Consider the following 54,746-nt stretch of genomic DNA (forward strand, 5'->3'; position numbering starts at 1 on the left):
GCTGCAAGAGCGAGCGTAACCGCCGCACCGAGCTGAACGTGCAGAACTAAGCGACACGCGCGGACGTTCGTGTCCGCCGGCAACACCCGAAGCCCGGCCTCGTGCCGGGCTTCGTCTTTTTCGGGTCTGCCTGTGGGCGCCGGTGAATCGGGTAAGGTGCGCGCATGCGCGGCGTAAACGTGCTGCAACGCACACTGCTTGGCCAATCCACGCCGCATCTCGCGCAAGCCGTAAAAGTTTCGTCAGGGATTGCGCAGTGCTTCACCTTTTCCCGGCTGGGCGACCGCGTGCCGGCTTCCTACACTCGCTGCTACCAAACGGGGGAGATCACACCATGCGTCGCATCACCATCACCGCCGCGCTGCTGCTCGCGCCAGCCCTTGCCGCCGCCCAGGACCCGTGCGCCGACCTCGCGCGGCAGGGTCAGCAGCGGGCCGCCGTCGGCGCTTCGGTCGCACCGGAACTGACCGCGCCGCGCGCCAACCTCGGCGCCCCGACCGGCGTGCTCGCCCAAGCGCTCGACGAGGCCCAGACCGCCGACAGCGTGCTGCTGCGCATGCGCTTCGAGAAGTGCCAGGCGGTCGCCGCCGGCCCGAAGCCGGCGACGGCCACGACCGCGTCGGCAACCGCGCCGGCGGCGGTCAGCCCGAACGACCCGGCCGCCTACAAGCCCAAGACCGCGCACGACAACACGCCGTGGCGTTTCGACATGAGCCAGAACGGCAAGCGCATGACGGCCGAGGAGTTCGACGCCTGGATGAAGGCGCGCGGCGTGCGCGTTGCCAAGGGCGCACCGAAGCCTGCGGCCGCTCCGGTGCCGACGCCGGCGCCGGCCGAAGCGCCCAAGGGCAACTGATCCCGGCCAATGCCGCCGGCGTCGCCGGCGGTGCCATGTCTTCGAGAGCCTCTCCATTGACGGCCGCGCAAGCGGCCGTTTTCTTACGATGAGCCCAGCGCCCCGCCACGGCCTCGCCCGCGTGCTGTCCAAGCACGGCATCTGCTCGCGCACGCAGGCCGCGCAGTGGATCGTCGACGGGCGGGTGCGCGTCGACGGCCAGGTCGTCCGCGACCCCGAGTTCCCGGTCGACCGCGCGCGACAGCGGGTCGCCGTCGACGGCCGCGATCTCGATGCGGCGCCGCGGCTGTACCTGATGCTCAACAAGCCGCGCGGGCTGGTGACGACCGCCAGCGACGAACGCGGGCGCGACACGGTATACCGCTGCTTCGACGGGGCCGGGCTGCCGTGGCTCGCGCCGGTCGGTCGGCTCGACAAGGCCAGCGAAGGGCTGCTGCTGTTCTGCAACGACCCCGAGTGGGCTGCGCGGATCACGGACCCGGCCAGCGGCCCGGACAAGACCTACCACGTGCAGGTCGACACGATCCCGGACGCGCCGTTGCTGGCGGCGCTCGAATCCGGGCGCGAGGTCGACGGCGAGCCGCTGCGGGCCAAGCGGGTCGAGCTGCTGCGCACGGGCACGCGCAACGCTTGGCTGGCGATCACCCTCGACGAGGGCCGCAACCGGCAGATCCGCCGGCTGCTGGCCGCGTTCGACATCGGCGTGCTGCGGCTGATTCGCGTCGGCGTCGGCCGCCTCGCGCTCGGCACGCTCGCCAAGGGCGAGTGGCGCGCGCTGACGCCGGAAGAGGTCGACGCGCTGCGCGATTGATGGCGGGCATCACAGTCCGCGCTCCGCGCGCTGTTCGGCCTGCGCGGACTGTGGCCCCGCGCACTTTTTGCCGCGATCCGCGACGCGGTCGGCCTCCTAGACTCCCGCCCACACAGGGGAAGGGTGGGGACCATGACCAGACTGCTGCTGGCAGCCGCGATGCTGCTCGTGTTCGATGCTGCGCGCGCGCAAGGGGCCTCGTGTGCGCAGGAGCCGGGGATCGAAACCGCGCCGCGCGCCGGCGTACTCGCGCAGGCACACGCGCTGGCCGTCCTTGAGGACGACGTGCGGGCGTCGCCGTTCGGTGCGTGCGAGGTCGTCGCGGCCAGCGGCGATGGGGCCACGCGCCGCACGGCCCGGCGTGCGCGCACGGCCGCGCCGTCGCACCGTTTCGACATGACCCAGAACGGCAAGCGCATGAGCGCCGCCGACTTCGACAAGTGGATGAAGGCCCGCGGCATCCGCGTGGCCACCGGGAAGCCGGCCAAGCCGAAGCCGAAGCCGAAGCGCTAGTCGCGGACCTCGCCCGGTTCGCGCGGCACGGCCCAGCGTTCCAGCCGCCGTGCCAGCAGGGCGGCCACGACCTCGCGGGCGCGCTCGTCGTTCGGGCCGCGCGCGTCCGGCCCCTTGCCCTTGTCGTGGTTGCAGCCGGCGCAGGCCAGCGCGAGGTTGCGCGCGTCGTTCGCGGCGTCGCCGACTTCGCGCGTCAGCGCGGCTGCGGCGCGCTTGCCGAACCACGCCTGCGGGACGACATGTTCGAGTGTCCCGTGGCCGAGCGGCGTGCCGTCGGCGTCGAACTCCAGCGTCGAGCGGCAGTGCAGGCAGCGCGTCCGCCAGCGGCCGTCGGCCCGCAGCGCCGCTTCGGCGTCGTGCGCGAGCGCGAGCAGGAACAGCCGCCGCAGCGCCGGCCGCATCGGGCTGGGCTCAGCCCGGGATGACGCCGAGCTCCCGGCCGATCCGCACGAACGCATCGATCGCGCGGTCCAGGTGCGCGCGCGTGTGCGCGGCGGAGATCTGCGTGCGGATGCGCGCCTGTCCCTTCGGCACGACCGGGAAGAAGAACCCGATCGCATAGATGCCCTCTTCGAGCAGGCGCTGGGCGAACCGCTGGGCCAGCGGCGCGTCGTACAGCATCACCGGGCTGATCGGGTGCACGCCCGGCTTCACGTCGAAGCCGGCCGCGGTCATGCGCTCGCGGAAGTAGGCGGTGTTGTCGGCCAGCTGCGCGCGCAGGTCGCCGGCCGCGGCCAGCATCTCGAACGCCTTGATGCCGGCGGCGACCACGTGCGGCGGCAGCGAGTTCGAGAACAGGTACGGACGCGAGCGCTGGCGCAGCAGCTCGATGACTTCCTTCTTCGCGGTCGTGAAGCCGCCGAGCGCGCCGCCCATCGCCTTGCCGAGCGTGCCGGTGAAGATGTCGATCCGGTCCATCACGCCCTTGACCTCGGCCGAGCCGCGGCCGGTCGCGCCGAGGAATCCGGTCGCGTGGCACTCGTCGATGTGCACCAGCGCACCGTACTTGCGCGCCAGCGCCGTGATCTCGTCGAGCGGGGCGATGAATCCGTCCATCGAGAACACGCCGTCGGACGTGATCATGATCGTGCGCGCGCCGTCGGCCTTGGCCTGCTGCAGCTGCCTCTCGAGGTCGGCCATGTCGCAGTTGGCGTAGCGGTAGCGCTTGGCCTTGCACAGGCGCACGCCGTCGATGATCGAGGCGTGGTTCAGCGCGTCGGAGATGATCGCGTCGTGCTCGTCGAGCAGCGGCTCGAACAGGCCGCCGTTGGCGTCGAAGCATGCGGCGTAGAGGATCGTGTCCTCGGTGCCGAAGAAGTCGGCGATCGTCTGCTCGAGCTGCTTGTGCAGGTCCTGCGTGCCGCAGATGAAACGCACCGACGCCATGCCGAAGCCATGGGTGTCGAGCGCGTCCTTGGCCGCGGCGATGATGTCCGGATGGTCGGCCAGGCCCAGGTAATTGTTGGCGCAGAAGTTCAGCACCGTGCGGCCGTCGGCGAGGGTGATTTCCGCCGACTGCGGGCTGGTGATGATGCGCTCGGACTTGAACAGGCCGGCATCGCGGATTTCGTCGAGCGTGTCGCGGTAGCGCGCCGTCAGGCTGGAGTCGCTCATCGCGTTCAATTCCACGACAGCACGACCTTGCCGGCCTTGCCCGATTCCATCAGCTCGAAGCCCGTCTGGAACTCGTCGATCGGCATCTGGTGGGTCAGCACCTTCTGCAGCGGGAAGCCGCTGAGGACGAGCTGGGTCATCTTGTACCAGGTCTCGTACATCTTCCGGCCGTAGATGCCGTGCAGGGTCAGGCCCTTGAAGATGATCTTGTCCCAGTCCGCGCCGGCGCCCTTGGGCATGATGCCGAGCATCGCGATCTTGCCGCCGTGGTACATGCAGTCGAGCATGTCGTTGAACGCGCGCGGGTTGCCGGACATCTCCAGGCCGACGTCGAAGCCCTCCATGTGCAGGTCCTTCATCACGTCCTTCAGCGACGTGTTGGACACGTTGACCACGCGTGTGGCGCCCATGTCGGCGGCGAGCTTGAGCCGGAAGTCGTTGACGTCGGTGACCACGACGTTGCGCGCGCCGATGTGCTTGCAGATGCCGGCGGCGATGATGCCGATCGGGCCGGCGCCGGTGATCAGCACGTCCTCTCCGACCACGTCGAACTCCAGCGCGCAGTGCGCGGCGTTGCCGTAGGGGTCGAAGAACGCGGCGAGTTCGCTCGGGATCTGGTCCGGGATCGGCCACAGGTTGCTGGCCGGCATCACGATGTATTCGGCGAACGCGCCGTCGCGGTTGACGCCGATGCCGACCGTGTTCGGGCACAGGTGCTGGCGGCCGGCGCGGCAGTTGCGGCAGTGGCCGCAGACGATGTGGCCCTCGGCTGACACGCGCTGGCCGAGCCGGTAGCCGGTCACGCCGGCGCCGAGCTCGACCACGCGGCCGACGAACTCGTGGCCAATCACCAGGCCCGGCTTGATCGTGCGCTGGCTCCACTCGTCCCACAGGTAGATGTGCAGGTCGGTGCCGCAGATCGCGGTCTTCTCCAGCTTGACCAGCACCTCGTTCGGCCCCGGCGTCGGCACCGGCACCTGTTCCATCCAGATGCCCTTGGTGGCTTCGCGCTTGACCAGCGCCTTCATCAACGTTTCGGTCATGGGAATGGTTGCCGTCGAGGCCGCGCGGGCCGGGAAAGAGGTGCGGAATTATACGCCCCGGCCCGGTGGCGGCCCCGCGCGCGGTTTGCCGCGGCCGGGCGGCTTCGCCTAAGGTCGCGACTCCCTACGCTTGCCCCGGACGTCCATGCGCCACCGTCTGTTTGCCGTACCGCTGCTGCTCGCCTGCGCCGTCGCCCACGCCGACGAGGGCATGTGGATGCCGTCGCAGCTGCCCGACATCGCCAAGCCGCTGCGCGCCGCCGGCTTCAAGGGCGACCCGAAGGCCCTGGCCGAACTGGCCGCGCCGCCGATGAACGCCGTGGTGAAGGTCGGCGGCGCGACCGGCGCGTTCGTGTCGAAGGACGGCCTGGTGCTGACCAACCACCACGTCGCGTTCGGGGTGATCCAGTACAACTCGGGCAAGCAGCCCGACGGCAGCGTGCGCGACCTGATCGGCAACGGCTACATCGCCGGTGACCGCGCGGCCGAGCTGGCGGCGAATCCCGACTACCGGGTGCTGGTCACGACCGCGTTCGACAAGGTCACCGACCGCGTGCTCGCCCACGCGCGCGGCAAGACCGGGCGCGCGTACTTCGACGCGGTCGACGCCGCGACCAAGGCGATCGTCGCCGAGTGCGAAGCCGACGCCGGCCACCGCTGCAGCGTGGCGAACATGTACTACGGCACCGACTTCTACCGGATCAAGCAGCTCGAGCTGCGCGACATCCGTCTGGTGTATGCGCCGCCGGAGGCGATCGGCAACTACGGCGACGAGGTCGACAACTTCATGTGGCCGCGCCACAGCGGCGACTTCACCCTGCTGCGCGCGTACGTGGGCAGGGACGGCAAGCCGGCCGACTACAGCCCCGACAACGTGCCGTACGCGCCGCCGGCGCACCTGCAGGTGGCGACCGACCACGTCAAGGCCGGCGACTTCGCGATGCTGGCCGGCTACCCCGGCGTCACCTATCGCCACCGGATGGCGTCGGAGTTCCGCCAGCAGATCGAGTGGCAGCTGCCGTGGCGGGTGGCGTTCGTCGGCGGCGCGATCGAGGCCATCGAGGCGGCGGTGAAGGACGATCCGGCCAAGCGGGTGCTGTACGCGTCGGCGATGAACAGCTTCAAGAACACCCTCAAGCGCGCACAGGGCGAGCTCGAAGGCCTGCGCCGCAACGATGCGCTGACGCTGCGCGCCGCCGACGAGGCCGCGATGCTCGCGTGGCTGCGCACGCAGCCGGACGCGGCGTCGACGCTGGCCGACATCGCCGCCGCGCAGGCAGTGCTGGATACCGCGGCGAAGACGCGCGAGCGCGACCAGTGGTTCGCCGGCGCGCGCCCGGTGCTGTTCAACGCCGCCTTGACGCTGCAGCGGCTCGCCGCCGAGCGGCGCAAGCCGGACGCGCAGCGGCAGACCGGCTTCCAGCAGCGCGACGAGAAGCTGATCGAAGGCGCGCTGAAGCAGGTGCAGCGGCGCTACCACCCCGACGTCGAACAGGCGCACTGGCGCTACCTGCTGCAGCGCTACTACGCGCTGCCGGGGGACCAGCGCATCGCCGAAGTCGAGACGCTGTTCGGCAACTCGCTCGCCGCGGCGGAACAGAAGCTCGCAGCGCTGTACGCCGGCACCCGGCTCGGCGACGAGGCGGAGCGGCTGCGCTGGCTGGCCGCGCCGTCCGACCAGGTGGCGGCTGCCGACGATGCGCTGATGCGCGCCGCCGCCGCGCTGCTGCCGGTCGCACTGCGGCTGGAGGATGCCGACAAGGCCCGCGACGGCGAGCTGCTGCGCCTGCGGCCGTCGTACATGCGCGCGCTGATCGCCTTCCGGCAGTCGCAGGGGCGCGCGGTCTACCCGGACGCCAATTCCACGCTGCGCGTCAGCTACGGCCGGGTCAGCCCGATGTCGCCGCGCGACGGCGTCGACTATCGGCCGCTGACGACCGTGGACGGCATCGTCGAGAAGCACACCGGCACCGCGCCGTTCGACGCGCCGGCGCCGCTGCGCGCGGCGATCGCGAAGGGCGATTTCGGCAGCACCGGCGATCCGGCACTGAAGGCGCAGACCGTCAACCTGCTGACCAACCTCGACACGACCGGCGGCAATTCGGGCTCGCCGGTGCTCGACGCGCGCGGCCGGCTGATCGGCATCAACTTCGACAGCAACTGGGAGGCGGTCAGCGCGAGCTGGAGCTTCGACCCGCGCTACAAGCGCGCGATCCACGTCGACGCGCGCTACCTGCGCTGGCTGATGGCCAAGGTCTATCCGGCGCCGCACCTGCTGCGCGAGATGAACCTGCCGGCGGAGTGAAGGTCGCGCGCCCGCATCGCGTCATTCAGGCGGTCGATGCGGGCTCGCCTCGGCCATCGGATCGATGAATCGGACGCCGTCGCCGCGCGGCGCCCCGTGACTTTGGTCATGGGGGCGGGTTGCGGGTCGCCGGCTAGACTCGAAAAGTTTTCGCGGTTTCCTTTCGTTGCATGCACAGGAGTTCAGCAATGCGCTATTCGGTTCTGGCTGTCGCACTGGCAGTCGCCAGCCTCGGGGTGGCCCACGCGGGCGAAGGCATGTGGGTGCCGCAGCAGCTGCCGGAGATCGCCGGGCCGCTGAAGAAGGCCGGGCTCAAGCTCGACGCCAAGCAGCTGGCGAACCTGACTGGCGACCCGATGGGCGCGGTCGTGTCGCTCGGCGGCTGCACCGCGAGCTTCGTGTCGCCCAAGGGACTGGTCGTCACCAACCACCACTGCGCGTACGGCGCGATCCAGCTCAACTCGACGCCGGAACGCAACCTGATGAAGGACGGCTTCAACGCCGCGCAGCCGGGCGATGAGGTGTCCGCCGGACCGAATGCGCGCATCTACGCGCTCGATTCGATCCGCGACGTCACCGCCGACGTCCAGGCGGCCATCGCCGCCGCGCCCGACGCGCTCGGCCGCACCAAGGCGCTGGACACGATCGAGAAGAAGCTCGTCGCCGACTGCGAAGCCGAGGCCGGCTTCCGCTGCCGCCTGTACAGCTTCGCCGGTGGCAACACCTACCGCCTGTTCCGCAACCTCGAGATCCAGGACGTGCGCCTGGTGTACGCGCCGCCCGGCAGCGTCGGCAACTACGGCGGCGAGGTCGACAACTGGATGTGGCCGCGCCACACCGGCGACTTCTCGTTCTACCGCGCCTACGTCGGCAAGGACGGCAAGCCGGCCGCGTACTCGACCGACAACGTGCCCTACCAGCCCAAGCAGTGGCTGAAGGTCGCCGACGACGCGCTGCGCGACGGCGACTTCGTCATGGTCGCCGGCTACCCGGGCCGCACCTCGCGCTACGCGCTCGCGCAGGAGTTCGACAACACCGTGGCGTGGAGCTACCCCACCATTGGCGGCCACTACAAGAAGCTGGTCGCGCTGGTCGAGGCCGAGGGCGCCAAGAACCCCGACATCGCGGTCAAGTACGCCAACACCGTGCGCGGCTGGCAGAACACGATGAAGAACTACGACGGCCAGCTCGAGGGCTTCGCCCGCATCGGCGCGGCCGAGCGCAAGCACGCCGACGAGAAGGCGGTGCTGGCGTGGCTGCAGCAGCAGGGCGACAAGGGCCGCGCCGCGCTCGACGCGCACGCCAGGCTCCTCGCGCTGGACGCACAGGCCACCGCCACGCGCGACCGCGACCTCGTGTTCGGCCAGCTGCGCAGCACCGGCGCGATCGGCGCGGCGGCGCAGCTGTACCGCCTGTCGATCGAGCGCGCCAAGCCGGACGCCGAGCGAGAGCAGGGCTACCAGCAGCGCGACATGCCGACGTTCGAAGGCGGCATGCGCCAGATGGAGCGCCGCTACGTGCCGGCGATGGACCGCGAGCTGCAGGCCTACTGGCTGCGCGAGTACATCAAGCTGCCGGCCTCGCAGCGCGTCGAGGCGGTCGACAAGTGGCTGGGCGGCAACGACGAGAAGGCGATCACGCGCGCGCTCGACAAGCTCGCCAAGACCGCGCTCGGCAACACCGACATGCGGCTGGGCCTGATGAAGGCCGACCGCGCCGCGTTCGAGTCGAGCAAGGACCCGGCGATCCAGTTCGCCGTGGCGATCATGCCGACCGTGCTGAAGCTGGAGGAGGAGGGCAAGGCCCGCGCCGGCGACGCGCTGCTGGCCCGCCCGGCGTTCCTGCAGGCGATCTCGGACTACAAGAAGTCCAAGGGCCAGTTCGTCTACCCGGACGCCAACTCGTCGCTGCGCATCACCTTCGGCAAGGTCACCGGCTACACCAAGACCGACGGCAGCAAGCAGGCCTCGTTCACCCGGCTTGAGGAAGTCGCCGCCAAGGCCACCGGCACCGCGCCGTTCGACGCGCCGAAGGCCCAGCTCGAGGCGATCGCGGCCAAGCGCTACGGCGGGCTGGCCGACCGCAAGCTCGGCACCGTACCGGTCAACTTCCTGTCGGACCTGGACATCACCGGCGGCAACTCGGGCTCGCCGGTGCTCGACGCCGAAGGCAAGCTGGTCGGGCTGGCGTTCGACGGCAACTGGGAGTCGGTCAGCAGCAACTGGGTGTTCGACCCGACGATGACCCGGATGATCTCGGTCGACCAGCGCTACATGCGCTGGATCATGCAGGAGGTCTACCCGGCGCCGCAGGTGCTGGCCGAGCTGGGCGTGCCGGCGAAGGACTGATCTTCAGCGCACCTGGTGCGACACCGACGCCGGCCGCCTTGCGCGGCCGGCGTTTTCTTTTGGCGCGCCGGGCGTCGTTCAGACCGCCGGGATCGCGTACTCGAAGCTGTAGCGGTGGGTGCCGTCGGCCTCGATCTCGATCGCCATGCGGCCGGTCAGCCCCGCCAGCGCGCCGGTGCCCGAGTCGGGCACGACCGTCAGCGCCAGCGTCGGCGCGCCGCGGTCCATCGTGCCGCTGTGCTGGGTCAGGAAGCTGCCGTCGAGCCCGTCGAGGCTGCCGCTGATGCGCTCGACCGCGACGTACGCGGCCGAGCCCTCGACCGGCGTGCCGACGGCCAGCATGTGCACGACGCCGGTGGCGTCGAGCGGCCCGTGGAAGCGCTTGTCGAAGCGCATGTGCATCGCCTGCGCGCCATCGCCGAGATCGCACGGGTCCAGCACGCTGCGCTGGACGTCGAACACGCCGCTGACCGTCACCGTCATCGTCTCGCTCTCCTCGTTCAAGGCCCGCCATGCTCGCGTGCACGCGCGGCCGTTACCAGTGCAACGGTTGCGACGGCCCGGTCCATTGCCTAGGCTGCCGCGGCGCCACAGCATCGCCGCGCCGGCGCGAACGCCGCGCGACGCCACGCCCCCCACTCCGGACCACCGAATGCGCATCCTGCTCGCCCGCCACGGCGAAACCCCGTGGAACGCCGAAGGCCGCTACCAGGGCCAGGAAGACATCGCACTCTCGCCGGTCGGCGAGGCCCAGGCGCGCGCGCTCGGCGAGCGCCTGCGCGAGGTCCCGATCACCCGCGCGGTGGCGTCGCCGCTGTCGCGCGCGCGCCGCACGGCCGAACTTGCGCTCGGCGCGCGCGCGGGCATGCTCGCGTTCGACCCGGGCCTGCTGGAGATCGCCCACGGCACGTGGGAAGGCCTGCTGGCCAGCGAGATCCGCGCGCGCGACCCACAGCGCCTGCTCGACTGGCGCGTGCGCCCGCACGAGGTGCTGATGCCCGGCGGCGAATCGCTGCAGCACGTGTTCGACCGCGCGTGGCCGGCGCTGGCGCGGGCCTGCGACGGGCTCGGTGACGACGACACCCTGCTGGTGGTCGCACATGACGCGGTCAACCGCGTGCTGCTGTGCCGGATCCTCGGCATCCCGTTCGGCAAGCTGTGGACGTTCCGGCAGGCACCGACCACGCTGAACCTGCTCGAGGGCGCCGACGTCGACACCCTCGACGTGGTCCGCCTGAACGACTGCAGCCACCACACCGCGCTGTTCGGCGAGGCCGTGCACCGCGCGCTGTAGGGCGCCGTAGGGCGGGCTCGAGCCCGCCACCGCATCCGCGCCACCGCATCGCGTCTCCCTTCGGGCCAGCGTGGCCGCGACGCCGCAACCCCGTGCATCGGTCCCGGCGATCGGTGAGGCGTCGCGTGGTTGCGTGGCACGTTGGCGGCTCGCGATGGCGGGCCGGGGCCCGCCCTGCGTCCCCGGTCCACCTGCCTTGTCCCGGCGATCGCGGGATAATGATCGTCCCCGCTTCGACCGCCGCCATGCCCCGCAGCCTTCTCGAGTGGCTCGAGCACATCGAGCAGCAGCATCCCCAGTCGATCGCGATGGGCCTGGAGCGCGTGCGCGAGGTCGCGCGACGGATGGGCCTGGGCAAGCCCGCGACCCGCGTGATCACCGTCGGCGGCACCAACGGCAAGGGCTCGACCGTCGCGTTCATCGAGGCGATCGCGCGCGCGGCCGGCTGGCGCGTCGGCGCGTACACGTCGCCGCACCTGCACGCGTACAACGAGCGCGTGCGCATCGACGGAGTCGACGCCGACGACGCGTCGCTGGTCACCGGCTTCGAGGCCGTCGCCGCGGCCGCGTCTGCCGGCGCCCACGGCGAGGCGGTCGCGCTGACCTATTTCGAGTACGGAACGCTGTGCGCGCTGTGGCTGTTCGCACGCGCGCCGCTCGACCTGGCGGTGCTCGAGGTCGGCCTCGGCGGGCGGCTGGACGCGGTCAACATCGTCGACCCGGACGTGGCGGTGATCACCACCGTCGACCTCGACCACCAGGACTGGCTTGGCAGCGACCGCGAGGCGATCGGCGCGGAGAAGGCCGGCATCGCCCGCGCGTGGACGCCGCTGGTGCTCGGCGACGACGACCCGCCTTCGAGCGTGCTTGGCCACGCGTACGCGATCGGCGCCTCGGCGGTGCGGATCGGCTGCGACTTCTTCATCGACCGACCCGACGGCGCGCCGGGCTGGCGCTGGCGCGAGGTCGGCAGCGAGCTGGACCTGCCGTGGCCGTCGCTGGCCGCGCCGGTGCAGCTGCGCAACGCCGCCGTGGCGATCGCGGCGCTGCGCGCGCTGCCGGATGAGCTGCCCGCGCCGGCGTTCGCAGAAGGCGTGGCCGCCGCCCACGTGCCGGGCCGGCTTCAGCGGTTCGAACGCGACGGCGTGGAGGTGCTCGTCGACGTCGGCCACAACCCGCAGGCCGCGCGCGGTCTCGCGGCGTGGCTCGACGCCACGCCATCGCACGGCCGAACGCTCGCGGTCTACGCCGCGCTTGCCGACAAGGACGCGCGCGGCGTGGTCGACGCGCTCGGCACGCGGGTCGCGCGCTGGCACCTGGCCGGGCTCGCCGGGGTCGGCCCGCGCAGCCAGCCGGTCGAGGCGCTCGCGGCGCGGCTGGCCGACACGCCGGCGGCCCATGCATCGCACCATGACGACGTCGGCGCCGCGCTCGACGCGGCGGTCGCCGAGGCCGCGCCGGGGGACCGCATCCTCGTGTTCGGCTCGTTCCACACCGCCGCCGAGGCCTGCGCACGGCTCGCCGCGGCCTGAACCGGCACGCGCGTCGCGCCGGGGCACGGTGATCGCGGGGGTATAATTCGCGCGGCCTTTCGCCGTGACCCGCGAGAACCGATGGAACCTGCACTGAAACAGCGACTGATCGGCGCCACGGTGCTGGTCGCGCTTGCCGTGGTCTTCCTGCCGATGCTGATCAAGGGCCCCGCGCCCGAGAGTTCCGCCTCGGATGTCCCGCTGGAGCTGCCGGACGCGCCGCAGGGCCAGTTCGAAACCCGCGAGCTGCCGCTGGTCGGCCCCGGCGAGGCGCCCGCCGCCGGCGCCGTCGGCATGCCGGGCGCGCCCGCCGCCGACCCCGACACCCTCCCCATGGTCGACACCGCTGCCGCCGGCGCGCAGCCGGCGACCGCCGCCGCGGGCGACTACGCGGTCAATTTCGGCAGCTACGCCAGCACCGCCGACGCCGCCCGCGTCATCGCGGCGCTGGCCGGCGCGCAGCTGGCCGCGTTCCAGCAGCCGGTCACCGACGCCGGCCGCACGCTGCACCGCGTCCGGATCGGCCCGTTCGCGACGCGCGCCGAGGCCGAGGCCGCGCGACTGCGCGCGGCGAAGGTCAACGACCGCGTCACCGCGCGGGTCGTCGCGCTGGACGCGGACGCGTCCACCCCGGCAGCCGCGACTGCGGCGCCGGTGGCCTCGCAGCCGGCGCCGGCGCCGACCGCGTCCGTCTCGGCGCCGGTCCCGCTGCCCGAGTCGAAGCCGGCCGCCACGCAGCCCGTCGCGCCCGCCCCGAAGCCCGCCGCGCCGAAGCCGGTGGCGACCGCGCCGGCCAAGCCGGTCGAGGCGCCGAAGCCGGCCGCCGCGCTCGGCTTCGCGGTGCAGCTGGGCGCGTTCGGCAACGCCGCCGAAGCGACCAAGCTGCGCGACCGCGCACGCGCCGCCGGCTTCAGCGCATTCGTCGAGGCGGTGCCGACCGACAAGGGCACGCTGAACCGCGTGCGCGTCGGCCCGGTCGCGAGCCGCGCCGAGGCCGATGCGCTGAAGGCGCAGCTGTCGTCGAAGCTCGGCGTCAGCGGCATCGTCCGCCCGCACCCCTGAGCCGGCGTCCGGGCGTCCCCACATGAGCGGCGTCGACTGGGTGGTGCTGGCGATCGTCGCCGCGTCGGCGCTGTTCGGCCTGATGCGCGGCTTCGTCGGCATGCTCGTGTCGCTGGTGGCCTGGCTGCTGTCGGGCTGGGTCGCGTTCCGCTTCGGCGGTGAGGTCGGGCTGATGCTCGCCGGCGCGGGCGAGCCGAGCGCGGGCCAGGTGTTCGCCGGCTACGCGCTGAGCTTCGTCGTCGTGATGGTGGTCGTCGGCACCGTCGGCTGGCTGGTCCGCAAGCTGGTCGCGTCGACCGGCCTGGGCGGGATGGACCGCCTGCTCGGGCTCGGCGTCGGCGTGGCGCGCGGCGCGTTCGTCGCCTGCGCGCTGGTGCTGCTGCTCGGGCTGACCTCGCTGCCGCGCGAACCGGAGTGGCAGTCGTCGAAGGTCGTGCCGGTGTTCGTGCCGGGCGCGCACTGGCTGCGCGGCTGGCTGCCGGACTGGGTCGCCGCGAAGGTCGACCTCGACGGTTCGGGCGCGCGGCCGGAACCCGACGACGCGCCGCTGCCCGCGCCGCTGGCCGGTTGACCCGGACGCATTCGCCCGCATCTCGACGGTACCGGCCTCTTCTTTCCCCGTTCACGCTCTCCAGCAGGACTTCCCACCATGTGCGGCATCATCGGAATCGTCGGCCATACCGACGTCGCGGCGCGGCTCTACGACGGCCTGACGGTGCTCCAGCACCGCGGCCAGGACGCGGCCGGCATCGCCACCGCCGACGGCAACAAGCTGCGCGTGCACAAGGGCAACGGCCTGGTCAGCGACGTGTTCCACGAGCGCGCGATGCAGCTGCTGCAGGGGCGGGTCGGGATCGGCCACTGTCGCTACCCGACGGCCGGCAGCGAGGGTTCGGACGAAGCCCAGCCGTTCTACGTGAACTCCCCGTTTGGCATCGCGCTGGCGCACAACGGCAACCTGATCAACACCGACGCGCTGCGCCGCGAGGTGTTCGAGCAGGACCGCCGCAATGTCAACACCGAGTCCGATTCGGAAGTGCTGCTGAACGTGTTCGCGCACGAGCTCGACATGCAGGGCGCGCTGACCCCGGACGGTGCGTTCAGGGCGATCGAGGGCGTCGCGCGCCGCTGCGTCGGCGGCTACGCGGTCGTCGCGACGGTGCTGGGCCTTGGGCTGGTCGCGTTCCGAGACCCCAACGGCATCCGCCCGCTGGTGCTCGGCAAGCGTTCGCACAACGGCCAGGACGAGTACGCGATCGCGTCCGAGTCGGTCGCGCTCGACCTGCTCGGCTTCGAGCGCCTGCGCGACGTGCGCCCGGGCGAGGGCGTGGTCGTCACCGCGCGCGGCGAGCTGTTCACGAAACAGTGCGCCGACGAGCGCATGCACACGCCGTGCATCTTCGAGTACGTGTACTTCGCGCGGCCCGACTCGATGATGGACGAGGTCTCGGTGCACAAGGCGCGCATGCGCATGGGGCAGAAGCTCGGCGAGAAGATCCTGCGGCTGCGCCCGGACCACGACATCGACACGGTGATCCCGATCCCCGACACCTCGCGCGATGCCGCGCTGGAGATCTCCAACGTGCTCGGCGTGAAGTACCGCGAAGGCTTCATCAAGAACCGCTACGTCGGCCGCACGTTCATCATGCCGGGGCAGGGCGAGCGGGCGAAGTCGGTGCGGCGCAAGCTCAACCCGATCCCGCTGGAATTCAAGAACCGCGTCGTGCTGCTGGTCGACGACTCGATCGTGCGCGGCACCACGTCGCGGCAGATCGTGCAGATGGCGCGCGACGCCGGCGCGCGCAAGGTCTACCTGGCGTCCGCCGCGCCGCCGGTTCGCTTCCCGAACGTCTACGGCATCGACATGCCGTCGGCCGAGGAGCTGGTCGCCCACGGCCGCACCGACGACGAGGTGCAGACGCTGCTCGGCTGCGACTGGCTGATCTACCAGGACCTCGCCGACCTGCAGGAGGCCGTGTCCGGCCCGAAGCACCGCATCGACCACTTCGATTCGTCGTGCTTCAACGGCGAGTACGTGACCGGCATCGAACCGGGCTACTTCGACCGCATCCGCCAGCTGCGCTCGGACGAAGCCAAGAAGACGCGGCGGGCCTGACATGCGCGAACTGAAATCCCTGCTGATCCCCGACGACGACAACGGCCAGGTCCTGCGCCAGATGCTCGAGGACGGCGACGACCTCGACCGCGCGCGCGCGATCGACTTCTTCCACGTGTTCGCCGACGGCGACGACGCGACCGCGTTCGCCACTGCGGCGGCCGCGCTGGCGGACGTGACCGTCGAGGCGCCCGAGGAAGACGACGAAGGCGTGTGGCAGGTCGCGGTGACCCGCACGATGGCGCCGAACCACGCCGCGATCACCGCGCTCGAACTGCAGCTGGGCGAGCTGGCCGAGGCGCACTGCGGCTTCGCCGACGGCTGGGGCTGCCCGCCGGCGGCCGACACCGAGCACTGACCATCGTGGACGCCGGCGCGCGCGACGTCGCCGCGTTCGGCGGCTGCCTGTTCACCGCCGCGTGCGCCTGCCTCGATGCCGACACGCCCGACGCGAAGCTCGCGCTGACCGCCGCGGCCGCGCAAGCGTTCGCGCGCGGCGAGCTGTCGGTCGACAGCGCCGTCGAGCCCGAGCCGATCCGCATGCCCGGCCGTCCACCGACGCCGAAGCTGGTGCACCCGCGCGAGCTGCCGCGGCGCGGCTTCGGCAGCGTCGCCGGCCGCGCGGCGTTCATCCACGCCGTCGCGCACATCGAGTTCAACGCGATCGACCTCGCGTGGGACGCCGCATACCGCTTTCGCGGCCTGCCCGCGGACTTCTACGCCGACTGGGTGTCGATCGCCGCCGACGAGGCGCGCCACTTCGCGCTGCTGCGCGCGCGGCTGCAGGAACTCGGCCACGACTACGGCGACTTCGACGCGCACAACGGCCTGTGGGAGATGGCCGAGAAGACCGCGCACGACGGCCTGTCGCGGATGGCGCTGGTGCCGCGCGTCCTCGAGGCGCGCGGGCTCGACGTCACGCCCGGCATGATCGCCAAGCTCCGCGCGCTCGGCGACGACGCGACCGCCGACATCCTCGAGGTGATCCTGCGCGAGGAGGTCGGCCACGTTGCGGCCGGCTCGCGCTGGTTCCGCTGGTACTGCGAGCGCGCCGGCGTCGCGCCGGGGCCCACGTTCCGCCGGCTGCTGTCGCAGTACGCGCGCGCGGTGCTCTACGGGCCGTTCAACCTCAAGGCGCGCAGCGCCGCCGGCTTCGATGCCGAGGAGCTGCGTCTGCTGTCGGAGTTCGCCGACGGCGACCGCGCGGTCGCGATCGGCACCGGCTGACGCGCTGCGCGCAGGCGCCCGTCAGGCGAGGGCGTCGAGCGACACGCCGCGGTCGTCGACGCGCAGCACCGAGCCCTGCTCGTACCAGTCGCCGAGCACGATCCGCTGTGCGTCGCGGCCGTCGACGTGCAGGTCGTGGATCGCGGGGCGGTGGGTGTGGCCGTGGATGACGCGGTCGATGCCGTACTGCGACAGCGTCGCGGCGACCGCCGCCGGCGCGACGTCGGTAATCGACTCCATCGTCCCCTGCGCCTGCAGCCCGCCCTGGTGTGCGCGGCTCGCGGCGCGCGCGGCTTGCGCGAACGCCAGCCGCGCGGGCAGCGGCTGGGCGAGGAACTGCCGCTGCCAGTCGGGGTGGCGGGTCTGCGCGCGGAACTGCTGGTAGGCGACGTCGTCGGTGCACAGCAGGTCGCCGTGCATCAGCAGGGTCGGGCGGCCGTGCAGCAGCACGACCGCGGGGTCGGGCAGGATCGTCATGCCGGCGCGCTGGGCGAACGCCTCGCCGAGCAGGAAGTCGCGGTTGCCGCGGATGAAGTACGTCGGCACCCCGGCGTCGTGCACGGCGCGCAGCGCCCGCGCGGTGACCTCGCCGACCTCGGACGGGTCGTCGTCGCCGACCCAGGCCTCGAACAGGTCGCCGAGCACGTACAGCGCGTCGGCGCGGCGGCCCTCGTCGTGCAGGAAGCGGGTGAACAGCTCGGTGACCTGCGGACGTTCGGCGTCGAGGTGGAGATCGGAGACAAAGAGCGTGGTCATGCGGCCATTGTAGGGTCGCTCACCATCCGACTCGGCTGCCCGATGCGGCTCACCGCCCTCGGCCGCCCGCGCGGTCCTGCCCTCAGCGCACTTAACGGGCCTGGGTGGCCGGCCGGTGCGTCGGCGCGCGGCTGGCTGCACGCGGGCAGGCCGGCGCCCGCGCCCGGCCCCGTCCGCCCCGGTCCGGTAAAATCCCGCGATTCCGCCGTCGATCGAGCCTCGCATGAGCTGCCGCACCCGCTTCGCCCCCAGCCCCACCGGCTACCTGCACATCGGCGGCGCGCGCACCGCGCTGTACTGCTGGCTGGAGGCGCGCCGCCGCGGCGGGCAGTTCATCCTGCGCATCGAGGACACCGACCAGGAGCGCAGCACGCAGGCGGCGATCGACGCGATCCTGCAGGCGATGGAGTGGCTCGGCCTCGACTACGACGAGGGCCCCGTCTACCAGACCCAGCGGCTGGACCGGTATCGCGAAGTCGCCGAGCAGATGGTCGCCGCCGGCACCGCGTACTACGCGTACGAGACCAAGGACGAGCTCGAGGCGATGCGCGCCGCGGCCGAGGCGGCGAAGGAGAAGCCGCGCTACAACGGCGCGTACCGCGACCGCAACGAACCGCGCCGCGACGACCCGAACCGGGTGATCCGCTTCAAGAATCCGCTCGACGGCACCGTCGCGTGGGATGACAAGGTCAAGGGCCGCATCGAGATCGCCAACAGCGAACTCGACGACCTGGTGATCGTCCGCTCGGACGGCTACCCGACCTACAACTTCGCGGTCGTCGTCGACGATCTCGACATGCGCATCACCGACGTGGTGCGCGGCGACGACCACGTCAACAACACCCCGCGGCAGATCAACATCTACCGCGCGCTCGGCGCCGAGGTGCCGCACTTCGCGCACCTGCCGATGATCCTCGACCCGGACGGCGCCAAGCTGTCCAAGCGCACCGGTGCGGCCGACGTCATGCAGTACCGCGACATGGGCTACCTGCCGCACGCGCTGCTGAACTACCTGGTGCGGCTGGGCTGGTCGCACGGCGACCAGGAGATCTTCTCGATCGACGAGATGAAGGCGCTGTTCGACTTGAAGGACGTCAACGCCAAGGCCTCGCGCCTCGACCCGGCCAAGCTCGGCTGGCTGAACCAGCAGTACCTGAAGAGCGACGATCCGGCGGCCGTCGCGCCGCACCTGGAATGGCACCTGCGCGCGGCCGGCTACGACCTTGCGTGCGGCCCCGCCGCGGCCGACCTCGTGGTCGCGCTGCGCGATCGCGTGCAGACGCTGAAGGACATGGCCGAGCGCTCGGCGGTGTGGTTCGGGCCGCTGGCGCAGTACGACGACGCGGCCGTGGCCAAGCACCTGACGGCCGCCGCGCAGGCGCCGCTGGCCGCCGCTCGGGCGCAGCTCGACGCGCTGACAACGTGGTCGGCCGACGCCGTCGGCGCCGCGCTGCACGCGGCGGCCGAATCGCTCGGACTGGGCATGGGCAAGGTCGCCCAGCCGCTGCGCGTGGCGATCACCGGCACCCAGGTCAGCCCCGACATCTCGCACACGGTGTACCTGGCCGGGCGCGACGAGGCGCTGCGCCGGATCGACGCGGCCCTTGCAATGCTGCCAGCGCGCGCCTAGATCAGCGGTACGCGCCGCGCACCGGCGGAGACCCCACGATGGCCCACGACCACGCCTGCACCGACCCGAGCCACCACGTCCACGACGGCGACGCCTTCGTGGCCGAGGTCGAGCGGGCGTGCGAGGCGCGCGGGTTGCGGCTCACGCCGATCCGCGCGAACGCGCTGCGGCTGATCGCCGACGCCGGCCGGCCGGTCAAGGCCTACGAACTGCTCGACCAGATGAAGGCCACGCAGGCCGGCGCGGCACCGCCGACCGTCTACCGCGCGCTCGACTTCCTGCTCGAGCACGGTTTCATCCACCGGCTCGCGTCGATCAACGCGTTCGTCGGCTGCCACCACCCGGGCGGCGAGCAGCACGCAGTGCCGTTCCTGATCTGCGACCGCTGCCAGTCGGCGACCGAGCTCGAAGACGAACGCATCGTCGCGCTGCTCGACGAAAAGGCGCGGGCGATCGGCTTCGTGCCGCGCGCGCAGACGCTGGAAGTGCACGGCGTCTGCGCGGCGTGCGCGGCGCGGCCGGCGACCGGCTGAGCGCGCACGCGCGCGCGCATCGCAAAGCGGCCTGACGCCGCGCTGCGCGCATGCGCCGCGCCCGATTCCCGGCGCGGCGCACGGTCCCGGTCGATCAGAAGTACGCGCGCACGCCGACGGTGACGCCGCGGCCCGGCAGCGGGGCGAGGTCCTTCAGCGGCGAGGTGTGCACGCGCGCCTCCTCGTCCAGCAGGTTTCGACCGTCGAGGAACAGTTCCCAGCCGTTGCCCGACTCGGTGTCGACGTGCCACGACACGTGTGCGTCGACCAGCGTGTAGCCCGGCGTCGCGGTCTCGAACGCGGCGACGTCGTCCTGGCGCGCGTAGCGCACCGCGCCGAGCGAGGCGTGCAGCGGGCCGCGCTCCCATCGCAGTTCGCCGCCGACGCGCGACGGCGCGATCCGCGGCAGGTTGCCGCTGTTGGGCAGCGACACGTCGACCGTGCCGTCCTCGAGCGCCAGCGACACGTCGCGCGATCCGCTGCCGTCGAGCTCGCCGCGCACGACGTCGCCGAATACGCGCAGGTTCCACGCGCCGCTGGCGTTGTCGGCGATCGACCAGTCCAGCGACGCCTCCGCGCCGCGGAAGCGGGCATCGCCCTGCGTCCACGCGCGCACCGGGCCGTCGTCGGTGTCGACGCCGGTGTCGGCCAGGTAGATGAAGTCGTCGAAGCGGACCTCGTACAGCGCGGCGTTGAACTTCAGCGGGCCGGCGTGCCAGTGCAGGCCGAGTTCGGCCCGGTTCGCGGTTTCCACGTCGAGGTCCGGCGCGCCGAGCTCGACGCTCGCGGTCGCCACGTGCAGGCCGTCCGAGTAGAGCTCCTCGGCGGTCGGCGACCGCTGCGCGCGGTCGAGGCCGAACGAGAAATGCAGCGCGTCGGTTGCGTCCCATTTCAGTGCGGCCGATGCGCTGGTGGTGTCGAAATCGCGCGACGGGCCGATCGCCTCGCTGGCGTCGACGGCGACCTCGTTGCGGTCGTGGCGGGCGCCGACCTCGAGCTTGACGTCGCTGAAGCGGCGCTCGCCGATCCAGAACAGGCCCAGGTCGCGCGAGCGCGACGCCGGCACGAACGCCTCCTCGCCGATCGCGACGAAATCGCGATCCGACCACTGCAGGCCGAACGCGCCGTCGACGCCGCCCCACGGGCGGTGCGCCAGTTCCAGCCGCGCCTCGTTGGTGGTGTTGTCGAAGACAGTGCCGACCTCTTCGCCCTCGAACTCGGTGTGGGTGTAGTCGGTGTTGGCCAGCTTGATCCGCAGAGATTCGAACGGGCCGAGCCCGTCGAGCCCGCCGCGCACCTCGGTGCGGCGCTGGTCCATCACGATGCGCACCGGCGCTTCGCCTTCCTCGCCTTCGTGCGCCTCGCCCTCGTGCGCCTCTTCTTCGTGCTCTTCGTGCGCATGGCCGGGCACGCCGTAGCGGGTGTTGAACAGGTTGACGCTGGCGCCGAGGAAGCCGCGGTCGAAGATCCACGACCCGCCGAGCGCGCCGGCGTCGGTGCGCAGCGCGCTGTTCGCCAGCACGCCGCGGTCGGCCGGGTCGGGCGTCTCGCCTTCCTCGGCCAGCAGCGCGGCGCTTTCGGCGTAGCCGGGGATCTCGTAGTCGCCGGTCTCGCGGTGCAGGCCGTCGATGTGGAACACGAACCGGCCCGAGGCCGACGTGCCGTCCAGACGCACCATGCCGGCGCGCTCATCGTTGACCGAGCCGGCGCGCAGTTCGGCGCGGCCCTGCAGCGGCTCGTCGGTGACGCGCTCGGGCACGCGGCCGTCGATGACGTTGACAGCGCCGCCGATGGCGCCGCTGCCGTACAGCAGCGTCGCCGGGCCCTTCAGCACCTCGATCTGGTCGGCCAGGAACGGCTCGATCGACACCGCGTGGTCGACGCTGACCGTCGACACGTCGCCGGAGCTGAGCCCGTCGCTGAGCACCTGCACGCGCGCGCCGTCGAAGCCGCGCACGATCGGACGGCCGACGCCGGGGCCGAAGTACGACGACTGCACGCCGGGCAGCTTCGACACGGTCTCGCCGATCGAGTTGGCCTTGACCTCGTCGAGTCGTTCGCCGGTCAGCACCTCGACCGGGCGCGCGAGGTCCTCGGCGGTGCCGGCCAGCGGGGTGGCTCGCACTTCGACGCGATCGAGCTCGACCGGGTCGTGGTCGTGCTGCTGCGGGGCAGGGGCGGCGTACGCCGTCGACACGGCGGCGGCCAGGGCGAGCGCAAGCGGCAGGCGGCGGGTGGTCAGGGCGCGGGGGCGGTTCGGCGTGGGCATCGGGTATAAAGGTCGAGACCGGGGATGCGTAATGTTATAGTATAACTGTCGAGCGACACCCCCCTCCCGAAAGTCATGGTTCATGCCGCCGTCCCGCACCCGCCAGCTCCTTGATCGCCTCGGCGCCGCCGGCTCCCTGCTGTGCGCCGCGCACTGCGCGCTGCTGCCGGCGGTGGTGGCGCTGCTGCCCGCGTTCGGGATTTCGGCGATCGGCGGGGACGGGTTCGAGCAGGGGTTCGTGGTTTTCGCCACCCTGCTGGGGCTGTTCACGCTGGCCTGGGGCTACCGCCGCCACCGGACGCTGCAGGCGCTGTCGCTGCTGGTCCCGGGCCTGGCGATCCTGTGGTTCGGCGTGCTGTACCCGCCACTGCACCAGTCGGTGATCCCGCACGCGGTCGCGATGACGATCGGCGGCACCCTGGTTGCGCTGGCGCACCTGGCCAACCTGCGGCTCAACCACGGACACGTTCACGACGCGAGCTGCGTGCATTGATCCAATGCGGCGCATTGGATCAATCCCAAGTTTGGCTTTGCAAAACTTGGGCCCCGGCTCTGATTCCTTCATCCCCCCGCCTTCGGCGCGCCCCCTTGCAAGGGGGCTCTCCTCCGATGAGGAGCGCGACGACGACGCGATCCCCGCGCGGCTGAACGGAAGCGGGGCGATGCCTGAGGGGCCGGGCGGCAAGGCCCGCGTGATAGACTTCGCGGCCTCGCGCGAGCCGCGACCGCGTTTCAACGACCACCTTCCGCACCCGCTGCGGGCACAGACAGCTTCAGGAGCACGAACATGGGTAAGGGCGACCGCAAGACCGCCAAGGGCAAGCGCTACAACTCCAGCTACGGCAACGCCCGCGCCTCGAAGGCCGTGACCAAGGCCGCCGGCACCGCCGCCGCGCCGGTCGCAAAGAAGGCCGCGACCAAGACCGTCGCCAAGGCACCGGCGAAGAAGGTCGCGGTGAAGAAGGCTGCGTCGAAGGAGTAAGCGCCCCAAGGCGCTGACCGGAAAGCCCCGCGATGCGGGGCTTTTTTGTGGGTGCCTGCCGGTGCCCGAGTGCCGGGCCCGCGGCCTCGCGCATGCCTGTCGGTCAGCGCGCGGCGCCGGCCTCGACCGCGCGCCACACGCGCATCAGGTTGCCGCCGAGGATCTTGCCGATGTCGGCGTCGCCGTAGCCGCGCGCCTGCAGGCCGGCGACCAGGTTCGGGTAGTCGGCGACGGTGCGCAGTTCGACCGGCAGCTTGCCGCCGACCCCGTCGAAGTCCGAGCCGATCCCGACGTGGTCGATGCCCATCAGCTTCACGGCGTGGTCGACCTGGTCGAGCACCGCGCCGATCCGCGTCTCCGGCGTCGGGTGCGCCGCGTCCCAGGCCTGATCGAAGTCCGCCTCGCTGCGCAGCGGGCGCCCGGCCGCTTTCGCGGCGGCGTTCTCGCGCTCGAACTCGGCCGCGGCGCGGAAGTACGCCTGGGTGTCGGCCGCCGCCTGCGGGTTGACGAAGCCGCTGCCGAAGACCAGCTGTAGCACGCCGCCCTTCGCCGCCACGGCGCGGGCGAGCTCGTCGCTGAGGTTGCGCTCGAAGCCGGGCGTGAAGTGGCGCAGGCCGGAATGGCTGGCGATCACCGGCGCCTTGCTGAGCGCGAGGACGTCACGCACCGCGTCGTCGGACAGGTGCGACACGTCCACCATCATCCCGAGGCGGTTCATCTCGCGCACGGCCCGCTCGCCGAGCGGGCTCAGGCCGTCCCACTGCTTCTCCAGCGCGTACGACGAGTCGGCCAGGCGGTTGTTCTTGCTGTGCGCCAGCGTCACGTAGCGGACGCCGCGCGCGTGGAACACCGCCAGCTGCGCGAGGTCGTCGCCAAGCGGCGCGCCGTTCTCCATGCCGAGCGCCAGCAGCACGCGGCCGTCGCCGCGGTGCCGCGCCACGTCCCGCGGTGAGCGCAGCAGCGCGAACTTGTCGGGATGACGCGCGGCCAGCGCTTCGACCGCGTCGATCTGCGCGTGCGCAACGGCGCGCGCGCTGCCGTCGGCGTCCTGCTGCGGCGAGGTGTAGATCGACATGAACGCGACGTCCAAGCCGCCGGCGCGCGCCTTCGGGTAGTCGAACTCCTTGTCGGAACTGACACCGAGATCGTCCCAGCGCTCGCGCAGCGCGTACGGCGCGTCGATGTGGGTGTCGACGATCAGCGCGTCCTGCGCCAGCTGCACCGCGCGCGCCGGCGCCTGCGCGGCGGTGGGCGGTGCCAGCGCGGCAATGGCGAGGGCAACGGAGGCGAGGAGGGCGGTGCGACGCATCGTCATGGCGGAGTTCCGGACTACGAGGAAAGGAGAGAAATCGTTGCGGATCACGTGGGCGCGCCGGCGACCCGGCGGCCGCCGGCGAACACCGCGCGCGCCAGTACGCCGCCCAGCCAGTAGCACAGCTCCGACGGATGGCCGACGTCCCACTGCACGAAGTCGGCGCGCAGCCCGGCCCGCAGCGCGCCGCGGTCGGACAGGCCGAGCGCGCGCGCAGCGTGCGTGGTGGCGCCGCGCAGCGCTTCCTCCGGCGTCAGGCGGAAGTGCGTGCACGCCAGCTGCATCGCCTGGCGCAGCGACAGCAGCGGCGACGTGCCGGGGTTGCAGTCGGTGGCCACCGCCATCGGCACGCCGTGCGCGCGGAACGCGTCGAGCGGCGGCAGCCGGGTTTCGCGCAGCACGTGGAACGCGCCCGGCAGCAGCACCGCGACGCTGCCGCGCGCGGCCATCTCGGCGACGCCGTCTTCCGACGTGTACTCGACGTGGTCGGCCGACAGCCCGTCGAACCCGGCCACCAGCGCCGCGCCGCCGAGGTCGCTGAGCTGGTCGGCATGCAGCTTGACCGGCAGGCCGAGCGCGCGCGCCGCGTCGAACATGCGCGCGGTCTGCGCCGGCGTGAAGCCGATGCCCTCGCAGAACGCATCGACCGCGTCGACCAGCCCGTCGGCGTGCAGCCGCGGCAGCCATGCGCATGCGGCCTCGATGTAGTCGTCGGCGCGGCCGGCGTATTCGGCCGGCAGCGCGTGCGCGGCGAGGTAGGTGGTGCGCACGTCGATGCCGAGCGTCGTGCCGACGTCGCGCGCGACGCGCAGCATCTTGGCTTCGTTGGCTTCGTCGAGCCCGTAGCCGGACTTGATCTCGAGCGTGGTGACGCCGTCGTCGCGCAGCGCGCGCGCGCGCGGCAGGGACTGCGCGAGCAGCTCGCCCTCGCTGGCCTCGCGGACCGCGCGCACCGTCGACGCGATGCCGCCGCCGGCGCGTGCGATCGCCTCGTAGCTCGCGCCCTGCAGGCGCATCTCCGCCTCGCGCGCGCGGTTGCCGGCGAATACCACGTGGGTGTGGCAGTCGACCAGGCCCGGGGTGATCCAGCCGGTGGCCTGGACGACCTCGCGCGCCAGCGCCTGCGGCGCGTCCGGCAGGTCGGCGCGCCGGCCGACGTACGTCAGCACGCCGTCGCGCCAGCCCAGCGCCGCGTCGGCGATCTCGCCGTAGCCGTCGACGGCATCGAGCGTCGCCAGCGACGCGCCGACAATCAGCCCGTCCCACGGGGTGGCATCGTCCTGTCCGTCGTCGCGTCGAATCGTGTCGGTCATGGCGCCAGTCTAGCGGCCCCGCCCGCGGCTCGGCCCGACGCGCTCCACGAGCAGCTCGCCGCGACCCGCGCATCGCGCGACAATCGGACGCATGAACCCGATCGATGCGTCGCGACTGTGGACCCCCGCCGGCTGGCAGCGCGACCGGCGCCTGCACGTTGCGACGGACGGACGGATCGGCTCGACCGAGCACGCCGGCGGCGGCGAGGCGTGGGTCGTACCCGGCATCGCCAACCTGCACTCGCACGCGTTCCAGCGCGCGATGGCCGGGCTGGCCGAACGCCGCGGCGACGCCACGCATGGCGACCCGGCGAACGACTCGTTCTGGACCTGGCGCGAGACCATGTACCGCTTCGCCGCGCGGATCGGACCGGAGTCGCTGCACGCGATCGCGTGCCAGCTCTACGTCGAGATGCTCGAGGCCGGCTACACCAGCGTGTGCGAGTTCCACTACCTGCACCACGCGCCGGACGGGCAGACCTACGCCGAGGCGGCGACGATGTCGCACGCGCTGATCGCCGCCGCGCGCGACACCGGCATCCGCCTGACCCTGCTGCCGGTGCTGTACATGACCGGCGGATTCGACGGGCGCGAGCTGTCGCCGCGCCAGCGCCGCTTCGGCCACCGCGTCGACGCCTACCTGCACCTGCTCGACACGCTGGCCGAAGACAGCGGCGACGCGGTGCGCATCGGCGTCGCGCTGCACAGCCTGCGCGCGGTGCCGCCGCGCGCGATGGCCGAGGTGCTGGCGGCGATCCCGCCGGCGATGCCCGTGCACGTGCACATCGCCGAGCAGGTGGCCGAGGTCGACGAATGCGTCGCCGTGCGCGGCGCACGGCCGGTGCAGTGGCTGCTGGACAACGCGGCGGTCGACTGGCGCTGGACGCTGGTGCACGCGACCCACCTCGACGACGCGGAAGTGCAGGGCATCGCCGGCAGCGGGGCGACCGTGGCGATCTGCCCGACCACCGAGGCCAACCTCGGCGACGGCCTGTTCCCGCTGCGCGCCTACCTCGACGCCGGCGGCGCGTGGGGCATCGGCTCGGACTCGCACGTGTCGGTGTCGCCGGTCGAGGAGCTGCGCTGGCTCGAGTACGGCCAGCGGCTGCAGGCGCGCCAGCGCAACATCGCGGCCAGCGGCGACGGGGCCAGCGTCGGCGACACGCTGCTGGCCGGCGTGATCGCCAGCGCGCAACACGCCACCGGCCACGCGACTGGCGCGCTCGTCGACGGCGCGTTCGCCGACGCGGTCGTGCTCGACACTGGCGCGCCGGCATTCGCCGGCCTGCACGAGCGCGACGCGATCGACCGCTGGGTATTCAACGGCAACCGCAACCTGGTGCGCGACGTCCTCGTCGGCGGCGTGCGCGTGGTCGAGGGCGGCCGCCACCGCGACCGCGACGCCATCGCCGCGCGCTTCGGCGCGACGATGGGCGAGCTGCTGCGCGACTGAGCCGCGCCGCGGCTACGCCGGCAGGCCGGCGAACAGCGCGTTCATCGCCGCGTAGTCGAGCTTGCCGCCGCCGCCGGCCGGCAGTTCGCCGGCGAGGAACGCACGGGTCGCGTCGCGTCCGGCGCCGTAGGCCGCATCGAACAGCCCCGGCCCCGCGCTGATCCGGCGCACGCCGGCGCGGGCCAGCGCGTCGACCGGGGCGAGCGACGGCAGCGCCATCACGTTGATCGCCAGCGGCACCGCTTGGGCGATCTGCGCGGCGGCGTCGGCGTCGACCAGCCCCGGCACGAAGCCGCCGTCGGCACCGGCCTCGCGGTAGAGGGCCAGCCGCTCGGTCGTCATCGCGACCGCGTCCGCGCCGCTCGCCAGCCCGCGCAGGTAGACGTCGGTGCGGGCGTTGACGAACAGCGGCGTGGCGCCGAGCGCATCGCGGATCGCGCGGATTTTCGCCGCCAGCACCGCGGGATCGCCGCCGCCGTCCTCGAGGTTGATGCCGACCGCGCCGGCGGCGGCGACGTCGCGCACCAGCGCCGCGACGGCGGCCGGGTCGGCGGCGTAGCCGTCCTCGACGTCGACCGTCACCGGCACCGAGCACACGCGGAGGATCGCGCGCGTGGCGTGCAGCAGCACGTCGCGCGGCAACTTGCCGCCGTCGGCATAGCCGCAGGCCCACGCCAGTGCGGCGCTGCTGGTGGCGACGGCGCGCGCCCCGAGCGATTCCCACAGCCGCGCGCTCGCGGCGTCCCAGGCGTTCGGCAGCAGCAGCGGGGAGGCGGAATCGTGGAGCGCGGCGAATCGGGCGTGCAGGTCAGTGCTCATCGGGACACTCCGTCGGGGGAAGGGAGACGGGCAGGGCGCGACGCTCAGCCCATCGCGAACAGGTCGGCCGCGTCCGGCAGCGCGCCTTCCAGCCGCAGCAGGAAGGCCTTCGTCGGCAGGCCGCCGCCGAAGCCGGTCAGCGCGCCGTTGGCGCCGATCACGCGGTGGCACGGCAGCACGATCGGCAGCGGGTTGCGGCCGTTGGCGGCGCCGACCGCGCGCGTCGCCGTCGGTGCGCCGAGCCGCGTGGCGAGGTCCTGGTAGCTGACGGTCGCGCCGTACGGAATGCCGGCCAGCGCCGACCACACCGAACGCTGGAACGCGGTGCCGCGCGGCGCGAGCGGCAGGTCGAACGTGCGCCGCGTGCCGGCGAAGTACTCGCCGAGCTGCGCCCGCGCGGCGTCGAGCACGGCGCTGTCGCCGTCGACCCAGCCGTCGCCAAGCGCCACCGGGTGCCGCGGCGACGCGAACTCGATCAGCCGCAGGCCTCCCTCGTCGGCGGCCAGAAGCAGCGGGCCGACCGGGCTGCCGATCGTGGTGCGCACGCCGGTCATGCGGCGGCGCCCACGCCGGCGGGCGCCATCGAATCGCGCCACAGGTGGATGACCGCGTAGCCGCGCCACGGCCGCCACGCCTCGGCCCGCGCGGTGAGCGCGCGCGCGGTCAGCCGCGTGCCGTCGCCCGGCGTCGCGCGCTGCAGCACCAGGTCGTCCGCCAGGAATGCGTCGGGGTGGCCGAGCGCGCGCAGAGCGATGTAGTTGGCGGTCCACGTGCCGATGCCGGGCAGCGCGACCCAGTGCGCGACGAAGTCGTCGAGCGTGCGCTCGCGGCGGAAGTCCACGCGGCCGTCGAGCAGCGCCGCCGACAGCGTGCGCACGGTGTCGGCGCGCGCCCGGGTCAGGCCGATCGACGCGAGGTCGGCGTCGACCAGGGCATCGGGCGTCGGGAACAGGTGCTCGATGCCGGGCGCCTCCTGCGCGATCGCCGCCGGAAGCGCGTGGCCGTAGCGGCGCGCCAGCCGCGCGGTCAGCGTGCGCGCCGCGGCCACGCTGACCTGCTGTCCGATCACCGCGCGCACCGCGATCTCGAAGCCGTCCCAGCCGCTGGGCAGCCGCAGTCCGGGGCGTGCGTCCAGCAGCGGCCGCAGCCGCGCGCTCGCGCGCAGCGCGTCGCCGATCGCCTGCGGGTCGGCGTCGAGGTCGAACATCCGCCGCAGCCGCCCGACGATGCCGAGCAGCTGCGCCGGCGCTGCACCGTGCACGGTCAGCAGCAGCGCGTGGTCGCGGTCGGCGTGGGCGACGCGCAGCCAGCCCGGCGCGTCCGGCGTGCCGATGACGCGCACGTAGCTGGCGTCGTCGACCGCCTCGACCCCCGGCAGCGCGCGGCCGCGCAGGAACGCCAGCATCGACGTGAAGTCGTACGGCGGCCGGTAGCCCAGCCGCAGCGTAAGCGGACGACCGCTGGCCGCGGGCACGTCGTCGCGCACCTGCCGGCGCAGCTCGCGCGGGGCCATGCGGTACGCGTCGAGGAACGCCGCGTTGAAGCGGCGCACGCTGGTGAAGCCGGACGCCAGCGCGATTTCGGTGATCGGCAGCGCGGTCTCGGTCAGCAGCTGCTTGGCGAACAGCAGCCGGCGCGTGCCGTGCACGCCGCCGGGCGCGACGCCGATGCGCTCGACGAACAGGCGCCGCAGCTGGCGCTCGCCCAGGTGCACGCGCGCGGCCAGCGCCGCGAGCGGCTGCTCGGCCAAGGCGCCTTCGTCGATCAGCTTCAGCGCGCGCGCCAGCGCCGCGTCGCCGCGCCGCCAGCTGCCATCGTCAGGCGACAGCTCCGGCCGGCAGCGCAGGCAAGGCCGGTAGCCGGCGGCTTCGGCGGCCGCGGCGTGGCGGAAGTATTCGACGCGGCGCGCGAACGGCGCCGGGCACACCGGCCGGCAGTAGATGCGCGTGCTCGGCACGGCGGTGAAGAACAGGCCATCGAAGCGCGCATCGCGGCTGCGGCGCGCCTGCTCGCACACCTGCGCGTCGGGCGGCGCCGGCGCGGGCAGGTCGTGCGGGGCGATCGGATTCGACGGCATGCCGGCAGGCTAGCACCGGGTCGATGCACGGACTGGCCGGATTCGGACATCGACGTGGATGCGCAATTCCGGCACATCGCGCCGGCACTGCGACGCGGATCGCGCGCGCGGTCAGTCGCTCAGCGCGGGCGCCAGCGTGCGCGGATCGCCGTCGTTCGGCACCGGCGCGACGCCGACCAGCCGCGCCAGCAGCGGGTACACGTCGACGTTGTCGAACGCCGGCAGCGTCACGCCGCGGCGGAACGCCGGGCCGTGCGCGATGAACACCGCGCGCATCGACGGCAGCGCCGGATCGAAGCCGTGCGAGCCGCGCACGCCGTCGCGGTCGCGTCGCTGCAGCCACTCGCGCGAGCCGGCGTCCCAGCCCTCGTCCATCTGGCACACGATCGGCGGCACGCGCGGGTGGCGGCCGTAGTGCCAGCGCGCCGGCAGTTCACCCTTGCGCCAGCACTCGTAGCGCGCGTGGCGGCCGAGCAGCGCCGCCTCCGCCTCGCGCTCGCGCCCCGCCACCGGCGCGAACCCGAGCGACTGGCCGGACGACACCGGGGTGGCCAGCGCGGGGTCGACCATGTCCTCGGTCGCGACCGCGTTGCGCAGCGGCACCGCCGCCATGCCGTGGTCGGAGACGATCACGAGGTTGACCTCGTCGTCGACGCCGCCGGCGCGCAGGCCGTCGAGGAGGCGCCCGATCGCCGCGTCGAGCGTGCGCACCGCGGCCAGCGCCTCCGGCGACTGCGGGCCGGCGTCGTGCGCGGCCTTGTCGACATGCTCGAAATACAGCGTGGTGATGCGCGGGCGGGTGGCGACCGGCTCGCGCATCCAGCCGACCACCGTGTCGACGCGCTGCTCGATCGTCACCTCGTAGTCGAAGGGCTGCCAGCGGTCCGGCCGCACGCCGCCGATCGCGGCCTCCGCACCGGGCCAGAACATCGTCGCGTTCGGCAGGCCGGCCTTCTTCGCCGTGACCCAGATCGGCTCGCCGCCCCACCAGCGTCCGTCGGACACGGCCTCGCGGTTGCGCAGCGAGAAGCCGCCGAGCGCCGGATCGCGCATCGTGTTCTGCACGATGCCGTGGCGGTCCGGGCGCAGGCCGGTGACGACGGTGTAGTGGTTCGGGAACGTCAGCGACGGGTACGACGGGTTCATCCACGCCGCGCGTACGCCGTCGCGCGCCAGCCGGCTCAGGTGCGGCGTGCGGGACGGGTCGAGGTAGTCGGGGTGGAAGCCGTCGAGCGAGACCAGCACGACCGGATCGGTCGAGGCGGTCCGCAGCGGCGGGGCGGGCGTGGCGCACGCGGCCAGCAGGCCGCCGAGCAGGGCGGCGGTCGCCGCGCGGGTCAGGATTCGCATGCCGCGATTCTAGCCAGCGGCTGCGACCGGCCGATGACCGATGGCACGGCATGACTTCCGACGCTCGTGGCGGGGGCGCGCCATGCCGATGCTGGTCCGACCGCGGCCGCGGCCGCCTGCCGGGAACTCCGATGTCCGCCATCCGCCTGCTGCCTGCCGTCCTGCTCGCGTTGGTCGTGCCCACGGCGTTGGCACACGACGCCCCGGCCGCGCCGCCGACCCCGCGCTTCAGCGCCGACGAGTGCGCGGTGTGGGCGCGCGAGCTGAGCTTCGCCCGCTCGGTCGCCGACCGCGATGCCGCCGCGTTCGCCGCGCACGTGCATGCCGACGCCGCGTTCGGCAGCGGCCGGCCGGTGCCGATGCGCGGTCGCGAGGCGATCACGCGCGGCTGGGCCACGATCATCGCCGGCGAAAAGGTCCGGCTGCGCTGGTACCCCACGCGCGTCACCGTGGCGCCCGGCGTCGGCGACGTCGCGTGGTCCAGCGGGCCGTCGCTGTTCGAGGACCTCGCGCCAGGCGCCAACCCGCGCTACTCGATCGGCGCGTTCCACTCGGTGTGGCACAAGGACGCCGACGGCACGTGGCGGGTCCTGTTCGACGATGGCGTCGAGGGCAAGCCGGCGACGCAGGCGCAGGTCGACGCGTTCCTCGCCGGGCGGCGCGAGGCCTGCACGCCGGCCTGACACGCCACTGAACGCGGCGTCGGCCCGGCGCCCGGGGCACATGCCCGTGCGCTGCCGCAGGCGTATACAGGAGGCGTGCCGTCGGCGTGCCGCCGGGCAATCCGTCCCGTCCCGAATCCCCTCGCGAGGTGCCCCATGCAGCGCATCCAGACCCGTTTGACCACCGCCGTGCTGCTGTCGCTCGCCGCATCGGCGGCGATGGCCCAGGGCGCGCCCGTCGCCGATCCCGCGCCGGTCGCCGCGCCAGCTGACGCCGCCGCTGTGGCGGCCGACGAGCGCACCGACGACCGCCACTGCCTGCGCGCGACCGGGTCGCGCATCGTCGAGCGCGCCAACGCCCGAGGCGAGCGTCGCTGCACCGTCGCCAGCGGCCGCGTGTACAGCCGCGATGACCTCGACCGCGCCGGCATGGGCGGCGACCTGGCCGAGACGCTGCGCCGGCTCGACACCTCGATCCGCTGAGCCCGCGCCTTCCGTCCGTCCTAACGCCCGGCCCCGTGCCGGGCGTTTGCGTTGTGGCGCGCGGCAACGCGGGCGGTGGCGCACGCCGTCGCCGGCGAAGTGATCCGCGCCCGCGGACCGAGGGCCGGCCCGACGATCGGCGCTGCCTATAATTCCCGCTTTCCCGGCAGGACTCCGGCATGGCCGCTTCCCCCCGCATCGATCCGAGCCGCGTGATCCGCGCGCCGCGCGGCAACGCGCTCACCTGCAAGTCGTGGCTGACCGAAGCCGCGTACCGGATGATCCAGAACAACCTGGACGCCGAGGTCGCCGAATCCCCGACCGAGCTGGTGGTCTACGGCGGCATCGGCCGCGCCGCGCGCGACTGGGCGTCGTACGACGCGATCCTCGAATCGCTGCGCAACCTCGAGGACGACGAAACGCTGCTGGTGCAATCCGGCAAGCCGGTCGGCATCTTCCCGACCCACGCCGACGCGCCGCGCGTGCTGATCGCCAACTCGAACCTGGTGCCGCACTGGGCGACGTGGGAGCACTTCCACGAGCTGGATAGGAAGGGCCTGATGATGTACGGCCAGATGACGGCCGGTTCGTGGATCTACATCGGCAGCCAGGGCATCGTGCAGGGCACGTACGAGACCTTCGTCGAGATGGGACGCCAGCACTACGGCGGCGACCTGACCGGCCGCTGGATCCTCACCGCCGGGCTCGGCGGCATGGGCGGCGCGCAGCCGCTGGCCGCGTCGCTCGCCGGCGCGTGCAGCCTCAACATCGAATGCCAGCAGTCGCGCATCGACATGCGGCTGCGCACGCGCTACGTCGACGAGCAGGCGAGCGACCTCGATGACGCGCTCGCGCGCATCGAGAAGTACTGCGAAGCCGGTCAGGCGAAGTCGATCGCGCTGCTCGGCAACGCGGCCGAGATACTGCCGCAGCTGGTCGAGCGCGGCGTGCGTCCGGACGCGGTGACCGACCAGACCAGCGCGCACGACCCGGTGCACGGCTACCTGCCGATCGGCTGGACCGTCGAGCAGTGGCAGCGCATGCAGGTGCAGGACCCCGAGCGCGTGCGCGACGCGGCCAAGCACTCGATGCGCACCCACGTCGAGGCGATGCTGCACTTCGAGGACATGGGCATCCCGGTGTTCGACTACGGCAACAACATCCGGCAGATGGCCAAGGACGTCGGCTGCGCCGATGCGTTCGACTTCCCCGGCTTCGTGCCGGCATACGTGCGGCCGCTGTTCTGCCGCGGCGTCGGCCCGTTCCGCTGGGTCGCGCTCAGCGGCGATCCCGAGGACATCTACCGGACCGACGCCAAGGTCAAGGAGCTGATCCCCGACGACGCGCACCTGCACCGCTGGCTCGACATGGCGCGCGAGCGGATCAGCTTCCAGGGCCTGCCGGCGCGGATCTGCTGGGTCGGCCTCGGCCAGCGCCACAAGCTCGCGCTGGCGTTCAACGAGATGGTCCGCAACGGCGAGCTGAAGGCGCCGGTGGTGATCGGGCGCGACCACCTCGACAGCGGCTCGGTCGCGTCGCCCAACCGCGAGACCGAGGCGATGCTCGACGGCAGCGACGCGGTGTCCGACTGGCCGCTGCTCAACGCGATGCTCAACGTCGCCGGCGGCGCGACGTGGGTGTCGCTGCACCACGGCGGCGGCGTCGGCATGGGCTACTCGCAGCACTCCGGCGTGGTGATCGTCTGCGACGGCAGCGAGGCCGCCGACCGGCGGCTGGCCCGCGTGCTGTGGAACGACCCCGGCACCGGGGTGATGCGCCACGCGGACGCCGGCTACGAGATCGCGAAGCAGTGCGCGCGCGAGCAGGGCCTCAAGCTGCCGATGGCGTGAGCGTACGCCACGCCATGGGTCGTCCGACCCGACGCTGGCTGGTCGCCGCGCTGGCGCTGCTGCTGGCCGCGTGCGGCCCGGCGCCGCGCTCGCCCGACGACGTCCGCGCCGAATTGCTGCGCAAGCTGCCGATGACGCTGGACGACCGCGCCGGCTGGGCGCGCGACATCCAGGCGGCGCTGCAGGCGATGGAGATCGAGCCGTCGAGCTCGAACCTGTGCGCGGTGATGGCGGTGATCGAGCAGGAGTCGGGCTACAAGGCCGATCCGCCCGTGGCCGGGCTGTCGAAGATCGCGCGTGCCGAGATCCAGCGCCGCGCCGACCGCCTGCGGCTGCCGGCGTTCGTGGTGGCCGCGGCGCTGGACGTGCGTTCGACCGACGGCCGCACCTACGGCGAGCGCATCGACGCGCTGCGCACCGAGCAGGAGCTGTCGGCGCTGTTCGAGGAAATGAGCGATCGCGTGCCGATGGGCCGGCGGCTGCTCGACGGCTTCAACCCGATCCGCACCGGCGGGCCGATGCAGGTGCGCATCGCGTTCGCCGAGCGCCACGCGCGCGGCTATCCGTACCCGCGCGACGGCTCGATCCGCCACGAGGTGTTCAGCCGCCGCGGCGGGCTGTACTTCGGCATCAAGCACCTGCTCGACTACCCGGCCAGCTACCGGCAGCCGCTGTACCGATTCGCCGACTTCAACGCCGGCTGGTACGCCAGCCGCAACGCTGCCTTCCAGCGCGCCGTGCACCTGGCATCGGGGCGGCCGGTCGAGTTCGACGGCGACCTGCTGACGCCGGGCGCGGCGATGGACGCGCCGGGTTCGACCGAGCGCGCGCTGCGCTCGATGGGTGTGGTGCTGGGCATCGACGACGCGACGATCCGTGCGGCGCTCGGCAAGCAGCACCAGCACGCGTTCGAGGACACTGCGCTGTACCGCGACGTGTTCGTGCTGGCCGAGCGGCAGGCCGGCGGTCCGCTCGCCCGCGCGCGGGTCCCGGATATCGCGCTGCGCAGCCCGAAGATCACCCGGCAGCTGACGACGGCGTGGTTCGCCGACCGGGTCAACGCGCGCTGGAAGCGCTGCATGGCGCGCTAGCCGCGCGCGGGGCGCCGGGGGCTTGGATGGCGGGCGCGGCGCCCGCGTGGCGTCGGACTGGCCGGGTTTCCGGCCCGCAGCGCGGGGAAGTCGAAAAAAACCCCTGAAAAAAGGGCTCGGGGTGCTTGCGGCGGCGTGCGCATGGCCTACAGTGCGGGGGTCGGCCTGCGCCGGCAACAAGCCCACCAAACTGACGAGCAGAACGAACCCAAATGGCTACCAAGAAGAAAACCGCCGCCAAGCCGGCTGCCCCGAAGCCGATCAAGGACGTGATGAGCAAGTCCGCCCTGGTTGCCCACATCGCCGGCGCCACCGAAGTGACCGCCAAGGACGTGCGCGCGGTCCTCGCGTCGCTCGAGAGCGCCATCCACGCGTCGATCGGCAAGAAGGGCGCGGGCCAGTTCATGCTGCCGGGCCTGCTGAAGATCACCGTGCAGAGCGTGCCGGCCAAGCCGAAGCGCAAGGGCATCAATCCGTTCACCGGCCAGGAAACCGTGTTCGCCGCCAAGCCGGCCACGGTCAAGGTCAAGGTGCGTCCGATGAAGAAGCTCAAGGACGCCGCGACGGCCTGATCGGGCCGCGCGAACGAGGGCCGGGCGCTGCCGCGAATGCGGTAGCGCGCCGGCCCTTTTCTTTTCTGTCGCCGTTCGACGCGCAGGCGTCTGTAGTGCGTCCGACCACGCGTCGTCGCGACGCGTCGTAGTCGTAATGGTGTCGTAGCGGCGCCGCCCCATCGGCGCGGGCAGCGGCGCCGCGCGATGCGGCGTCAGATCACATCAGATCAGTCCGCGCGCACTGGCCGCGCGGTAGGCCAGCCAGCCGCCCGTGGTCAGTCGCCAGCCGCTGGGGCCGATCGCGGTGAACCGCTTGGCGCGCAGCCGTTCGCAGACGCCGTCGTCGAGCTTGGCCGGCGAAGCCGGGCCGCGGTGCGACAGGCGGCGGATGTGTTCGAGTTCCTTGGTGGTGAGTTCTTCGATCATGGGGCGACCCCATTCCTGGGACGGCTCGACACTAGGCGACACGCTGCAAGCGCCGCGCGAAAAAAGCGTAGGCACGATGACCCCACCGTACGTCCATCGGGCAAGGGTTCAGCGGCGTGAGCGGCACGCGAGTGCTGCCCGCCGGACCGTCCGCGGATGACGCGAGTAAACCCGCGTTACAGGGCGTCGCGGGTCGAGTCGTGCAGAGGGCCGGCTTCGGGGCGCCGGGCGTCAGTCGCCGATCGGCATGCGCATCGACAGCGCGCTGAACGGCGGGTCCCGGTCACTGCGTGAGGGCGGCGTGCTGGCCGCGACGCGCCCGGGCAGGAGGCCCTCGGCGGCGAGCAGCTCCAGCAGCCGCGCCTGCACCTCGGGCACGTCCGCGCCGGCGCGGTCGGCCAGCAGGCGCGACAGCGTCGACACCGCTTCGACGATGCCCGCGGACGACTCGCGGGTGATGACCTGGCGCAGCAGGCCGCGGATCAGCGCGAGGTCGGCTTCCAGCACGGCGCGGTCGAGCGGCATGACACCCTCCGTAACGGCGAAAGATGAGGGGACTCTGGGTTGTACACGGCGGTTGCGGCGGCCGTCAGTGGGGAATTCCCTCAGCCGACGGCGGCTCTACCCGCGGCGGGGCGGCAGCAGGCGCCGGAGCCGCCATCGGCCGTGCGACGCACACCGTGTCTGCGAGCCGTCGGGCCGGTAGTGCGCCCCGGCGGCGCCAGTCCTCATCGTGCGCCCTGGCGCGGCCGTGCCCGATCCCCCGGCGCGGTGATGCCGCCGGTCGGGCCGTGGCCCCGACTGCAGTGCGGCACCCGCGCGGGCTTGCCGTTGCCCGGCCGGTCCCCATGTCGGCACGACTGCCCTGTGGAAACCCCAGCCATGATCCGTCGCGCGCTGCTGACCGTGCTGCTGTGCTGTTCGATGCTGGCGGTGCACGCCGCGTCCCCCGCGCTTCCCGCGCCAGCGGTGACATCCGCGGCATCCGTGCCGGTCGTGATCGGCGAATCGCGCGAGCTCGACTCGACGGTGCTCGACGAGCAGCGCCGCTATTCGGTGGCCTTGCCGCCGGGCTACGCGTGGTCGCCGGGCCGCCGCTACCCGGTGCTGCTGGTGCTCGACGCCGAGCGGCACTTCGCGCACGCGACGACGACCGCGCGCTTCCTCGCGGCCAACGGCGAAATGCCCGACACGATCGTGGTGGGCCTCGACAGCACCAACCGGCTGCGCGATTTCACCCAGACCGACTGGGCCGAGGCCTGGGTCGGCGGCGGCGGCGCCGACCGCTTCGCGCGGTTCCTGACGACCGAGCTGCTGCCGGCGATCGAGCGCGACTACCGCACCGACGATTTCCGCACCGTGGTCGGCCACTCCGCCAGCGGCCAGTTCGCACTGCACCTGCTCGCGACGCGGCCGGACACGTTCCGCGCCTACCTCGTGAACAGCCCGAGCCTCGACTGGGACGACCGCCTGCCGCGCCGCGAGCTGGCTGAAGCGTTCGCGCGCACGGCGTCGCTGCCGGCCTTCGTCTACGTGGCCCGGTCCGACGACCGCGGCCCGGCGCTGGCCGACGCGCACGCGCTGTTCGCCACGCTGGAGCAGGGGCCGCGCGGGCTGCGCGCGGTCGGGCGCGACTTTCCCGGCGAAACCCACGCCGGTATTCCGCTGGTGGCGCTGGTCGATGGCCTGCGCACGCTGTACCGCGGCTACCGGTTCGACATCGACCTGCCCGGCGCCTCGCTGGCCGACGCCGAGCGCCAGTACGCGCAGGTGTCCGAGTCGCTCGGCTGGCCGACCGCGGTGCCCGAGCCGGTCGTGCAGTCCCTCGCGTACGTGGCGATGAACGCGGGGCGCCATGACGAGGCGATCGCGCTGTTCGCCCGCAATGTCGAGCGCCACCCGCGATCGGCCGGCGCGCACGCCGCGCTGGCCGACGGCTACGCCGAGGCCCGACGCTGGCGCGAGGCGCTCGCGTCGGCCACGCGCGCGGCGGCGCTGGCCGCCGAGCAGGGCCATCCGGACCGCGCGAACTTCTACGCGCAGGTGGCCAGGCACCGCGCCGAACTGGCGACGCCGCGGCGCTGAGCATGGGCACCGTCGCGGCACGGTGCGGGCACGCGATCGAGCGATCGCGTCGCCGCTGCGCTGACGCCCTCGCTTCGGTTTGCTGTCGATCCGGCCCGCCGCCAATCGTCGCTTCCGGGACAGCGCGCCCGCTGGGACCGCGCTACCGTTTCCAGATCCCCCGGACCCGTCGACGATGAGCCACGAACCCCAATCCACGCCCGCCGAAGTCGGCACCTCCGCCGGGGCGGCCGCCCACGCGCCGTCGGGCCCGCTGTGGGCCGAGCTGCGCGACGCGATCCGCGGCACCAACGCCGACTACACCCGCATCCCGCTGCGCCGCGCGGTGTTCCTGCTCGCGGTGCCGATGGTGCTGGAGCTGGTGCTCGAGTCGACGTTCGCCGTCGTCGACATCTTCTTCGTCGCCCAGCTCGGCGCGTCGGCGGTGGCCACCGTCGGGCTGACCGAGAGCTACCTGTTCCTGCTCTATGCGATCGCAATGGGGCTGGCGATGGCGGTGACCGCCATCGTCGCCCGCCGCATCGGCGAGCACCGACGCGACGAGGCCGCGGTGACCGCCGTGCAGGCGGTGATCATCGCGGTGCTGGCGTCGCTGCCGTTTACCGTCGCCGGAATCGTCTACGCGCAGGACCTGCTGCGCCTGATGGGCGCCGACGCGTGGACGCTCGAGCACGGCTATCGCTACACGCAGTGGATGCTCGGCGGCAACGCGGTGATCCTGCTGCTGTTCGTCATCAACGCGGTGTTCCGCGGCGCCGGCGACGCGGCCAGCGCGATGCGCGTGCTGTGGGTCGCCAACGGGCTCAACATCGTGCTCGACCCGCTGCTGATCTTCGGCTGGGGCCCGGTGCCGGCAATGGGCATCGAGGGCGCGGCGATCGCGACCAACATCGGCCGCGGCGTCGGCGTGCTGATGCAGCTGTGGATCCTGCTGCGCGGCGGCCAGCACATCCGCGTGGCACGCGCGCAGCTGGCGTGGCACGGCGCGATCGCCTGGAACATCCTGCGCACCTCGTTCGGCGGCATCGGCCAGATGATCGTCGCGATGACGTCGTGGATCTTCCTGATGCGGATCCTCGCCAGCGTCGGCAGCGAAGCGGTCGCCGGCGCGACGATCGCGATCCGGATCATGATGTTCACGCTGATGCCGGCGTGGGGCATGTCGAACGCCGCCGCGACGCTGGTCGGGCAGAACCTCGGCGCCGGCGAGCCCGGCCGCGCGGAGGCGAGCGTGTGGCGGATCGGCTGGTACAACATGGCCTTCACCGTCGCGGTGTCGGGGCTGTTCTTCGCGAAGCCCGACACGCTGATCGCGATCTTCACCGCCGACCCGGGCGTCATCGCCGTCGGCGCGGAGTGGCTGCGGATCCTGTCGTTCTCGTTCTTCGTCTACGGCTGGTGGATGGTCGCCGTGCAGGCGTTCAACGGCGCCGGCGACACGATCACGCCGACCAAGATCAACCTGGTGTTCTTCTGGCTGATCCAGATCCCGCTGTCGTACTGGCTGGCGCTGCGGCTGGGCTGGCAGCAGACCGGGGTGTTCTGGGGCGTGTTCGTGTCGGAGACCTCGGTCGGGCTGTTCACGCTGTGGCTGTTCTCGCGCGGGTCGTGGAAGGCCGCCAAGGTGTAGCGCTCCCCAGGATTGCCGCGCGCGAGGGCGTGCAGTTGCGGCTCCCGCGATGGGCCGCACGCGCCCGTCGCCGGGCGTGCGGGCACAATGCGGCTGTCGTCCCCTCGTGAGTCGCCATGCGCCTGGTCCCGCTGCTGTACGTCGCGCTTGCCGCTGCCGTCGTCGTCGCGGCGACCCCGCGCGTGCACGCCGGCGTGCAGGCGCTGGAGCGGTCCCGCGCCGGCCACCCGGCCACGCGCGTCAGCGTCGACGGCCACGGCGACCTGCTGTTCGTCGTCGACACCGGCGCGAGCGCCAGCGCCGTGTACGAGCACGCTCGCACGCGCCTGCGGCTGGCGCCCGAGCCCGGCGGTCAGATCGAGATGCACGGCGCGGCCGGGTCGCAGCGGATCGACCGCTACCGCCTGCCGCCGCTGACGGTGGCCGGCGTGCGCACCGGGCGGCTGCTCGCGACCGGTCTGCCCGATGGCGTCGCGCACGGCGACGACGTCGTGGGCGTGGTCGGTCGCGACGTGTTCGGCGGCCACGCGGTGGAGTTCGACCTGCACGGCGGCGTCCTCGGCCTGCACCGGCCCGGCGAGCTGCCGCACAGCGCGCGCGGCTGGGACACGGTGCCGATCCGGCTGATGCCGCACACCGGCCTGGTGACGATCGAGGTGCGGCTCGACGGCGCTCCGGTCACCGCGGTGCTCGACACCGGCGCGCGCAAGAGCTTCATCAACTGGCGCGCCGCGCGCGGGACCGGGCTCGCGCCTGGCGCGAAAGGCCTGGTGCGCCAAGCGTCGGGCGGCGGCGCCACGGCGCACCGCTTTGCGTTCGACGTCGCCCGCTTCGACGCGCTGGCCGTCGGCCGCACGCGGTTCGGATCGCCGTCGCTGGCGATCGCCGACCTGCCGGTGTTCGCGCCGCTGGGCATGGACGGCGCGCCGGCGATGATCCTCGGCATGGACCTGCTCGGCGACCGCCGCTTCGTCATCGATTACCCGGGCCGCCGGCTGCTGATCGAAAAGCGCGGCTGAGGCGCCCGGCATGCGGCCGACGCGTCGCTACACTGCGGCGAGTATCCACCGGGGCGTCGCCGTGCCGAACCTGTCCGACTTCGCAAGCGCAGCCGCGCGCCGCGCCACCGTCGCGATGCTTGCGCTGGCGCTGTTCGCGCCCGCGGTTGCCGCCGACTACGTCCCGCCGCGCCACGAATGGGCGCGCCGCGCGCCGGCCGAGGCCGGCTTCGATGCGCGGCGCCTCGCCGACGCGGTCGCCTATGCGCGCGCCAGCGCGCAGGTCGAGCCGTCGGACCTGCGCGTGGTGCTCAACGACACCTACGGCAAGCGCGAGCCGAACTACCGCATCCTCGGCCCGGTGACGCCGCGCGCGCAGTCGAGCGGCGTGGTGGTGCGCGGCGGCTACATCGTCGCCGAGTGGGGCGACCTCGACCGCCCCGACATGACCTTCAGCACCGTGAAGAGCTACCTGTCGACCGTGGCCGGGCTGGCGCTGGCCGACGGCCGCATCGCCTCGCTCGACGCGCCGGTCGCGCGCAGCGTGCCCGGGACGTGGTTCGACGGTGCGCACAACGGCGCGATCACGTGGACGCACCTGCTGCAGCAGACCTCGGACTGGAGCGGCACGCTGTGGGACGTCGCCGACTGGGCCGACCGCCCGGAGGGAGACGATCCGTCCAGGCGCCCGCTGCGCACGCCGGGGACGCACTACAAGTACAACGACGTGCGCATCAACCTGCTCGCGTACGCGCTGCTGCAGGTCGTGCGCGAGCCGCTGCCGCAGCTGCTGAAGCGCCGCGTGATGGACCCGATCGGCGCATCGTCCACGTGGCGCTGGCACGGCTACGACAACTCGTGGGTCGAGCTCGACGGGCTGCGCATGCAGTCGGTGTCCGGCGGCGGCCATTTCGGCGGCGGCCTGGTCATCTCGACGCTCGACCACGCGCGCTTCGGCCTGCTGGTCGAACGCGACGGCGTGTGGGGCATGCAGCGCCTGCTGCCCGACGGCTGGCTTGCGCAGGCGACGCGCCCGTCGCCGGTGAAAGCCGACTACGGTTACCTGTGGTGGCTCAACACCGGTCGCACCGCCATCCCGGCCGCGCCCGAATCGGCGTTCTGGGCGGCGGGGTTCGGCGGCAACTACGTCTACGTCGACCGCGAACACGACCTGGTCATCGTGCTGCGCTGGACGCCGGACCTCGCCGGCGTGGTCACGCGCACGCTCGCGGCGCTGCAGTAGCGCCGGACCGCGGCGGCGCGCTGCGCCGCCGCGTCATCTGGCGCGCATCGGGCCCGTGTAACGAATCCTTAAACCCGGCCGTGGTGTGATCGGACTGCGGCGCGTCCACTGCGCCCTGCAAGGACCCCGCCACAGGATGCGGCGACGACGGCATCCCGTGTCACGCCCACAACAAGGAAGATGACGATGCCGACCCTAGACGCCCTGCAGGCGCCCAGCCTCAACCTGTCCATCACCGAGCGCGACGGCCGCCTGGTCGTCGGACTCGACCTGTCCGCCACCAGCGGTTCGGCGCGGCAGATCCCGTTCCTCGAGGTCACCCGCAACGAGTCGCGCGCGCTCCTCGCCGAGGCGCAGCAGACCGTGATCGCACGCCTGAGCCAGTCCGGCTTCCAGGTCGGCGAGGTCAGCGTCGAGGCCAATCGCGGCCAGAACGCGGCGATCGGCGCGACCGTGCCGCGCGTCGGCCGGCTTCAGTTCGAGATCACCGGCGACCAGTCGATCAGCGGGACGATCCGCAACAACCCCGACGTGGCCGGCGCGATCCGCGTGGCCGAAAGCGGCTTCGACCGCTCGCGCCAGGCGCTTTACGAGCAGCGCGCGCGCAATTGGGCCGAGGACGGCGGCGCGCGCATCCGCAGCGGCGAGCAAACCTACACGGTGACGCCGCAGGCCGCGGCCGACTACTACAACGCGCAGCGCTGGTTCCCGTGGGAAAAGATCCAGCCGGCGCAGCCGCGGGCCGAGCTGCGCGACGGCATCGACAGCGCGTACGCCCCCCGGACCGACGACGGACTGCGTCACCCCGGCCACCCGTTCCACCGCCAGTTCGAACAGGCGCTGCGGGGGCTGGAGGGCACCGGCGTCGCGCAGCGCAGCGATGCCGCGGCCCTGCTGGTCCAGGCCGGCGCGAACGCGGGCTTCGACCGCAACGGCGACCTGGCCGTCGTCGCCGGCACGCGCGACAACGTGTTCGCGGTGCAGGGCGACGGGCCGGCGGGGCTGCGCGCCGCCGTCGCGCACGCCGACATCCAGTCGGGCGCGTTCGCCCGCGTGTCCGAGGCGCTCGGCCAGCAGGCGATCGCGCAGGCGCCGGTTGTAAATACGGTGGACGAGCCGGTCCGCGCGCGCGCGGTCTGAGCCGCTGCGCCGACGGCACGCGCCCGCCACGCGACGTGGCGGGCGTGCCGGGCGTAGCGCGGCGCGCTACAGCTCGACCACCGGAGCGAAGCCGCCGTAGATCATCCGCTTGCCGTCGAACGGCATCGGGTTGCTGCCCGGGTCCATGCGTGGGTCCTTCATCACCTTGTCCATGCCGGCGTCGCGCGTGGCCTTGTCCGGCCATTCGATCCACGAGAACACCACCGCCTCGTCGGCGGTGGCCTGCACCGCCCGGCGGAAATCGGTCTGGGTGCCGTCGGGCACGTCGTCGCCCCAGCACTCGAGGATGCGCGTGGCGCCGTACTCGAGGAACACCGGGTCGAACTGGCGGGCATGATCGATGAACTTCTGCTTGTTCGCGGTCGGAACCGCAATCACGAAACCGTCGATGTAGGGCATGGCTGTCTCCTTGCGCTGGCACGGGTGGCGTGAGCCTGCTCGGGCAGGCGTTCAGCCGCGATGAGCGCGAGGCGAACCGCGCGCTTGCCAGTGCGACGGACGAAGGGGTCCTTTTTCGACGCCCAGGTTCGACGCGCCGCTTCGACGCGCCGGTTCGACGGGCCGTACGCCGAGCGGGATCGACGCGGACTGCAGTGCGGCGCCTAGGCATTCGCCAGCCGGCGCGCGATCTGTGCGCCGTCAGCGCGTCTCGCTGTAGACCGGCACCGACGCGGCCAGCGGGTCCAGCCGCACCCACAGCGCCACCGCCACGGCCGCGAGCAGCAGCGCGAGCGCCAGCCACCAGAAGCCGCGGTGCGGGCGCGGCAGCAGCGGGGCGAGCAGCAGCCACGCCGGTGCCAGCAGCACCACGAGCACTGCCGGCAGCCCGGTGCCGATCGACAGCATCGCGAAGTGGCCGAGCGCGGCGAGGAATCCGATGCCCACGACCGCCGCGGCCGCGAACAGGGCCCACGAGGCGGGCCCGTCCGGACGCGGGCGAGACGACGCGGCCGCGACCACCGCACTCGCCAGCAGCAGCGGCCAGGTGAAGAACGGCGAGCCGCCGGGCAGGGCGGCCTGCACCGCCGTCGCCAGCAGCGCGGTCACGCCGGCCAACGCCAGCCAGCGCTCGAGCCCGTCGCGGCGCGCGGCCGCGACCATCGCCGCCAGCACCGCGAGCAGCACCAGCAGCGCCTGCCACTCCAGCCGCGGCAGCGCCGCCAGCCGGTCGTAGTAGTCCGGCGCCCCGGGCCCGCGCGACAGCAGGTTGACGCCGGTCAGCGCCAGCGCGGCGGCGACCAGGCCGGCGAGGCCGTGCGCAGCGGCGAGCGCGACGCCGCGCGCCGTCCATTCGCCGCGGCGCCGGCGCGCGATCGCCACGACCAGGCCGGCGGCCAGCGCGAGCAGCACCCAGCCGACCCACGGCGCATACGCGACCGTCGCCAGTCCGAGCACGTCGCTGAACACCACGTCGGCGCTCGCCGTCGGCAGCGCCGCCTCGCCGGACAGCGCGCGCGCCAGGTCGAGCGCCTGCGAGCCCAGGTGCTGCAGCGAGCGCGGATCGACGTTGTCCGGCGTCGCCAGCGGCGAGTGGTACAGCCGCGCGTCGCCGATCGGCGCGAAGTTGAAGCCGGCCACGCCGCGTTGCAGCGCTTCGGTGAAGTCGGTCGAATTCGGCAGGCGCTCGTAGATGCTGACCGCGAGGCTGTTGGCGGCCGGCTGGCGCACGACGCGGGCGAACAGATCGACCAGCGCGCCGTTGCCTGGGCTGGCCTGGAACATGATCGCGCGGCCGCCACCGCCGCGGGCTTCGAGGTTGACCACGGTGCCGATGCGCGCTGCCAGCGGGTCGCCGGCCGGCGCCGCGGCGAAGAACGCGCGCGCGCCGGCGAGGCCGATCTCCTCGGCGTCGGTCAGCACGATCGCCAGGTCGCGGCGCTGCGCGTCGCGCGGAATGGCGCGCGCGATTTCCAGCGCCGCGGCGACGCCGAACGCGTCGTCGGCGGCGCCCGGCGAGCCGGTCACGCTGTCGTAGTGCGCCATCAGCGCGACCGCGGGGCCGCTGGCCGGCGGGCCGGCACGCACGGCGATCAGGTTGACGCCGGTGCGCGCCGGCGCGCTGCCGCGCTTGGCGAGCCGAGCGGTCTGCCTGGCGGTGAGCGCGAACGGCTGCTCGCGCACGCTGAAGCCCAGCGACTGCAGCCGCCCGGCGAGGTACGCGCGCACGACGTCGTTTTCGGCCGAGCCGGTCGGGTGCGGACGCGCGGCGATGACGCGCACGTCGGCCATCGCCCGCGTTGCGGAGAATGCGTCGGCCGGTGCGTCCGCCGGCAGCGCCGGCGGCGGCTGCGATGCGAACCACGTCAGCAGCGCGCTCGCCAGCACGGTGGCCAGCAGCCACGCCCAGTGCGGGCGCGCAGGCGGGTCGATCGTTGCCGTCGCTGGCTGCATGTCGGGGTCCCCTGGGCCGGACGGGCGCCGCGCGAGGGCGCGGCGTCCGGGCCCCGACTATACCCACGCCCGGCGGTCGGGCCGCCGACGGCGATGGCCGCTGCTCCCGCGCCGCGGCGTAACCTCCCGGGGACTGCCGAGGACCGACCATGACCCTGCGCAACGCCGCGCTGGCCAGCCTGCTGATGTTTCCGTGCTTCGCGCACGCGGCCGGTACGGCCGGCGGCCCCGTGATCGACATGCACCTGCACGCCTATCCGCTGGAGCTGCCGCCGGGCTCGCCGGCGTGCCCGGGCGACCAGCCCATTGCTGTGCCGACGATGGACCCGCGCGACGAGTTCGACCCTTCGCTGCTCGGCAACTGCCCGCAGCCGATGCGCGCGCCCGCGACCGAGGACGCGCTGATGCGCGAGTCGCTGGCCGCGCTGCGCAAGCACGACGTGCGCCGCGCGATCACCGACGGCAGCGTCGAGCGCGTCGCCCGCTGGCGCGCGCAGGCGCCGGGCGTGATCGTGCCGGCGGTGGCGTTCGGCAAGCGCGAGGAAAAGTCGATCGACGAGCTGCGCGCGCTGCACCGCGCCGGCCAGCTGGCCGCGTTCGCGGAGGTGTCGATCCAGTACCGCGGCCTGCGCGCCGACGACCCGCGCTTCGCCCCGTACTTCGCGCTGGCCGAAGAGCTCGACATTCCGGTCGGCATCCACCTCGGCGAGGGCCCGCCGGGCGCCGCGCGCTTCCCCGGCTACGAGGACTACCGCGCCAGCATGACCACGCCGTTCCAGCTCGAGGAGGTGCTGCGCCGCCACCCGAAGCTGCGCATCTGGGTGATGCACTACGCCTCGCCGCTGGTCGACGAGATGATCGCGATGATGTTCACCCACCCGAACCTGTACGTGGACGTGTCGTGCAACAACTGGGGCTTCCCGCGCGCGCAGTTCCACGACGCGCTCGAACGCATGGTCGATGCCGGCTTCGGCAAGCGCATCCTGTTCGGCTCCGACCAGATGTACTGGCCGGACGCGATCGGCGAGGCGATCAAGGCGATCGACACCGCGCCGTTCCTGACTCCTGCGCAGAAGCGCGACATCTTCTACAACAACGCCGCGCGCTTCCTGCGGCTGAGCGAGGCGGAGATCGCCGCCGACCACGCGCGCTGAGCGCGACGCCACGCGGCGCGCGAGCGGGGCGCGGCATGCGCGATGCGCCCGCACGCGCAGTAGCATCACGGCAGTCCCCCGCTGGAGTGCCCCGATGCCCGACGTCACCGCGTTTCCCGGTCTGCAATCGCCGCTGGGCGAAGGCGAGGCGCTGGCCACCTCGGACAACCGCGGCTTCCGCACCGCGATGAACGTCGCCGGCCACGGGCTCGTCGCTGACGAGCCGGTGGCGGTCGGCGGCACCGACCAGGGGCCGTCGCCGTACGGCCTGATCTCCGCGGCGCTGGCGTCGTGCACCGCGATGACGCTGCACTCGTACGCCAAGCTCAAGCAGCTGCCGGTGACCGCGATCCGCGTCGTCGTGCGCCACGCCAAGGTGCACGAACTGGACTGCGAGGCGTCCGACACCGATCCGGGCGCGCGCATCGACCGGCTCGAACGGCAGATCTGGATCGACGGCGACGTCCCGGACGCGACGCGCCAGCGCCTGATGGAGATCGCCGACCGCTGCCCGGTCCACCGCACCCTGCACGGCACGATCCGGATCGTCACGCGCAGCGAGTAGGGCGCGGCACGGGCGCGTGCCGCCCGGCGCGCGGGATCGATCGCCGCCGTGATCTCCGGCAGTGGCCGCGTCGGCGCGGTTGAGGCAGAGTCTCGGCTCCACCGCTGCAGGTCGCCCGCATGCCCTCCGAAACCCGACTGACGCCCGAACAGGCCGAAGCGGCCGCCGCCGCGATCCTGGCCGGCCCCGAAGCGGCCGCGATGCGCGCGCAGACCGAGGCGCTGCGCCAGCGCCTGGAGGCCGCGCGCCGCACCCGCAACCTCGCCATCGGCGCGATGCTCGGCTTTGCCGCCGGCTGCGTCGTCGGCGGCGTCGCGTTCGGCGGGGCGATGCCGTCCGGCATCGTCGGGCTCGGCCTGGGCACGCTGGCCGCCCGGCTGCTGGCGTCCCGCCGTGCCGGCGACGCCTGAGCGTCGCGGATGAAGGCGTCGACGCTGGCGCTGTGCGTCGCGGTCGCGTTCGGCGTCGCCGCCGCGCTGGTCGCATTCGCCAACCGCCGCCGGCGCGAGGCCGGGTCCCCGGTCACGCCGAGGGCGGCGACGGCGCAGGCGTTCCTGTCCCGCGCGGCCGGGTTCTCGCTCGCGTTCGCGGTCACCTCCTGGGCGATCGACCGGTAGCGACACCGTGCACGTGCTCGACAACCCGATCTGGTCGTCGCTGGTCAGCCGCCAGCGCGCGTTCGCCCGCGGCGACGGCGACGGCGGCGTGGTGCGCTACCCGCCGGACGTCGCCCCGTTCCTCGGCATCGCCCGCGGCGCGGACGGCGTCGACGCGCGGCTCGCCGCGCTCGTTTCGCCCGACGAAACGGTCTACCTGCTCGGCGCGCGCCCGCCGCGGCCCGCCGGCTGGCGGGCGAGCGGTCCGCATTCGCTGGCGCAGATGGTCTGCGAGGCGCCGGTGCCCGAGGTCGACGGCCCGGCGATCACGCCTCTCACCGACGCACACCGCGACGACGTGCTGGCGCTGACGGCGCTGGTCTATCCACACTATTTCCGCCCGCGCACGATGGACCTCGGGCGCTACTTCGGCATCTACGACGGCGGGCGGCTGGCGGCGATCATCGGCGAGCGCATGGCCACCGACGGCTGGCAGGAGATCAGCGCGGTGTGCACGCACCCGGACTTCAACGGTCGCGGGCTGGCGCGCCGGCTGCTCGCGTGGCTCGGCAACGACATCCTCGCGTCGGGGCGCGTGCCGTTCCTGCACGTCAGCAACGAGAACGTCCGCGCCAAGGCGCTGTACGCGCGCAACGGCTACCGCACGCGCGTCGACATCGACTTCTGGTCGCTGCGCGCGCCGACGCGCTAGCCGGACCGGTCAGCGCAGGCAGCGCACCGATTGGCCCAGCCCGCGCGGGTACTGGATGCGGAAGATCCGGCCGTCGTAGTCGAAGAGCAGGATCGAAGTGACCTGGTCGGTGGCGTCGGTCGACAGCGACCACCAGTAGCCGACGCGCCCGCCCAGTCGCGACGTGCCGTCCTGGATGCGGAACCCGCCCGGGCGGGCGTCGAAACCCGACGCGTTGCTGCCGTTGCCGCTGCCGGGCCAGCCGACTGCGGACTTCAGCGCCGTGGCCGCGCCGCTGCGGCCGAGGTGGGCCTCGAGCGCGTCCCAGTCGTGGTTGTCCGGAATCCGCCACCCCGGCGGGCACAGCCCGCGCGGGTCGACGACCGCGTGGTGGTTGTAGAGCAGGCCGAAGCGCTCCCGGTACGTCGGGTCGTCGCCGTAGCTCGTCAGCGCCGGCATCCGGTCGCGCGCGGCGGCGGCCCAGGCGGCATTGCCGACCGCGACCGCGATCGGGTCGCCGTTACGGAACGTCGTCACCTCGAGGTTGCGCGCCATCCACACCTGGGCGCCGATCGTAACGCTCGCGACGGCGTCGGTCGCGGCCTCGCCGCGCGCAGTCGCCTCTGCGGCAGCGGCGGATCCCATCGACAGTGCGGCCGAGAGGACGGCAGCGAAGCTTGCTCGGGGCACGGGGCACCTCGGGTGGTCAGCGGCACAGCGCGGCGCGATCGCTCGCGTCGGCCGCCGTGCCGAAGAGACGTCGCCCGGGCCCGGGCGGATGCGCGGGCCCGGCGCGCTACTTCGACCCGGCGTTGACCATCCACGGCGTGCCGAAGCGGTCGACGCACATGCCGAAGCCCTGCGCCCAGAACGTCTCGGCGAACGGCATGCGCACGGTGCCGCCGTCGGCCAGCGCGTTGAAGATGCGCTCGCCCTCGGCGCGGTCGTCGACGCCGATCGACACCGAGGTGCCGCCGGGCGGCTGGTAGTGCTCCGGCGGGCTGTCCGAGCCCATGATCGCTTAGTCGCCGATCGCCAGGTGCACGTGCATGACCTGCTGCTTCATCGCCTCGGGCATGCCCTCGCCGCCGGGCGTGTCGCCGAAGCGCGACAGCATTTCGATTCGGCCGCCGAGCACCCGCTCGTACAGGCGGAAGGCGTCCTCGCACTGGCCGTTGAAGACGAGGTAGGGGTTAATCTTCATCGCGTGTCCTCCCGTGGGAATCAGGCCGGCAGCGGATTGGCGAACCCGGGCAGCGGCGGCTCGGGCGCTTCGTCGTCGTCCTTCCCGTCGTCGTCCTTCCCGTGGTGGGGCGCCGGGCGGTCGACGGCGATCGACGCGCGCCGCGCGACCTCCTCGGCCGTCGGCGGGTCGAGCGCGAACGAGCCGTGCGCGACCGCGCCCGCGCGGCGATACACCAGCAGCTGCGCCCCTGTGGAGGTGACGTGCGAATCGGTGAGGGTCAGCGCCGCCGGCACGCTCCACGTGCCGAACAGCCGCTTGCCGTGGCCGAGCACGACCGGCGCGATCCACAGCCGCCACTCGTCGACGAGGTCGTTGGCGAGCAGCGTCTGCACCAGCCCGGCGCTGCCGTGCACCTGCAGCTCGCCGCCGCCGTGGCGCTTGAGTTCGCGGACCGCGTCGGCGACGTCGCCGTCGATCAGTCGCGCGTTGTGCCAGTCGGTCGACTGCAGCGTGCGCGATGCGACGTGCTTGGGCACGCGGTTGAACGTGTCGGCGATCGGGTCGGACGGGTCGGCCGCGTGCGGCCAGTGCGCGGCGAAGATCTCGTACGTGCGCCGACCCAGCAGCAGCGCGTCGGCGCGCGCGCACCAGTCGGCCATCCGCTGGCCGAGGTCGTCGTCGAAGAACGGCACCATCCAGCCGCCGTGCTCGAACCCGCCGCTGCGATCCTCGTCGGGCGCGCCGGGCGCCTGCACGACGCCGTCGATCGTCACGAAACTGCCCACCACCAGGTGCATCCGGACCTCCTGATTGTTCTGTCCGGGCCGCGATGGCCCGCCTGGTCTGTCGACGAGCGGGCGCACCCGCATTCGACATGCGCCGGCAGACGATCGGGCAGGCGGCGTTAGCCGGCGGTCACGGCGAAGCCCCGCGCCGCGCCGCGCGGCTGAACGGGGCTGGCCGAAGGCGCGAGGGCGCTTTCGCGTGCCCGCGTGCGCGCCATCGGAACTGCTATCGACGCCTCGGCGGGGCCATCACGGGTCGCGGTTACCATCGCGCGCATGCCTGACCGCCGAATCGCCTGGCTGCACTACCTCGCCGCGCCCGCGGCGGTCGCCTTGGCGCTGTTCGTCCGCGTGCGGTTCTGGCCCGAGCTGTTCGAGGTGGCGACGTTCCTGCCGCTGTTCATGGCGGTGCTGTTCTGCGCCTGGCTCGGCGGGCTGGGGCCCGGGCTGGTGGCCACGGTGCTGGGCGCGGTCGCGTCGGCGTGGTGGCTGCTGCCGCCGACCGGTTCGTTCGCGATCGCCGGCGGCGAGCAGCAGCTGCAGCTGGCGCTGTTCGTGTTGCTTGCGCTGGCGATCACGCTGGCGTGCGAGTCGCTGCATGACGAGCGGCGCCGGGCCGAGGGCCTGCGCCACGACATCGACGACCTCGAGGCGATGCAGGCGCGCCTGCATGCGCTGGCCGCCGACCTGTCCGAGGCCGACCGCCGCAAGGACGAATTCCTCGCCACGCTCGCGCACGAGCTGCGCAATCCGCTCGCGCCGATCAGCAACAGCCTCGAGATCCTGCGGCTGGCGCCGGACCCGGACACCCTGCAGGCCGCGCGCGCGACGATGGCGCGCCAGCTCGCCCACCTGGTGCGGCTGGTCGACGACCTGCTCGACGTCAGCCGCATCAGCCGCGACAAATTGCAGCTGCGCCGCGAGATCGTCGCGCTGCAGACGGTGGTCGACAACGTGGTCGAGTCGGCCGGTCCGTTCGTCGCGTCGCAGGGCCACGCCCTCGCGGTGTCGATGCCGGACGAGCCGATCGAACTGGAAGCCGACCCGGTGCGGTTGGCGCAGGTGGTCGGCAACCTGCTGCACAACGCGGCCAAGTACACGCCGCACGGCGGGCACCTGTCGATCGAGGCGACGCTCGACGACGACACCGTCGAGATCGTCATCGCCGACGACGGCATCGGCCTGCCGGACGACCTGCGCGACCGCGTGTTCGACATGTTCCGGCAGGGCGACGCGTCGCTCGAGCGCACCCGCGGCGGGCTGGGCATCGGGCTCGGCCTGGCGCGCCGGCTGGTCGAACTGCACGGCGGCACGATCCTGCTGGACAGCGACGGACCGGGCCGGGGCACGCGCGCGGTGGTGCGCCTGCCGGCGCTGCGCGGTGCGCGCGGCGGCGAGGGGGCAACGGCCGCCGAGCCGGTCGCGACGCCCGCGGTTCGGCCGCTGCGGATCGTCGTGGCCGACGACAACCGCGATGCGGCCGACACGATGGCGCAGGTGCTGCGCGCGGCCGGGCACCACGTCAACGTCGCCAACGACGGCATCGAGGCGCTGGCGCTGGCCGAGTCGGTGCGGCCCGACCTGCTGCTGCTCGACATCGGCATGCCCGGCCTCAACGGGTTCGAGGTGTGCCGGCGGCTGCGCACGGCGCCGTGGGCGCGCAGCGTTCCGATCGTCGCCATCACCGGGCTGGGCCAGCCCAGCGACCGCGACCGCTCGCGCGACGCAGGCTTCGATGCGCACTGGATCAAGCCGATCGACCCGGCACGCCTGCACGCCCTGATCGCCGGCCTCGATCGCGCCAACGACGCAGTGCCGCCGACCGCATCGATCTGAGCGTGCACGCCCGGGCTGCGGCTGGGCGCGCGGGCAGAGGGAACAGGTGTGCCAGAGCGGGCGCGGCATGCGCCGCCGTGCGCGTACGCGGCGCGTCAGCGCTTGGCGCTGCTCGGCTGCTCGGGCCTGTTCGCACGGGCGATCGCCCACGGCGCGACCTCGCGATCGCGGCTGTGTTCGCAGGCGGTCGGACCCTTGCCGGCGTTCTGCGCAGAGGGCAGGGCGGCGTGCGGCGTGTGCGGCGCGACGTCGCGTTCGCGGTCCGCGCGCAGCGGCGAGTGCAGCAGGCTCATGGCGTTGTCCTCGAGGGGTCAGGGTGCGTGCCGGCACCGTCGACGTGCAGCTAACGCCATCGGGGATTGCCACCGCGTGAAGTGCGCCTGTTCACGTTCGCAGCCGCGCGTCGATCGCGAGCCCCTCGCAGTCGAGGACCTCGATCCGTCCGTGCATCGCGTGCGAGGTGTTGAGCAGCAGGTTCCATTCGCGCGGGCACAGCGCACTGGGCACGCGCAGCGCAACGGAGCGCCCCGACGCCGCCCATTCGTCGCCGACCTGCTGCACCTCCGCCCGGTACGGGCGCTCGCGCCAACGCGCCGGCGGCGACGCGAGCGTCTCGACCAGTTCGCCGGGGATGCGGCCGACGAGCAGCCGCAGGTCCGGCTCGGTCGCTCCTTCCAGGTGGGCGAGGAACTCCAGCATCGCCGCCGCGGCCGATGTCGCCGCGTAGCCGACGTTCGCCTCGCGCGTGCTCCAGCGCCCGTCGCGCCGCTGCGGGCGGGTGAAGCCGTCCTCGGCGTCCTTCGCGGTCGAGACGCGGTAGATCACGACCGCGTCGTCGGCCTGTTCGCTGGCGGCGGCATCGCGCCCGTCGCGGGCCTCGGTCATGGCGGCGTCGTCTCGTCGACCGGCGGCTCCTTCGGCGGAGGGTTCGTCATAGGCGCGTCGACGTTCTGTTCGGGATCGACGCCATCGCGCGGCACCGTCGCGGGCGCGGCCACCGGCGGCGGCGACACCGCGGCGCGGATGCGGCAGTCGTCGAGCGCCTGGCCGGTCAGGCCGGTGCAGTCGACCGGCGGGGTGGCCTGCGGCGCCGTGGCCGGCGGCGTTTCCGGAATCACGGTGCTCGCGGTGTCCGGCGATGACGACGACGCGCCGGTATCGGCGTTCGGCGGCGGGGCGTCGCGGCGGTCGCAGGCCGCGGTCGACAGCGCGACCAGGCAGGCGAGCAGCAGCAGTCGGGGCGAACGGGCAGGGGAGGTGTTCATGGAGCGCTCCTTGATCGATCGAGGCGGTTCGCCTCAGCGGGGCTCGTGCACGCGGGGCATCATTCCGCCCCGGCGTCCGGCAGCCTACTGCGCAGGCACGTGAACGATCTGCGTGCAGACGCTGCAACCCGTGCCGCCGCGCTCAGCACCATGAACGCGCGCACGGCCCCGCTCGGCAGCCGTCGTCGCCATCGCCCGCGACGCGTTCACGGCCCGGGCGCGCCCTCGGCCGCGCCGTCCGCCGCGGCCTCCGCGAGCGTCGGCCGCGCCTTGTCGCGCTGCACTTCCTTCGCGATCGCCGGCAGCGTGGCCGGGTCGATCAGGCCCAGCGAGGCGGCGTGCTCCGCGGCCGCGAGGCTGTCGCGTACGCGCAGCATCGGCACGCGGGTGCCGGCGACGCGCTCGATGTGCGCGTCGACGCCGGCATCGAACGGGCTGTCGCGGTCCGGGTCGACGTCGCGGATGTAGATCGCCGCGATGCGCTCGCCGAACTCCTGCGCCGCTTCGGCGTAGAGCTCGGCGTCGGCCTGGCCGGAGTCGCCGAGCAGCACCCAGCGCAGCTGCGGCATCCGCTGGATCAGCTCGCGCGCGCGCTCGAGCTTGTGGCCGTGGCCGGTGGTCTTGATGAACTTGCCATCGTCCGTGCCCAGGTCGCGCAGGAAGATCGGGCCGGCGGGGATCGCGTTGAGCTCGAGGAAGTCGTCCAGCAGGTCGTACAGGTTCCACGGCGAACTCGACACGTAGAACACCGGGTTGCGCCCCGCGCGATCGGCCCCGCCCTGCAGCGCGGCGTACAGCGCCGCCACGCCCTGCAGCGGCTTGCGCGTGCGCGCGTTGTGCAGGAACGTCAGCTGCGCGGCGGTCTTCCAGTCGGTCACG

General features: G+C 72.9%; 56 protein-coding genes and 1 pseudogene (1 of these 57 running past the window's edge). 33 read left to right on the top strand and 24 right to left on the bottom strand.

The window, feature by feature from the left end; genetic code table 11:
* Positions 1-334 precede the first annotated feature (334 nt).
* From D3A60_RS04450 to D3A60_RS04460, 3 genes are all read left to right on the top strand, one after another.
* Positions 335-856 carry a hypothetical protein gene (locus D3A60_RS04450; protein ID WP_119717554.1) on the top strand — a complete coding sequence of 174 codons (522 nt, stop codon included), beginning with the start codon at positions 335-337 and terminating at the stop codon, positions 854-856.
* A gap of 88 nt (positions 857-944) precedes the next feature.
* Positions 945-1,667 (top strand): pseudouridine synthase, encoded by a 723-nt coding sequence (locus D3A60_RS04455; RefSeq protein ID WP_119717555.1) that lies wholly within the window; start codon positions 945-947, stop codon positions 1,665-1,667.
* A 132-nt stretch (positions 1,668-1,799) separates the two neighbouring features.
* A complete protein-coding gene (locus tag D3A60_RS04460; protein WP_119717556.1) occupies positions 1,800-2,180 on the top strand; it encodes a hypothetical protein in 381 nt (126 codons plus the stop codon).
* On the opposite strand, the gene D3A60_RS04465 is transcribed toward D3A60_RS04460, so the two are convergent.
* From D3A60_RS04465 to tdh, 3 genes are read right to left on the bottom strand one after another with little or no spacing between them, the layout of a single operon-like run.
* Positions 2,177-2,581, bottom strand: a complete 405-nt coding sequence (locus D3A60_RS04465; protein ID WP_119717557.1) for an HNH endonuclease — start codon at positions 2,579-2,581, stop codon at positions 2,177-2,179. The genes D3A60_RS04460 and D3A60_RS04465 overlap by 4 nt on opposite strands.
* A gap of 10 nt (positions 2,582-2,591) precedes the next feature.
* On the bottom strand, positions 2,592-3,794 hold the full coding sequence (gene kbl / locus D3A60_RS04470) for a glycine C-acetyltransferase (protein ID WP_119717558.1): 1,203 nt from the start codon (positions 3,792-3,794) through the stop codon (positions 2,592-2,594).
* Positions 3,795-3,799: 5 nt separating this feature from the next.
* Complete coding sequence (tdh, locus tag D3A60_RS04475; protein WP_119718965.1) at positions 3,800-4,822, bottom strand: L-threonine 3-dehydrogenase; 1,023 nt, start codon at positions 4,820-4,822, stop codon at positions 3,800-3,802.
* 160 nt (positions 4,823-4,982) lie between these two features.
* On the opposite strand from tdh, the gene D3A60_RS04480 reads away from it, so the two are divergent.
* Together D3A60_RS04480 and D3A60_RS04485 are read left to right on the top strand one after the other, a co-directional pair.
* Positions 4,983-7,142, top strand: a complete 2,160-nt coding sequence (locus tag D3A60_RS04480; protein ID WP_231120413.1) for a S46 family peptidase — start codon at positions 4,983-4,985, stop codon at positions 7,140-7,142.
* Positions 7,143-7,330: 188 nt separating this feature from the next.
* Positions 7,331-9,490: a S46 family peptidase gene (locus D3A60_RS04485; protein ID WP_119717559.1), complete on the top strand. Its 2,160-nt coding sequence runs from the start codon at positions 7,331-7,333 to the stop codon at positions 9,488-9,490.
* A 78-nt stretch (positions 9,491-9,568) separates the two neighbouring features.
* Here D3A60_RS04485 and D3A60_RS04490 read toward each other — a convergent pair whose 3' ends face one another.
* Positions 9,569-9,994, bottom strand: coding sequence for a DUF3224 domain-containing protein (locus tag D3A60_RS04490; RefSeq protein WP_196778645.1), 426 nt, complete (start codon positions 9,992-9,994; stop codon positions 9,569-9,571).
* 148 nt (positions 9,995-10,142) lie between these two features.
* Here D3A60_RS04490 and D3A60_RS04495 point away from each other — a divergent pair, with 148 nt between their 5' ends.
* The 7 genes from D3A60_RS04495 to D3A60_RS04525 all read left to right on the top strand — a co-directional run bounded on the left by D3A60_RS04495 (position 10,143) and on the right by D3A60_RS04525 (position 16,721).
* Positions 10,143-10,784 carry a histidine phosphatase family protein gene (locus D3A60_RS04495; protein WP_119717560.1) on the top strand — a complete coding sequence of 214 codons (642 nt, stop codon included), beginning with the start codon at positions 10,143-10,145 and terminating at the stop codon, positions 10,782-10,784.
* A gap of 245 nt (positions 10,785-11,029) precedes the next feature.
* Positions 11,030-12,316, top strand: a complete 1,287-nt coding sequence (gene folC / locus D3A60_RS04500; RefSeq protein WP_119717561.1) for a bifunctional tetrahydrofolate synthase/dihydrofolate synthase — start codon at positions 11,030-11,032, stop codon at positions 12,314-12,316.
* 81 nt (positions 12,317-12,397) lie between these two features.
* Positions 12,398-13,378, top strand: a complete 981-nt coding sequence (locus D3A60_RS04505; protein WP_119717562.1) for an SPOR domain-containing protein — start codon at positions 12,398-12,400, stop codon at positions 13,376-13,378.
* A gap of 22 nt (positions 13,379-13,400) precedes the next feature.
* Positions 13,401-13,949 (top strand): CvpA family protein, encoded by a 549-nt coding sequence (locus D3A60_RS04510; protein WP_119717563.1) that lies wholly within the window; start codon positions 13,401-13,403, stop codon positions 13,947-13,949.
* 78 nt (positions 13,950-14,027) lie between these two features.
* Positions 14,028-15,494 (top strand): amidophosphoribosyltransferase, encoded by a 1,467-nt coding sequence (gene purF / locus D3A60_RS04515; RefSeq protein ID WP_119717564.1) that lies wholly within the window; start codon positions 14,028-14,030, stop codon positions 15,492-15,494.
* A gap of 1 nt (position 15,495) precedes the next feature.
* On the top strand, positions 15,496-15,852 hold the full coding sequence (locus D3A60_RS04520; protein WP_119717565.1) for a ribonuclease E inhibitor RraB: 357 nt from the start codon (positions 15,496-15,498) through the stop codon (positions 15,850-15,852).
* A 5-nt stretch (positions 15,853-15,857) separates the two neighbouring features.
* Positions 15,858-16,721, top strand: a complete 864-nt coding sequence (locus D3A60_RS04525) for a ferritin-like domain-containing protein (RefSeq protein WP_119717566.1) — start codon at positions 15,858-15,860, stop codon at positions 16,719-16,721.
* 21 nt (positions 16,722-16,742) lie between these two features.
* On the opposite strand, the gene lpxH is transcribed toward D3A60_RS04525, so the two are convergent.
* Positions 16,743-17,477, bottom strand: coding sequence for a UDP-2,3-diacylglucosamine diphosphatase (lpxH, locus tag D3A60_RS04530; protein ID WP_119717567.1), 735 nt, complete (start codon positions 17,475-17,477; stop codon positions 16,743-16,745).
* A 223-nt stretch (positions 17,478-17,700) separates the two neighbouring features.
* On the opposite strand from lpxH, the gene gltX reads away from it, so the two are divergent.
* Both gltX and D3A60_RS04540 read left to right on the top strand, forming a co-directional pair.
* Positions 17,701-19,107: a glutamate--tRNA ligase gene (gene gltX, locus D3A60_RS04535; RefSeq protein ID WP_119717568.1), complete on the top strand. Its 1,407-nt coding sequence runs from the start codon at positions 17,701-17,703 to the stop codon at positions 19,105-19,107.
* A 38-nt stretch (positions 19,108-19,145) separates the two neighbouring features.
* Positions 19,146-19,640, top strand: coding sequence for a transcriptional repressor (locus tag D3A60_RS04540; protein WP_119717569.1), 495 nt, complete (start codon positions 19,146-19,148; stop codon positions 19,638-19,640).
* Between the two features lie 94 nt (positions 19,641-19,734).
* Here the strand turns inward: D3A60_RS04540 and D3A60_RS04545 are convergent, their stop codons facing one another.
* Complete coding sequence (locus tag D3A60_RS04545) at positions 19,735-21,909, bottom strand: TonB-dependent receptor domain-containing protein (RefSeq protein ID WP_119717570.1); 2,175 nt, start codon at positions 21,907-21,909, stop codon at positions 19,735-19,737.
* A gap of 82 nt (positions 21,910-21,991) precedes the next feature.
* Between D3A60_RS04545 and D3A60_RS04550 the strand changes: the two genes are divergently transcribed.
* Positions 21,992-22,402, top strand: coding sequence for a MerC domain-containing protein (locus tag D3A60_RS04550; RefSeq protein WP_119717571.1), 411 nt, complete (start codon positions 21,992-21,994; stop codon positions 22,400-22,402).
* A 276-nt stretch (positions 22,403-22,678) separates the two neighbouring features.
* Positions 22,679-22,891 (top strand): annotated as a pseudogene (locus tag D3A60_RS04555) (30S ribosomal protein THX); the annotation flags it as partial.
* Between the two features lie 103 nt (positions 22,892-22,994).
* Here D3A60_RS04555 and D3A60_RS04560 read toward each other — a convergent pair.
* Positions 22,995-24,206 (bottom strand): dipeptidase, encoded by a 1,212-nt coding sequence (locus tag D3A60_RS04560; RefSeq protein WP_196778646.1) that lies wholly within the window; start codon positions 24,204-24,206, stop codon positions 22,995-22,997.
* A gap of 44 nt (positions 24,207-24,250) precedes the next feature.
* On the bottom strand, positions 24,251-25,516 hold the full coding sequence (gene hutI, locus D3A60_RS04565) for an imidazolonepropionase (RefSeq protein ID WP_119717573.1): 1,266 nt from the start codon (positions 25,514-25,516) through the stop codon (positions 24,251-24,253).
* A 91-nt stretch (positions 25,517-25,607) separates the two neighbouring features.
* On the opposite strand from hutI, the gene D3A60_RS04570 reads away from it, so the two are divergent.
* Positions 25,608-26,969, top strand: a complete 1,362-nt coding sequence (locus D3A60_RS04570; RefSeq protein WP_119717574.1) for a formimidoylglutamate deiminase — start codon at positions 25,608-25,610, stop codon at positions 26,967-26,969.
* A gap of 12 nt (positions 26,970-26,981) precedes the next feature.
* On the opposite strand, the gene D3A60_RS04575 is transcribed toward D3A60_RS04570, so the two are convergent.
* The 4 genes from D3A60_RS04575 to D3A60_RS04590 form a co-directional block, all read right to left on the bottom strand.
* Positions 26,982-27,788, bottom strand: coding sequence for an isocitrate lyase/PEP mutase family protein (locus D3A60_RS04575; protein WP_119717575.1), 807 nt, complete (start codon positions 27,786-27,788; stop codon positions 26,982-26,984).
* A gap of 44 nt (positions 27,789-27,832) precedes the next feature.
* Positions 27,833-28,342, bottom strand: coding sequence for a methylated-DNA--[protein]-cysteine S-methyltransferase (locus D3A60_RS04580; protein ID WP_119717576.1), 510 nt, complete (start codon positions 28,340-28,342; stop codon positions 27,833-27,835).
* Entirely contained in the window at positions 28,339-29,865 is a 1,527-nt protein-coding gene (locus D3A60_RS04585) for a DNA-3-methyladenine glycosylase 2 family protein (RefSeq protein ID WP_119717577.1), read from the bottom strand. The genes D3A60_RS04580 and D3A60_RS04585 overlap by 4 nt, the downstream gene beginning before the upstream one ends.
* A 111-nt stretch (positions 29,866-29,976) precedes the next feature.
* Positions 29,977-31,215: an alkaline phosphatase family protein gene (locus tag D3A60_RS04590; protein ID WP_119717578.1), complete on the bottom strand. Its 1,239-nt coding sequence runs from the start codon at positions 31,213-31,215 to the stop codon at positions 29,977-29,979.
* 131 nt (positions 31,216-31,346) lie between these two features.
* Between D3A60_RS04590 and D3A60_RS04595 the strand changes: the two genes are divergently transcribed.
* The 5 genes from D3A60_RS04595 (at position 31,347) to D3A60_RS04615 (ending at position 35,873) form a co-directional block, all read left to right on the top strand.
* Positions 31,347-31,898, top strand: coding sequence for a YybH family protein (locus D3A60_RS04595; RefSeq protein WP_119717579.1), 552 nt, complete (start codon positions 31,347-31,349; stop codon positions 31,896-31,898).
* Positions 31,899-32,033: 135 nt separating this feature from the next.
* Positions 32,034-32,360, top strand: coding sequence for a hypothetical protein (locus D3A60_RS04600; protein WP_119717580.1), 327 nt, complete (start codon positions 32,034-32,036; stop codon positions 32,358-32,360).
* A gap of 179 nt (positions 32,361-32,539) precedes the next feature.
* Positions 32,540-34,210 (top strand): urocanate hydratase, encoded by a 1,671-nt coding sequence (gene hutU / locus D3A60_RS04605; protein ID WP_119717581.1) that lies wholly within the window; start codon positions 32,540-32,542, stop codon positions 34,208-34,210.
* A 14-nt stretch (positions 34,211-34,224) separates the two neighbouring features.
* Positions 34,225-35,301, top strand: a complete 1,077-nt coding sequence (locus D3A60_RS04610) for a DUF1615 domain-containing protein (protein WP_119717582.1) — start codon at positions 34,225-34,227, stop codon at positions 35,299-35,301.
* 212 nt (positions 35,302-35,513) lie between these two features.
* On the top strand, positions 35,514-35,873 hold the full coding sequence (locus tag D3A60_RS04615) for an HU family DNA-binding protein (RefSeq protein ID WP_119717583.1): 360 nt from the start codon (positions 35,514-35,516) through the stop codon (positions 35,871-35,873).
* Positions 35,874-36,077: 204 nt separating this feature from the next.
* Here the strand turns inward: D3A60_RS04615 and D3A60_RS04620 are convergent, their stop codons facing one another.
* Together D3A60_RS04620 and D3A60_RS04625 are read right to left on the bottom strand one after the other, a co-directional pair.
* Entirely contained in the window at positions 36,078-36,281 is a 204-nt protein-coding gene (locus tag D3A60_RS04620; protein WP_119717584.1) for a hypothetical protein, read from the bottom strand.
* A gap of 231 nt (positions 36,282-36,512) precedes the next feature.
* Positions 36,513-36,806 carry a hypothetical protein gene (locus D3A60_RS04625; protein ID WP_119717585.1) on the bottom strand — a complete coding sequence of 98 codons (294 nt, stop codon included), beginning with the start codon at positions 36,804-36,806 and terminating at the stop codon, positions 36,513-36,515.
* 357 nt (positions 36,807-37,163) lie between these two features.
* Here D3A60_RS04625 and D3A60_RS04630 point away from each other — a divergent pair, with 357 nt between their 5' ends.
* From D3A60_RS04630 to D3A60_RS04650, 5 genes are all read left to right on the top strand, one after another.
* The gene (locus tag D3A60_RS04630) at positions 37,164-38,366 is read left to right on the top strand and encodes an alpha/beta hydrolase-fold protein (protein WP_196778647.1); all 1,203 of its coding nucleotides are present in this window, start codon (positions 37,164-37,166) and stop codon (positions 38,364-38,366) included.
* Positions 38,367-38,541: 175 nt separating this feature from the next.
* Positions 38,542-39,996, top strand: coding sequence for an MATE family efflux transporter (locus D3A60_RS04635; protein ID WP_119717587.1), 1,455 nt, complete (start codon positions 38,542-38,544; stop codon positions 39,994-39,996).
* A 116-nt stretch (positions 39,997-40,112) separates the two neighbouring features.
* Complete coding sequence (locus D3A60_RS04640; RefSeq protein ID WP_119717588.1) at positions 40,113-41,015, top strand: pepsin/retropepsin-like aspartic protease family protein; 903 nt, start codon at positions 40,113-40,115, stop codon at positions 41,013-41,015.
* A gap of 61 nt (positions 41,016-41,076) precedes the next feature.
* Positions 41,077-42,237: a serine hydrolase domain-containing protein gene (locus D3A60_RS04645; protein WP_196778648.1), complete on the top strand. Its 1,161-nt coding sequence runs from the start codon at positions 41,077-41,079 to the stop codon at positions 42,235-42,237.
* Positions 42,238-42,423: 186 nt separating this feature from the next.
* Positions 42,424-43,377: an XVIPCD domain-containing protein gene (locus tag D3A60_RS04650; protein ID WP_157981397.1), complete on the top strand. Its 954-nt coding sequence runs from the start codon at positions 42,424-42,426 to the stop codon at positions 43,375-43,377.
* A gap of 66 nt (positions 43,378-43,443) precedes the next feature.
* Here the strand turns inward: D3A60_RS04650 and D3A60_RS04655 are convergent, their stop codons facing one another.
* A complete protein-coding gene (locus tag D3A60_RS04655) occupies positions 43,444-43,797 on the bottom strand; it encodes a DUF1428 domain-containing protein (protein ID WP_119717590.1) in 354 nt (117 codons plus the stop codon).
* A gap of 240 nt (positions 43,798-44,037) precedes the next feature.
* Positions 44,038-45,789, bottom strand: coding sequence for a M20/M25/M40 family metallo-hydrolase (locus D3A60_RS04660; RefSeq protein ID WP_119717591.1), 1,752 nt, complete (start codon positions 45,787-45,789; stop codon positions 44,038-44,040).
* A gap of 149 nt (positions 45,790-45,938) precedes the next feature.
* Here D3A60_RS04660 and D3A60_RS04665 point away from each other — a divergent pair, with 149 nt between their 5' ends.
* The 5 genes from D3A60_RS04665 to D3A60_RS04685 all read left to right on the top strand — a co-directional run bounded on the left by D3A60_RS04665 (position 45,939) and on the right by D3A60_RS04685 (position 48,816).
* Entirely contained in the window at positions 45,939-46,943 is a 1,005-nt protein-coding gene (locus D3A60_RS04665) for an amidohydrolase family protein (protein WP_119717592.1), read from the top strand.
* Positions 46,944-47,037: 94 nt separating this feature from the next.
* Entirely contained in the window at positions 47,038-47,508 is a 471-nt protein-coding gene (locus D3A60_RS04670) for an OsmC family protein (protein WP_119717593.1), read from the top strand.
* Between the two features lie 119 nt (positions 47,509-47,627).
* A complete protein-coding gene (locus D3A60_RS04675) occupies positions 47,628-47,918 on the top strand; it encodes a hypothetical protein (RefSeq protein WP_119717594.1) in 291 nt (96 codons plus the stop codon).
* Between the two features lie 9 nt (positions 47,919-47,927).
* Entirely contained in the window at positions 47,928-48,125 is a 198-nt protein-coding gene (locus D3A60_RS04680) for a hypothetical protein (RefSeq protein ID WP_119717595.1), read from the top strand.
* A gap of 13 nt (positions 48,126-48,138) precedes the next feature.
* The gene (locus D3A60_RS04685; RefSeq protein WP_231120414.1) at positions 48,139-48,816 is read left to right on the top strand and encodes a GNAT family N-acetyltransferase; all 678 of its coding nucleotides are present in this window, start codon (positions 48,139-48,141) and stop codon (positions 48,814-48,816) included.
* A 9-nt stretch (positions 48,817-48,825) separates the two neighbouring features.
* On the opposite strand, the gene D3A60_RS04690 is transcribed toward D3A60_RS04685, so the two are convergent.
* The 4 genes from D3A60_RS04690 to D3A60_RS04700 form a co-directional block, all read right to left on the bottom strand.
* Positions 48,826-49,440 carry a fibrobacter succinogenes major paralogous domain-containing protein gene (locus tag D3A60_RS04690; protein WP_119717597.1) on the bottom strand — a complete coding sequence of 205 codons (615 nt, stop codon included), beginning with the start codon at positions 49,438-49,440 and terminating at the stop codon, positions 48,826-48,828.
* Positions 49,441-49,591: 151 nt separating this feature from the next.
* Entirely contained in the window at positions 49,592-49,810 is a 219-nt protein-coding gene (locus tag D3A60_RS14695; protein ID WP_231120415.1) for a VOC family protein, read from the bottom strand.
* Between the two features lie 6 nt (positions 49,811-49,816).
* Complete coding sequence (locus D3A60_RS14700; RefSeq protein WP_231120416.1) at positions 49,817-49,999, bottom strand: VOC family protein; 183 nt, start codon at positions 49,997-49,999, stop codon at positions 49,817-49,819.
* Between the two features lie 20 nt (positions 50,000-50,019).
* On the bottom strand, positions 50,020-50,778 hold the full coding sequence (locus tag D3A60_RS04700) for a dihydrofolate reductase family protein (RefSeq protein ID WP_119717598.1): 759 nt from the start codon (positions 50,776-50,778) through the stop codon (positions 50,020-50,022).
* A 264-nt stretch (positions 50,779-51,042) separates the two neighbouring features.
* Between D3A60_RS04700 and D3A60_RS04705 the strand changes: the two genes are divergently transcribed.
* Entirely contained in the window at positions 51,043-52,602 is a 1,560-nt protein-coding gene (locus D3A60_RS04705; RefSeq protein ID WP_119717599.1) for an ATP-binding response regulator, read from the top strand.
* Positions 52,603-52,697: 95 nt separating this feature from the next.
* Here the strand turns inward: D3A60_RS04705 and D3A60_RS04710 are convergent, their stop codons facing one another.
* The 4 genes from D3A60_RS04710 to D3A60_RS04725 all read right to left on the bottom strand — a co-directional run.
* Positions 52,698-52,895 carry a hypothetical protein gene (locus tag D3A60_RS04710; RefSeq protein ID WP_119717600.1) on the bottom strand — a complete coding sequence of 66 codons (198 nt, stop codon included), beginning with the start codon at positions 52,893-52,895 and terminating at the stop codon, positions 52,698-52,700.
* A 91-nt stretch (positions 52,896-52,986) separates the two neighbouring features.
* A complete protein-coding gene (locus tag D3A60_RS04715; protein ID WP_119717601.1) occupies positions 52,987-53,487 on the bottom strand; it encodes an RES family NAD+ phosphorylase in 501 nt (166 codons plus the stop codon).
* Positions 53,484-53,867, bottom strand: coding sequence for a hypothetical protein (locus tag D3A60_RS04720; RefSeq protein ID WP_119717602.1), 384 nt, complete (start codon positions 53,865-53,867; stop codon positions 53,484-53,486). The genes D3A60_RS04715 and D3A60_RS04720 overlap by 4 nt, the downstream gene beginning before the upstream one ends.
* 206 nt (positions 53,868-54,073) lie before the next feature.
* Positions 54,074-54,746, bottom strand: partial view of an App1 family protein gene (locus tag D3A60_RS04725; RefSeq protein WP_119717603.1) — the 3' portion only. The gene runs 530 nt beyond the window's last position; the window shows 673 of its 1,203 coding nt (coding positions 531-1,203); its start codon lies off the right edge, out of view — the gene reads right to left on this strand; the stop codon is at positions 54,074-54,076.

This window comes from Cognatilysobacter tabacisoli (assembly GCF_003586305.1).
GTDB lineage: Bacteria > Pseudomonadota > Gammaproteobacteria > Xanthomonadales > Xanthomonadaceae > Cognatilysobacter_A > Cognatilysobacter_A tabacisoli.

Bases quoted from the DNA above. Each gene is read 5' to 3' on its own strand.
- D3A60_RS14700 (WP_231120416.1), bottom strand. From the start codon at position 49,999: ATGAAGATTAACCCCTACCTCGTCTTCAACGGCCAGTGCGAGGACGCC.
- D3A60_RS04480 (WP_231120413.1), top strand. From the start codon at position 4,983: ATGCGCCACCGTCTGTTTGCCGTACCGCTGCTGCTCGCCTGCGCCGTC.
- D3A60_RS04600 (WP_119717580.1), top strand. From the start codon at position 32,034: ATGCAGCGCATCCAGACCCGTTTGACCACCGCCGTGCTGCTGTCGCTC.
- D3A60_RS04665 (WP_119717592.1), top strand. From the start codon at position 45,939: ATGACCCTGCGCAACGCCGCGCTGGCCAGCCTGCTGATGTTTCCGTGC.
- D3A60_RS04465 (WP_119717557.1), bottom strand. From the start codon at position 2,581: ATGCGGCCGGCGCTGCGGCGGCTGTTCCTGCTCGCGCTCGCGCACGAC.
- D3A60_RS04520 (WP_119717565.1), top strand. From the start codon at position 15,496: ATGCGCGAACTGAAATCCCTGCTGATCCCCGACGACGACAACGGCCAG.
- D3A60_RS04610 (WP_119717582.1), top strand. From the start codon at position 34,225: ATGGGTCGTCCGACCCGACGCTGGCTGGTCGCCGCGCTGGCGCTGCTG.
- D3A60_RS04630 (WP_196778647.1), top strand. From the start codon at position 37,164: ATGATCCGTCGCGCGCTGCTGACCGTGCTGCTGTGCTGTTCGATGCTG.
- D3A60_RS04590 (WP_119717578.1), bottom strand. From the start codon at position 31,215: ATGCGAATCCTGACCCGCGCGGCGACCGCCGCCCTGCTCGGCGGCCTG.
- D3A60_RS04675 (WP_119717594.1), top strand. From the start codon at position 47,628: ATGCCCTCCGAAACCCGACTGACGCCCGAACAGGCCGAAGCGGCCGCC.
- D3A60_RS14695 (WP_231120415.1), bottom strand. From the start codon at position 49,810: ATGGGCTCGGACAGCCCGCCGGAGCACTACCAGCCGCCCGGCGGCACC.
- D3A60_RS04540 (WP_119717569.1), top strand. From the start codon at position 19,146: ATGGCCCACGACCACGCCTGCACCGACCCGAGCCACCACGTCCACGAC.
- D3A60_RS04635 (WP_119717587.1), top strand. From the start codon at position 38,542: ATGAGCCACGAACCCCAATCCACGCCCGCCGAAGTCGGCACCTCCGCC.
- purF (WP_119717564.1), top strand. From the start codon at position 14,028: ATGTGCGGCATCATCGGAATCGTCGGCCATACCGACGTCGCGGCGCGG.
- D3A60_RS04680 (WP_119717595.1), top strand. From the start codon at position 47,928: ATGAAGGCGTCGACGCTGGCGCTGTGCGTCGCGGTCGCGTTCGGCGTC.
- D3A60_RS04495 (WP_119717560.1), top strand. From the start codon at position 10,143: ATGCGCATCCTGCTCGCCCGCCACGGCGAAACCCCGTGGAACGCCGAA.
- D3A60_RS04640 (WP_119717588.1), top strand. From the start codon at position 40,113: ATGCGCCTGGTCCCGCTGCTGTACGTCGCGCTTGCCGCTGCCGTCGTC.
- D3A60_RS04570 (WP_119717574.1), top strand. From the start codon at position 25,608: ATGAACCCGATCGATGCGTCGCGACTGTGGACCCCCGCCGGCTGGCAG.
- folC (WP_119717561.1), top strand. From the start codon at position 11,030: ATGCCCCGCAGCCTTCTCGAGTGGCTCGAGCACATCGAGCAGCAGCAT.
- D3A60_RS04550 (WP_119717571.1), top strand. From the start codon at position 21,992: ATGCCGCCGTCCCGCACCCGCCAGCTCCTTGATCGCCTCGGCGCCGCC.
- D3A60_RS04625 (WP_119717585.1), bottom strand. From the start codon at position 36,806: ATGCCGCTCGACCGCGCCGTGCTGGAAGCCGACCTCGCGCTGATCCGC.
- D3A60_RS04615 (WP_119717583.1), top strand. From the start codon at position 35,514: ATGGCTACCAAGAAGAAAACCGCCGCCAAGCCGGCTGCCCCGAAGCCG.
- D3A60_RS04620 (WP_119717584.1), bottom strand. From the start codon at position 36,281: ATGATCGAAGAACTCACCACCAAGGAACTCGAACACATCCGCCGCCTG.
- D3A60_RS04460 (WP_119717556.1), top strand. From the start codon at position 1,800: ATGACCAGACTGCTGCTGGCAGCCGCGATGCTGCTCGTGTTCGATGCT.
- D3A60_RS04700 (WP_119717598.1), bottom strand. From the start codon at position 50,778: ATGCACCTGGTGGTGGGCAGTTTCGTGACGATCGACGGCGTCGTGCAG.
- D3A60_RS04655 (WP_119717590.1), bottom strand. From the start codon at position 43,797: ATGCCCTACATCGACGGTTTCGTGATTGCGGTTCCGACCGCGAACAAG.
- D3A60_RS04720 (WP_119717602.1), bottom strand. From the start codon at position 53,867: ATGAACACCTCCCCTGCCCGTTCGCCCCGACTGCTGCTGCTCGCCTGC.
- D3A60_RS04670 (WP_119717593.1), top strand. From the start codon at position 47,038: ATGCCCGACGTCACCGCGTTTCCCGGTCTGCAATCGCCGCTGGGCGAA.
- D3A60_RS04710 (WP_119717600.1), bottom strand. From the start codon at position 52,895: ATGAGCCTGCTGCACTCGCCGCTGCGCGCGGACCGCGAACGCGACGTC.
- D3A60_RS04705 (WP_119717599.1), top strand. From the start codon at position 51,043: ATGCCTGACCGCCGAATCGCCTGGCTGCACTACCTCGCCGCGCCCGCG.
- D3A60_RS04690 (WP_119717597.1), bottom strand. From the start codon at position 49,440: ATGGGATCCGCCGCTGCCGCAGAGGCGACTGCGCGCGGCGAGGCCGCG.
- D3A60_RS04580 (WP_119717576.1), bottom strand. From the start codon at position 28,342: ATGACCGGCGTGCGCACCACGATCGGCAGCCCGGTCGGCCCGCTGCTT.
- D3A60_RS04660 (WP_119717591.1), bottom strand. From the start codon at position 45,789: ATGCAGCCAGCGACGGCAACGATCGACCCGCCTGCGCGCCCGCACTGG.
- D3A60_RS04510 (WP_119717563.1), top strand. From the start codon at position 13,401: ATGAGCGGCGTCGACTGGGTGGTGCTGGCGATCGTCGCCGCGTCGGCG.
- D3A60_RS04575 (WP_119717575.1), bottom strand. From the start codon at position 27,788: ATGAGCACTGACCTGCACGCCCGATTCGCCGCGCTCCACGATTCCGCC.
- tdh (WP_119718965.1), bottom strand. From the start codon at position 4,822: ATGAAGGCGCTGGTCAAGCGCGAAGCCACCAAGGGCATCTGGATGGAA.
- D3A60_RS04715 (WP_119717601.1), bottom strand. From the start codon at position 53,487: ATGACCGAGGCCCGCGACGGGCGCGATGCCGCCGCCAGCGAACAGGCC.
- lpxH (WP_119717567.1), bottom strand. From the start codon at position 17,477: ATGACCACGCTCTTTGTCTCCGATCTCCACCTCGACGCCGAACGTCCG.
- kbl (WP_119717558.1), bottom strand. From the start codon at position 3,794: ATGAGCGACTCCAGCCTGACGGCGCGCTACCGCGACACGCTCGACGAA.
- D3A60_RS04455 (WP_119717555.1), top strand. From the start codon at position 945: ATGAGCCCAGCGCCCCGCCACGGCCTCGCCCGCGTGCTGTCCAAGCAC.
- D3A60_RS04560 (WP_196778646.1), bottom strand. From the start codon at position 24,206: ATGACGATGCGTCGCACCGCCCTCCTCGCCTCCGTTGCCCTCGCCATT.
- D3A60_RS04450 (WP_119717554.1), top strand. From the start codon at position 335: ATGCGTCGCATCACCATCACCGCCGCGCTGCTGCTCGCGCCAGCCCTT.
- D3A60_RS04595 (WP_119717579.1), top strand. From the start codon at position 31,347: ATGTCCGCCATCCGCCTGCTGCCTGCCGTCCTGCTCGCGTTGGTCGTG.
- D3A60_RS04545 (WP_119717570.1), bottom strand. From the start codon at position 21,909: ATGCCCACGCCGAACCGCCCCCGCGCCCTGACCACCCGCCGCCTGCCG.
- D3A60_RS04505 (WP_119717562.1), top strand. From the start codon at position 12,398: ATGGAACCTGCACTGAAACAGCGACTGATCGGCGCCACGGTGCTGGTC.
- hutU (WP_119717581.1), top strand. From the start codon at position 32,540: ATGGCCGCTTCCCCCCGCATCGATCCGAGCCGCGTGATCCGCGCGCCG.
- gltX (WP_119717568.1), top strand. From the start codon at position 17,701: ATGAGCTGCCGCACCCGCTTCGCCCCCAGCCCCACCGGCTACCTGCAC.
- hutI (WP_119717573.1), bottom strand. From the start codon at position 25,516: ATGACCGACACGATTCGACGCGACGACGGACAGGACGATGCCACCCCG.
- D3A60_RS04585 (WP_119717577.1), bottom strand. From the start codon at position 29,865: ATGCCGTCGAATCCGATCGCCCCGCACGACCTGCCCGCGCCGGCGCCG.
- D3A60_RS04485 (WP_119717559.1), top strand. From the start codon at position 7,331: ATGCGCTATTCGGTTCTGGCTGTCGCACTGGCAGTCGCCAGCCTCGGG.
- D3A60_RS04650 (WP_157981397.1), top strand. From the start codon at position 42,424: ATGCCGACCCTAGACGCCCTGCAGGCGCCCAGCCTCAACCTGTCCATC.